This window comes from Shewanella sp. HL-SH5, from assembly GCF_051163755.1.
GTDB classification, from domain to species: domain Bacteria; phylum Pseudomonadota; class Gammaproteobacteria; order Enterobacterales; family Shewanellaceae; genus Shewanella; species Shewanella glacialimarina.
This window is the reverse complement of sequence record NZ_CP195038.1, coordinates 1376275-1433945: the sequence shown is the minus strand read 5'-3', so window position 1 is coordinate 1433945 and position 57671 is coordinate 1376275. Positions and strand designations below refer to the sequence as shown.

The following is a 57671-nucleotide window of genomic DNA, read 5'->3' as shown; positions in this document are numbered from 1 at the left end:
AGCTTCACTTCTTTTGGTTAAGTTTTTGAAGTAAATTTTTTATCTTGAGTTTGATACTTGAAAGTGACAACGGCTTAACAATATCATTTAATTTTATCGCCGAAATGTATGCCCTCATAGGCTAATTGAACACATACATTCAACACAGATAAAACTGTCATATAGCTAGTGCCTATTTGATAACAGGCACTAGAATGTATCCTCTACAAAAAGCGCGCAAATTGACGCCCTTCTTTCAATGACTTTATTGGTGCTGTTACTGTTGGCGTACCTATATATAAAAAGCCTACTATTTGATCATTGTCATTCAAGCCTAAATCTTGATGTACGTTTCTGTCAAAAGCAAAGTCTCCCGAACGCCACACAGCGCCTAATCCTAGAGAAAACACTGCCTGCTGCATCGCCATTGTTGCACACCCTGCTGCTATGTGCTGTTCTATAATTGGTACTTTGGAATGAGTTTGTGTTTTTGCGACCACAGTGATAACCAATGGCGCTCTAAATGGCATTTTTTCAGCTTTTTCGATAAGCGCTTCATCGGCTTGCGATTTTTTTGCGGCGCTGACAAAAATCTCAGCAAGGCGAGTCAGACCATCATCTTGGGCAATAATAAACTCCCATGGCGTTAACCCACCATGATCAGGTACACGAGCGGCTGCATTAAGAATGAAGTCCAGCTGCTCTGTCGTTGGCGCTGGAGTGGTCAATCTTGGGCTAGACTGACGAGTTAATAATAGTTCTGATGCTTTCAACGTTTTTATCCTAGCGATGGCTTTATTTAGGCTGATAATAACAAATATCCCACCTGTTTGGTGGGATATTTGCATTGGCTTTAATTGGGTTTAATTGGAATTAAACTCGCCTAATGTGATAAATACGTATGCCATGAATACTGCTTATACCGTTTTAGCCAGAAAGCGCTGAATATAATAGTCGACGCTGACGTAACGCCCTCCGCCCATGAACAGTAATACCAAAAGCATCAGTAAATAGGTAATCGCAAACTCAATGCCGTTATTCAAAATAACAAAGTTACCTGAACTGGTTAACCATTCATAATTACCATGTTGCTGTAAAATAGCTTTAGCGGCGGCGAGTTTTTCACCCGCTTCTAGCACACTGTCATTAGCTAGCCATGAACTGCCATCAGCAATCGCTAACCAGCCATTTTGCCAATGAACCGCAAAAGCTGCCACAGCCATTGTCACTATCAAAGGTAATGAAATAAGTCTTGTGGCTAATCCCATAAGCAACAAAAATCCACCGAAAAGTTCAGTTCCAGCCGCCAAAGCAGTCATCACTTCAGGCATGGGCAAACCAAGGCCCCAATCAGGATTACCAAACCAGGCCGCGGTATCTTCAAAATGAGACAATTTATTATATCCAGCTTGCATCAATACTGGTGCAAGATAAATTCTTAATGCTAGTGCGGCGAGACCATCAAAATGAGACAGTTTTTGAAGTATCTTTTGGTATAGAGAAAATAACGTTTGCATCTGGCTTCCTTTATTAAACAACAACATTGTTAATACTTTAACTATGTCAGAAATATTATGTAAATGGGTATGGCTAAATAAGACCCTGTATAAGGCAATAATATTTCAACACAGAGGTATTTAAACCCAAATTCAGCACTATCTGGCAATGCTTATGATAAATATTGATTAACTTACTGTCTAAATTTTCGTTTAAGGATAGCTGAAATCAATTAATGAAAAGTACCTATGATACAAGGGGAAGAAGTTTTGGCAGGTATTTCTTGCCATCAATAAAGCCCACATCGCACAAAATAGCCAATAACAATTTATCGCATATGCTACGCATTTAGGGGCATTAGTGTTTAGTGAAGGAGATGCAGTTTCTGCTTGCCATTGAAAGTAGGCTTGTAACAAAGTATCCGTTTGTTGCGTTGATAAACTGTGGGTTGCCAATATTGACGCTAAATCAAAAAGAGGATGACTGGTGGCTGCATATTCAAAATCAATACACATTAATCTTGCTAAGCCTTTGTTTTGATAGCCGTGAATATCCAATAGCAGGTTAAAGGGGGTTAAATCTCTGTGGCAAAAAGTCGGTGTAATTAAACATTCCTCTAATGCATTAAACCACTGCTTAACCATGTCGCTTTGGTCGTCGAGTTGGTTGAAATAGTGTTGCCATTCGGCGGTTTCCTGCGGGTAAGAGGCTATAAGCTGCTGCCGATACTCGTGCCATTGTTGCAGTAAGCTCACCTTTTTTTCAGGTAAAGGCAAAGTTGATAGATTTTTTAATACTTCAAATAGTTGTTCTACAGGTTGTGAGTTTGATGTACCTATGAGTATCTCATCCTCGCGAGGAGTATTTACACCATACTCATGATAAGCCTTATGCCAAGGTGTGGTTTCAACAATAAAGTCACTGAGATAAATTTCATAATTATCACTGTAAAAGTGTAATTTAGGGGCTATTGCTATCTGCTGTGCTTGACGCCAGCTAGCGACTTCATCTTGACGAGAGCACCACACAGCATCAACTTGGTTCACTCTTAACACTTGTGATTTTTGCATCTGTTCAATTTGGCATTTAAGCAGATAATTTTGGTTACTCAATCCCGCTGACAAGTGTTCAACGCTGATGCAATACTTAGCCAGTTTTTCCAGTTGGTTCGAAGGTACAAGCTTGAGCAGCAAGCTGACCACGTCATTAGGAAGTAAGTTTAACGCTGATTGAGCAACCAATGTTTCTAATTCAACCATTTTGAGAGAGTGGCTCTGAATTTGAATCTGTTTCTGCAAGCCATGTTTTGCGCCACATAAAGTATCCCACCACAGCCATAAAGACATAAAGTACAAACAGTGCAGTTGTCAGCATCAAGCCTTTACTAAAGTACAAATAAATTGATAGCGTATTGATAACAATCCAATAAAACCAATTTTCAAGCACCTTTTGAGCCACTAAAAAAGTGGTCATTACGGCAAAGCAGGTAGTGGCAGAATCTAGATAAGGAAATGATGCTTGGGTGTAGGTTGCCATAAAGTAACCCACAATAATTGATATTATTGATGTCACAGTAATCAACATGAAATGCGTATTAAGCGACCAACTAACAATGGCCGAGCCACTGTCATTAATAGCATGCTCCGGGCTATTACTCGGCTGTTGCATCCACATCCAATAACCGTAAACAGCCATCGCCATATAATAAATATTAAGCACTGACTCCATTAACAAAGACACTTTCCAGAAAAGTACCGTATAAATTGCCGTGCTGATAAACGCCGCTGCCCAGCACCAAATATTGGTGCGCATGGCTAATGCTAGGTACACCACGGCTAAAATGACTGCAACGGCCTCCCAGGCGGTCATCACACTCATTTCATTGAAGGCCTGGCTTATTGTTTGGCTAAATTCAAACATAAACATTACTCACTGTGGGCTAAATTAAGTTCACCACCAATAAACTTACATACAAATACCGCCTTGCCCCACTTACCATGTGCCGCTTGCATTTCAATCGCCAGCATCGACATAACATCCCCATACTCTCCACATATCTGTGTTGCCATAGCATTAGTTACTCGCTCAATATTGCTATAGCTGTCAACACGGCCTATAAACCACTTAATAGGGTCTAGGTAATTTTCATTAAATGGATACATGCTAATTTCTGCAGTTAATTTCATTATTGCCCCTCAAATAGTATTTTGCGGCGCCTGGAAATACCAAACCGTCGCAATGGTTAAGCTCATTTAACAAGGTCCAATATCAACATATGATGCAAATGAGCTTCACGAAAAATTACATAAATTTATAGTCGAAAGTTACGCCAATTTGACGTGGGTCACCGTAACGAATGTATTGCTTATCAGCCCAATCTGTATCGGGTTCGTTACCAAAGTAGAATCCACGTACGCCATAGTTTTCATCAAACACATTACGACCCCACAAATAGGCCGACCAGGTTGGTGTTTCATAACCTAGGCGAGTATTGACTATGTTATAAGCGTCAGATTGAGAGTCATTGCTGTCTGAATAATAGAAGTCACTTTTACCACTAGTATTAATATTGGCAAACCAACCGGAGTCAGCAAGATAAGTCACACCAGCACTGTAAGTAAAGTTGGGAGAGTGAGCTAATTCGCGTCCAGATAAATCAACAATAGTCCCATTTTTATCCTGGTAGCTATAATCGCCATATTCTGTTTCTAACCAGCCAAAACTACCGTACATTTGCAGATTTTCAGTCGCGTACCAATTCAAGTCAAGTTCGGCGCCGTAGTTACTTGAGCTGCCTGCATTTTCAGTGAATAACACAAAGCGTTGTGGATTTTCAGGATCTTGTAATGATGCTGCAACTTGTTGCTCTTCTCTGTCCATAAAGAAAAGCGCAAAGTTAGTATCAATTGCCCCCGCTAACCACACAGACTTAAGACCCAACTCGTAGTTATATAAAATTTCAGTATCGAATTGTTTTTTATCAGCCAACTCTGCCGGTAAAGTCATGTTAAAACCACCCGCCTTGTAGCCACGCGCGACTTTCCCATAAGCATTGTGTGCAGCATTAAGCGATTTAGACAAGGCTATATGGCCGCCCCACATGTCTTCAGAAGGCTTGAAATTGTCATTATTAGTATCAGAGTACTCACTGTTGCGACGCTCAAGGCGCAATCCGCTAGACAGTAAGTAATCGTCACCTAAATGACTGTCAAGTTGCGCAAACACCGCGAAATTAGATGCATCATAGCTTGATTGCAGTACTTCATCTGGCCAGGTGTTATATTCAGAATATAAATCATTGTCTTCTTGAAGGTTCATGGCATACACGCCAACTAACCAGTCAGTTGAGTCATTAAAAATACGACTTGCCTGGTTTGATGTGAAGCGAAACTCCTGCGATACAGTGTTACGATCGCCCTTTTTGTTCCAGGTATAATCGTAAACACAAGGTGCTGAGCCGGTGACATTCCAGTTATCATCATATTCATTACAGGTTTTACTGCTCCAATAAGCAGGATTAGCCCAGTCACCGTCGTATCCATGTTGATGATCAGTTTGTGCAAATGAGGTTAATGAGGTTAATTCAAAATATTTAGCGCCTGTGAACGACAGTTTTAGCCCTGCGCCAGTGGTTTTTTGATTATCAATACCGGGTTGATCCGTTAGGGTATCAAAACCATTATTATCCAATGTCCATGCATCATAACCGTTGTTATAGTTGGCGTGTAACAGGGTGAAGTCTGCCTGTACATCATCGGTGGCATACCAACGTAATTTTGCTCGGGTGGTCAATTCATCACGTTGATTGGTATCATCACGGCCTAAATAGCTGTTGTTTCTATAACCATTCTGATCATGCTTTTCAAGCGACACTCGATAAAGTAGCTTTCCTGAATCCGTGATAGGACCAGAGCTAAAACCTGAAAAAGTTTGCAGATTATCATCACCTAAACTGACTTTGGCGCCATTTTCAAAAGTGTCTGTTGGGTCATTACTTTTAAGATAGATCAAACCCGCTAATGCATTGGCGCCGTATTGTGTGCCTTGTGGACCACGTAATACTTCAACCTGTTGCATATCGTACATGCTTGACACCATGCCAAGACCTGACAAATCGATATCATCAACAATAAAACCAACCGATGAGTTAGGCGCGCCTTGATATTGCTCTTGTTCGCCAATTCCGCGTATTTGGAAGTATTTTGGGCGTGAGCTACCACCCGACCAGTTAAAGTTAGCAATAGAGTTTAATACATCTTCAAAATGCTGCGCGCCTTCATCTTCTAATTGCTGGGCATCGATAACCGTGACACTTGAAGGCATTTTATCAAGACTGATATTGCTGAAATCTGCATTTACGACAATCACTTCCATCTTTTCAGATTCAGGTGCGATACGCTCAATAGATTCAGTTGCGGCAAGACCATTGGTTGCATAAAGTGCCGTAAGAACAGCTAATGCGAGTGATGATTTTGCTGGGAAGATATTTTTTACAGGAAGCATAGGACCTCAAATATTAAGTTTGAGATCCGGCAAGTAGCGATAAAGAAGTGCACATCCATGAGATCGAAGTGGCCCATTCCTACGCCGGTATTAGCCGGATCAGGTTCTAAGGGTTCATCATTTGATATCTCAGTTTTCCAATTAAATATAAAATTTAACCAGTAAAACACCCCTTGGCGGAGGGGATTATATCTTAAATTTAGCTCGCTAGCAGGCAAAACTAATACTTTTTTCTGACTAAAAATAAAGCCAGCAAATGCTGGCTTAAAAAACGTGGATTTTTACTCATCTTAAAAGCTAAACAGCTGTTTAGATAAGTTATCGGTTAATTTGAAAATGCCTGGCGAATATACACTTCAAACCGAGTGGCTGTGGCATTAGGGGCAACCGCATTAACTTGTATTTGTTGTTTGCCGTGTAGCTTGAGTGATTTCCAGCTAGTGGCTTCATCTTCAATGGTAAAACCACTGGCATCAAACCAGGTGAATTTATACTGTAGGCGTAAATCTGTTGCCACTAAACTATTGATTTGTGCCGCTGCTTGAATTAAATCTGCGCTCTGGCGCTCATTTACATTAGTCACTGACACTTGTCGGCCAAAAGTACTATTGTCGACTCGTACTTCGCCTTGTGAATTAACTGAAATACCCGCTGTATGATTTGCACAGGCTGACAATAATAAACTTACAGATAATACGAAGTAACCCGTTAACTTTTTGATATTCATTGCAAAGCCTCTTCATTTATTCAATCAAAAAATGTGCTCTAGCAGTGGCAATTAACTGCTTTCTATTGGTTTGCCAACAATTAATACTCACATTCGCGACTCTTCGTCCCTGGCGAGTAATTTTACATTCTGCAAAGGTATCTTGATGTAAACCTGCGCGTAAATAGTCAATGGAGAAATCGACAATTTTAGGCACCTTTTTGGCTTGCATGAACACCATTAATTGCACAATTGCCGACATTTCCATAAAACCTGCTATTACCCCACCGTGTATAGCGGGCAATATAGGGTTACCTATATTGTCATCCTTAGCGGGTAATTTAAACACCATTTCGTCGCCAAATCGTTCTACCGACATACCAATAAATTGTGAATACGGCACTTTAGCCAGCAAATAACTGTAGTCATTCAGTTCAATCGCACGTTTTACCACATCTCTCACATCCAGTGAGGCTGAAGAGTCTGGCATATCGGCTTTGTTCGCTAAGATTTTAGATTCAGTCATGTTTGGCCTCCGGTAAATTGCCCATTAATGCCTGGCGAAACTCTTCGCCGACCATTTCAGGACTGATACGCATAAAGGTGCCAACGGCATGGGCAATAGGCTCATCTATGCTGTCCTGATAAGCGATTGCACGGGTAAAGGCTACGCTAGAGGATAATCGATAACATTCAGCAAACGCATACACAGCTTTGTGCGGCTCAGCCGGTTTCATATAATCGACACGTAGATCTAATGTGGGTGATATTTCTAAGGTTTGATATTTTTTTAAAATTGCACACACTACCGCAGTGCCGCAGGTTGTATCAATCAATGTGGTGATCACGCCGCCATGAATAACACCGGTATCTGGATAACCGATAATATCTTGACTATAAGGTAGTTCAATAAGTACATGGTGTTCGCTGGCTTCTTTAACCGACAAGCCTAATCGACGGCACTGGGCTAATTGATTAACAAATCGGGTTGCCACTTCCGTTAACGGGAAAAAATCAGAATTAATTTTCATTAGCCGCGGCTCAACATAGGTCCAAGCGGCTTACCACCTAATAAATGCAGATGAATATGGTACACTTCCTGGCCACCATGTTTATTGCAGTTCATGATCAACCGATAACCATCTTCGGCAATGCCTGCTTCATCGGCAAGCTTGGCCGCGACAGTCATCATTCGACCCAAAGCTAACTCATCAGACGCTTTAACATCATTTGCAGTCGCTATTAAATGGTTAGGAATAATCAAAATATGCGTCGGTGCTTGCGGTGAAATATCAAGAAATGCAGTAACCAAATCGTCTTGATAAAGAATATCAGCAGGAATTTCACGACGAATAATTTTGCTAAAAATGGTTTCTTCAGCCATTTGATTGTCCTTTTTGCGGTAGCCATGTTGAATGACAAAATGTGGATAGGCTTAAGTTTATAGTATTTTTCAATAAATATAACCGCTAATGATGCTTTTTCATTGTAGTCGTTTGCGTAAACCCGGCAATTTTGGCAGCATGGGTTCATTATCGTTTTTAGCGACTGGACCTTTTATGCATCATCACATTCATGCCATCGATCCCAAAGCCCATTTATTTGCCGTAACCGCCACATTGAATAATGCTCAGCCGCATCAAATATTCAGCTTACCTGCCTGGTTACCGGGCAGTTATATGATCCGTGACTTTGCTAAGAACATCATCGACATTCAATTTTTTGATGAAAATGATGCGCCGATTGGCTTTACGCAACTCGATAAACAAACATGGCAAGTGGATAATCAATCAACCACGATTACCTTGCGTTATCAAATTTATGCCTGGGACTTATCGGTGCGTACAGCTCACCTTGATACTAATCATGGCTTTTTTAATGGTAGTTCAGTTTTTCTCGCTGCCAATGGATTAGAGCATCACCCTCAACAGGTTACGATAGCGCCACCAGCATTGAATGACTTAGCCCAATGGAAAGTGGCGACCAGCATGACACGCGCAGCGGGTGAACAATTTGGTTTTGGCGAGTTTACCGCTGAAAATTACCAGGACTTAATTGATCATCCGGTTGAAATGGGCGACTTAACCATTGATACTTTTGTCGCAGCAGGCGTACCACACGATATTGTGTTAAGTGGAAAGCATCGCGCTAATATGGCCCGTTTAAAGCAAGACTTAAAAGCAATTTGCGAGTACCAAATTCACTTTTTTGATACCCCTGCTCCGTTTGAACGCTATGTGTTTATGACCACGGTATTAGATAATGGCTTTGGTGGTTTAGAGCATAAAGCTTCTACTGCCTTAATGTGTTCACGCAATGATTTACCTAAAAGTGAACAAGGTGAAGTCGAAACAGGCTATCGCACCTATTTATCCCTTTGCAGCCATGAATATTTCCATAGCTGGAATGTAAAACGCATCAAGCCGGCAAAGTTTACCCCGTTTGATTTATCCCAAGAAAGCTACACTGAGCAATTATGGGCTTATGAAGGTATTACCTCTTACTTTGATGACTTAATCACTTATCGCAGTGGCTGTATCGATCAAGAAAGCTATTTAACCTTATTGAGTGAAACTATGACTCGGGTTTATCGTGGTCAAGGCCGCTTTAAACAAAGTTTAGCTTCCTCAAGCTTTAATGCGTGGACAAAGTTTTATAAACAAGATGAAAATGCCGCCAATGCTATTGTCAGTTATTACACTAAAGGGGCGCTATTTGCGTTACTGTTAGACTTAACCTTAAGGCTTGAAACCCAGGGTAGTAAAAGCCTGGACGATGTGATGCGCATTTTATGGCAAGAGTATGGTTTAACCGAAAAAGGCACCGATAACAAAAGCCATCAACGCATTGTTGAATCATTATTAAAGCGTAATTGTGATGATCTTTTCAGCTTTTTATACAACACAGATGATCTGCCATTAGCTGATTTACTCGCTAAAGTGGGCGTTGAAATGAGCCTGCGAAGCAGTGAAGGCAGCAGTGATACTGGCGGCAGCAAAGCTAAGGGCTTTAAAATTGGATTTGGTGCCCGTGTTAAAGCGGAAAGCTTAGGCTTAAAAATACTTACCGTAACCCAGGATAGTCCAGCTCATCAGGCAGGTTTAAGTGCTGGCGACTTATTAATAGCCGCTGATAATTTACAAGTAAATGGTCAATTTGAGCAACAACTGCAACACTACCCTATTAATGAGTCGATTAAACTGCATTGGTTTAGACGCGATGAATTAATGCAAGGTGACTTAATAATTCAAGCTGCTGTAAAAGATACTGTGATGCTAAAGATTAAAGATAAAAATTTAGTCAAACTATGGTTATCTCAATAGATAAAATAACTTAGTACTTAAATATTAGCGCCTACTGATTAAAAAAAAGTGCTTAAGCTTAGCCCTAGAAGGTATCGTATTGTATGCGATATCTTCTAGGCTAATTAAGTCAGTCATGAGTTATCCCTAAACCATCACCTCGTGAACATGAGTTTGAGCCCATGCAATTGCTTGACCGCGGCTTGATACCCCAATTTTTCTAAATGCGCGGTACAAATGGGTCTTAATAGTTGATTCACTGACAAATAATTTATTGGCTATATCAAGGTTAGTATTGCCAGATAATAATGCCTGTAATACTTCACGCTCTCTGATGGTGAGGTTATCAATATCATTTTCATTGTCTACATTGTCGGAATCAACACGTAAATCAGCAGGAATAACACTTTGGCCTTTTAAAATACTTTCAAGCCCTTTACCTAAATTGGTTAATGTTGCATCAGTATAAAAAACGCCTAATGTAGTCTTAGGGTTTATTAAAAATCTTGCATCAACTTGCTTAGGAAAATTGATAAACACGGTTTTCGTTTCAGTTAACTCCCGTTCAATCACTCGTTGTAATTGGTAAGTTTGTTGTAAATCTATAGTCGACAAATCAAAAACAACTAAACTGCATTTCTGCACCGCAAGAAAATCGGCCATGTTACCTGGCTGTGCACAGGTTAATTTAACTAAAAACTCTTGTGGCCATCTTACTGTCAATAAATCCATTAATAAATGCGAGCGAGACACCAGCATCCAGTTGGCTACTTTAAACATTATTTAACTCTCCTTGTAAACTGATTAACATACAGTGCCGTTTCATCAGTCTAGATGAAACGCTAAAGCACTAAAGTAACAAATTAGTATTACATTAAATATTAGCCAAAAGAGTAGAGTTGTCACTTTTGTTTATATTTAAACATCTAACGCTATCAAAAAACCAACAAACTAAATCGTAAATTATTGATAAAGTTAAAAAACAATAAATAACAGCTAGAACTATCATTAACTTAAATAGGTTCACTCCCTCTTTATTACTATAAAAATTTGCTGAACAAAGACGCAAGCAATGACAGAAACAGCATAATTGATACTATTTGCCAGAACTTAAGTGGATCTTTTTCGATAAAAGGTACCCTAGCTTTGGTAATTTTATGTATTTGAGGGGTATGTAGTTGATGGATAAATTCACAGGTATCGGCTTGTCTAAAGCTGGGTTCAATACTCATGGCTTTTTTGAGGACCGAATCCATCCATTCTGGCACCATAGGATTCAATTTATGTACACTGACATAAGTTAGTTTTAAAAAATCATTTCGCTTGTGACATTTGCATAGCTGACCTTTAAACGGCAATTCACCGGCAAGCATTTCAAAGGTGATTACCGCTAACGAAAACAAGTCTGCTCGGCCATCTGATTGGTAACCTAATATCACTTCTGGTGCTGTGTAATCTGCAGTACCCAAGATATTATCGCGCACTAATGGCGTGCTAATTTCAGCAATACCTTTAATAAAGCATGAGCCAAAATCGATAATTTTTACTCCACCCTGGCGGGTAATAAAGATATTATCTGGCTTTAAATCTTGGTGTAATGTCTCACGTCGATGAAAAGCTCTGATGCCGAGTTCCATCTGCTTAACCAGCCGCAGTACCTCTTCTACTGAGGCTTTTCTATGCTGTACTAACCACTGTGACAAACTCACACCATCTAAAAATTCGGTTAAATAGTACAATGCGGATTTGGGTCTATTTTGTTCGGCTATTTTAACCACATAGTTATTATTGATACGATTACCCACCCAGCTTTCTAGCATAAATCGCTCAATATAGGCGGCATCATCAAGGTAATTGACCGAAGGGGTTTTCATGCAAAAAGCTTTACCCTCGCTATTTATTACCCGATAAACCTGGCTGCGTTGCGACTGATGGATAATATGGGTCACTTGATATCCATCAAGTTTCATCCCTATATCCATTGGCGGTGGAAAAGGTTTGCTGGCCAGCCGTTGATAAACGTCATCGATTTCTTGATTGGGCAAACGGTCGATGCACAACAGCTGCGCACTGACATTATCTTTGCTTCCCGCGCTGAGTGCTTTTGCCATTAACTGGTGACAAAACTGTTCACATTGTTCATCTAATAATTGCGGGTGCAGGCTAATGTGTTTATCTAGGTATTGATTAATTTCATAGTCAGTGAGTACATCATGAATGCCGTCTGTGGTCAGTAAAAACACATCCCCAACCTGTAACGAAATGGCTTTATAGTCGACCTCTAACTTAACGTCCATCCCTAGTGCTCGGGTCAAATAATGCTGGGTCTCACTGACGCTGGTACTGTGATCGCGACTGAGTTTAACCAGCTCACCGGCTCGCAGTCGATACACTCGAGAATCTCCGACATGCAGCATATGAGCGGTACACGATTTGAATATCAGTGCAGAAAAGGTGCACACAAAACCTCGACGAGCATCTCGATAATCTTGCCCTAACCCATATAACCAACGGTTTAATGCTGTTAGCACTTTATTACTTGAGGTTTGCACACTCCAGGTGTCAGGCGTGGAATAATAATCACTAATAAAATTACTGACACTGATGGCTGATGCCTGTGCACCGCCTTCTGCGGTGCTTACGCCATCACTAATAACCGTGACAATTCCTTTGGTGGTCAGCATTAATCCCGAGGGAATACGGATGCCAATTGCATCTTCATTAGCCGCTTTAATCCCTTTGTCTGACGCTTGACCTACATGGATATGAAGTTGCTCTGCATCGGAACACATCAACACAGTGTTAGCTGGCTCTTGATTACTTGCTGTTGCTGATGTTGCTAATGTTACCAACACTTCTGATGGCGATACTAACGTCTGTTGCGTGGGTGGTTCAGCGCTTTGTTTGATCATATCGTCTTACCCGCACCTTATTTAAAGCCAAGCATTATAAAATTTATCGCGGCCGTTATTCTCATACTTGATTGGCTGGCGTGATTTACTAGCATGACAAAAACGATGTCACTAAAATAAAAGCAAAAAAGTACATTCACATCAATAAGCACAAAACTCGCCGTTAATCTTAAATAGACTTACGGCGAGTTAATCACGTTACACTTTTGGCCATTAGCTAACACTGATTAAAGTGACTTCACCTTGCTCATTCACCTCAGCAATGTGGCCTTTAGGCTCATTCATAAATAATAAGGTGATAAAGCCAAATATGGCACTTACCGCAATAACATAGAAGAACATTTGCGTCGATACCACAGAGTAAACCGTTAGAAAAAATACCGCGCCAACGTTGCCATAAGCCCCTGTCATTCCAGCTATTTGCCCGGTTAAACGGCGCTTAATTAATGGCACTGCGGCAAATACTGCCCCTTCACCACCTTGTACAAAGAACGAACATGCCATCACCACCACTACCGCCACAGGCAAATTCCAGCTTGAATCGATTTGCGCGACCGAGAAATAACCAATCGCTAACCCCGCAGTTAAAATAAGTAAGGTAACTTTACGACCAAACTTATCACTTAACCAACCACCACCTGGGCGAGACATTAAGTTCATAAAGGCATAACTTGACGCCACCATACCCGCCTGCGCCATACCTAACCCAAAGGTTTCAGCAAAAAATAATGGCAACATAGACACTACCGCTAGCTCTGAGCCAAATGTGGTGAAATACAACACATTCAGCACCGCCACTTGCTTGAACTCATAACGCTCAAACTCTGGCACTTCGCTGCTAAAAATATGCTTATTGACTTGATAGGTCTGGTAATAGTCAATAATAAATATTACAACTAATGCGCCATAAATGAGGTTAGTGATGTCTTGGGTAAACATGCTGACGCCTGCTGGAGATAGCTTCCACCCCAGTAAAGCAAGCGTGGCATACATAGGGATTTTCATGATAATCAATAACACAAAATCCCCTTTGCTGGTGACTTCTAAGCCGCCGCCTTTTTTGGGTTTAAAATAAGTTGACCCTTTAGGTGTGTCGGTAATATTAAAATAATACACAAAAGAGAATGCCAAACTCATTAACCCGGTAAAGGCGATAGCATAACGCCAACCATTTTCACCACCAAAAGCTAACGCAACAGCTGGTAATGTAAAGGCCGCCGCCGCAGAGCCAAAGTTACCCCAGCCGCCATATATGCCCTCAGCGGTGCCCAGCTCTTTAGCGGGAAACCACTCACTTACTACCCTAATACCAATCACAAAGCCTGCACCGATAAAGCCAATTAAAAAACGTGCTAACGCTAACTGCTCAAAAGTATCTGCGACCGCGAACATAAAACACGGAATAGAACAAATGGCTAATAACGCTGAATAGGTTAACCTTGGACCATATTTATCAGTCACCATGCCGATAATAATCCGCGCCGGAATAGTTAACGCCACATTCAAAATTAATAGGGTTTTGATTTGATCTTTCGTTAAGCCCAAACTATCCGCAATCACGCTCACTAAAGGCGCGGCGTTAAACCACACTACAAACGTGATAAAGAAGGCCATCCAGCTCAAGTGCAATACTTTCATTTTGCCCGTAAATGAAAATAGGTTAAATTTTTCTGCGCTCATATTAAACTCCTGATACTTTTGCGAGAACAAAGACTTTGCCCTGCTCGGTTTTGACTTCAAATGGACTGGCCACCAAATTGGTATCTTCAATGCAAACCCCTGTCACCAGGTTGTAATGCTGCTTATAAAGCGGCGAGGCCACGCAAAGTTCACCTTCCATTTCGCAAATCAATCCTCTTGCCAGCAGACTCACGCCTGATGCTGGGTCAACATTGTCTAATGCGAATAAGCCATCTTTACCTAGGTTAAAAATGGCAACCGCATTACCCCCTACCCATGCAGCGACCCCAGAACCTTGGGGCAGACTGGTTTCATCACAAATATTTATCCAACTCATGCTACAACCTCCTCAGTGATATCGTTTGTTTGCACATCAGTAATATCGCGAATAGCGATAATCCCTGCCCCTGCATCTTTAATGGCGGGAAAACGCTGTTCACGTATGCGTTGATAGGCTGAAGTGTCCGCTTTAGGGGCATCTGCCGGGTTAACAAACTCATTGAAGCGGCTTAGGAATGATGGCTGTTCAAGACTGGTTTTCCACTCACATTGGTAAGAGGCGACAATGCTGTCCATTTGTTTTTCAAGCTCAGTGTTAAGACCTAGTGCATCATCAATAACCACCGACTTTAAGTAGCCTAAACCACCTTCTAACGAGTCCATCCACGTTGAAGTACGTTGTAATTTATCGGCTGTTTTTACGTAGAACATCAATACTCGATCGATATATTGGTATAGCTCTGCTGTGCTTAAATCGGTTGCAAATAAATCACCATGTCGCGGGCGCATACCACCATTACCGGCAACATATAAATTCCAACCCTTGTCAGTTGCTATTACACCAATGTCTTTGCTTTGGGCTTCTGCACACTCACGGGTACAACCTGATACCGCAAATTTTAATTTATGAGGACTGCGTAAGCCTTTGTAGCGATTTTCTAAATCAATCGCTAAGCCAATCGCGTCTTGCACGCCGTAACGGCACCATGTGTTGCCAACGCAAGATTTAACCGTGCGCAAAGATTTGCCGTACGCATGACCGGTTTCAAAACCTGCATCAATCAGTTTTTGCCAAATTTCAGGTAATTGCGATAACTGCGCACCGAACATATCGATACGTTGGCCGCCGGTAATTTTGGTGTATAGGTCATAATCTTGCGCGATTTGCCCCATAGCGATAAGTTTGGCAGGGGTAATTTCACCGCCAGCAATGCGCGGCACAATTGAATAAGAGCCGTCTTTTTGCAGATTACCTAAAAACGCATCATTAGTGTCTTGTAATTGCACATGGCTATTGTCTTGGTTTAGTACATATTGATTTTGTAAACTGGCAAAAATGGATGCTGCTGCAGGCTTACAAATATCACATCCATAGGTGTGACCTTGGGGTGAAGGTTTGCCATGCAAGGTCATTAAGGTCTCAAAATCATTAATGCCTTCTACCTGACAAAGGTGATACAAGGCTTGACGGTCATGATCAAAATGAGCACAAATTCCCGCATTAAAATCTAGCCCTTGCGCTTGTAATGTTTGGTCAATAATTTTTTGCACCATAGGTGCACAGCCACCACAACCCGATGCGGCGCGAGTACATGATTTGATTTCAGCCATTTTATGATTGCCGGCTTTCACTGCATCGACAATATCGCCTTTGGTCACCTGATGGCATGAACACACTATTGAAGTGTCTTTTAAATCTGCTTCAGATTCTGCGCCCGCTAATAACAACTCAACCGCTGAGCCGATAATTTCATCCTGCGATAAATAAGCCTCTAATAAACGGCTGTAGTCGCTATTATCGCCCACCAGCACGGCGCCCTTTAAAAATTTGCCGGTTTCATCTAACCAGAGTTTTTTGTAAATACCCGCTTGATTATCAGATAGCTCGACAAACTGTGCATTATCAAAACCACGACTAGCGCCAATTGCGGCAACATCTACACCCAGCAATTTTAGTTTGGTGCTCATATCGGCGCCGGTAAAGCTAGCGGCTTTATTTTTAGGTTCTAAAATAGATACCGATGCGGCGATATGCGATGCCGCAACACGGGCCATTTGATAACCCGGCGCGACTAAGCCAAATATTTTTTGTTGCCATAAAGCGCACTCACCAATGGCATAAACATCAGGTGCTGAGGTTAAGCAGTAATCGTCAATTTCAATGCCGCCGCGCTCACCAATATTAATGTTGGACACTCTTGCCAATGCATCCTGCGGACGAATACCGGCAGAAAACACGATCATGTCGGCTTCTAAATATGATTCATCACTGAATGTCATTCGATGCAATGCGGTTTCACCATCAATAATTGCAGTAGTCGCTTTAGAGGTATGAACACTCACCCCGAGCTGCTCAATTTTGCTACATAACAAATCACCGGCTTTGTCGTTAAGCTGAACCGGCATCAATTGCGGTGCAAACTCAACCACATGGGTTTTTACTCCTAACTGCATCATGGCATTGGCCGCTTCAAGCCCCAATAAACCACCGCCGACGACCACGCCCACTTTACTGTTGTTGGCTGCGGCTTGAATATCTTGTAGGTCTTCAATGGTACGATAAACCAGACATTGCTGACGGTCGTTGCCTTTGATCGGTGGCACGAATGGAAATGAGCCTGTCGACAGAACTAAACGGTCATATTGATATTGCTCGCCTTTCGCGCTGGTGAGTGTTTTAGTGGCAATATCAATGGCGGTAATTTGGGTATTAAGGTGTAAATTAATACCCCAATCAGCATAATCTTGCGCACTGGTTAGCATAAGAGAGTCGGCTGTGCCGGTTTCAAAATACTTGGATAATTGCACCCGGTCATATGCCGGGCGAGGCTCTTCACCAAAGACATGTACATCAAATTGTTTATTCAGCCCCAGGCTACACAATTGTTCAATAAAATGATGACCAACCATGCCATTACCCACGACAACTAACTTAGATTTTGTGACTGCCATATGCGGCTCCTTCATGCCTTGGTTTATTAAAAACAAAAGGCGCCAACTTCGTTTAAGAAGTTGGCGCCTTTGCCATAATAAAACCCAATTTTTAATGTAAACCTTTACTGATATTGATGTTGCAGACTACATGCCAAAAACAATTTCATTATCAAAAACATTTACTACTTTTAAAACAATAACCTACAACCTAGCTATTACTCACATTTCTGCTTGCTACGTTCATATTAAGCGCAGTCGCACCATAATGAGGCGCACTGCTTTCTGGCATAACCGATATTCCTGCATTTTTTGCAGCCTGACCGGGTGTCATCACGGCAATAATTTGTGCGGACATTTGAGCCACGCTGACGCCTTTTTGCATTGCTTGTTGCTGAATAATTTGGTGTGCTTTTGCTTCATCAAATCCTTGTTGCATTACAATTATTTTGGCTTGGTTCAAGAGTTTTAGACCTTTAATCTCATCAGCTAATTTTTTGAATTCTGCGATACTTTTATTGGCGGCATTCAAACGCGCCCTGGCCAAATCAACTAAGCTCAGTAATCGACTGGCGACCATAATGTCGGGGACAAAAGTGAGTCGACCACAGGCCAACAAGCCTTCTAATTGCTGAGGTTGCCACTGATTAACATTCACAATAATGGCGGTGGGTTGGTTTAACAGGCTACGCTGAATAAAACCATCAATCAGCCCTTCTAGCGTGTCAGTTAATACTAGTAAAACATCAAAATGTGTCGAAATTCTTTCAACCGCACTGATTGAATTCACGACACTGACTTTGCCCAGAGAGGCTAAAACGGTTTGATAATCAGCCAAGCGCTGCGCCGCGGTATCAAGCACAGAGAAGGTAGGATCGGATAAAATTACACTGTGCATGATTTCTCCTTGGCAGTTAACGGAGATGTGATTAATGACTGAGATAATTGGGCCGGATTAATATGTGTTTCAGATGCGCTTATTGGCACTAATCGCCCAGTCCACCAGCACTGACTCAGAGTCATATTATTCGCAAGAACAAGACTATTAGCATGTAAAACGTCATGTAAACTCAACACCAAACACAGCGTAGCTTGCACACTGCTTAACGCTTGCTCATGCATTGCAGGCGTCATTGGTTGAGTGCGACAAGATGAGGACTCATTAAGATGTAGATAGCTTAATTCTGTGGTGTTTTCTGTGCGCCAAAGCTGCGCAAGTATTTCACTAGGCAGTTCTGCCTGGCCTACTTTTGCACCAGAAAAGCCCTCCAACAATGTTGGTAGCTCAAATGCACTAAACTGGACATTATCCCCAGAGTATTTCACGACTTGAACATCAGTTGTTACTCGGGGATTTATTTCCGTCTCGCCTTGTAAGCCTTTAAAAATACCGACAACACCTTGTTGGTAGACATCTTCAGTAAATAATTTTTCTGCCACTTTTTGATGCAATTCATCAAGCCCAGGATGAAAATAACTGCGTAGGCTCAATGGCGCATTGCTAGGGTTGATGCAGCGAGATGCGGTTTGAATAATGCTTCTTAAGCCGAGTTCTTGATGCAACAAACGGCAATCATCTAACACTGGGGCTAAATCACCTGCAGGCACATAGACTATGCCGCTATCATCCAATGCTTGTTGTGCTTTTTCTGCCGTTTGACACAGGGCAATATCTAATGCTTGAATGCAAGACTCAACATGTCGACGATGGGGCAAGGCCTGACTATCACCGTGTAACATAATCCGCATACCTTTGCGGGCTAACATCTTTGCCACCAGCAGTAGCCAAGGTAACTGCTCACGTTTTCCGGCATAAACAGGCCAATCTATATCAACGTTTAATTTCCCCCAAGCAGGATTAATAGTGTGTTTAAGCCCAGCAACAACACCTGCTACCTCTGCCACGGTTTCGCCTCGCACCCGCATTAGCATCATTGCACTGGCCATTTGGGCTTTAGTGACTTTGCCCTTGGCAAAACCTTGAATTAACAAACTGGCTTCGGCAAACGTTAAACTGCGTGAGCCTTTTTCGCCCTTGCCAAGCGCTTTGATCAATAATCGAAAGTCAAAGTCTTCAACAGAGGTGAGTTCAAGCGGTCCAATTTTAGGCATATAACACCTCAAATGATTCGCTTTGGGGGAATGAATGCTGGGTGTTATCGTCAATGTCTGCAAGTAACTGCGACAACTGCAACCCGACACTGACCACTTCACCGATAATAATTAGCGTTGGCCCTGAATTTTTAATGGTTAATGCATCGTGCCCCATATTACCGACGGTTGAATAAGTGACTAATTGATTGGGACGTCCGCCATTAGTGACAAAAGCAACCGGCAGATTTGCCGCGCACATGGCGTCAATTAACCCATGTGAAATTCCTACAGCTTGCTCTTTGCCCATATAAAACACTAAGGTAGATTGCGCCGCGAGTAACGCCTGCCATTGTGTTGGCGCATTGGCATTATCGGCATCGGTCATTTTAGTACCGGTAATTAAAGTGACACTGCGCGCGACACCTCGAAAAGTCAGTGGAATACCTGTGCTGGCAGCACTGCCCAAAGCAGCGGTAACCCCGGCAAAAAACTGCGAGCGCACTCCATGATTAGCGAGATAAAGTGCTTCTTCAGCGCCGCGACCAAATATATGTGGGTCGCCACCTTTTAAGCGCACCACTTTTAATCCTTGTTGAGCTAAGGTCAGTAATAAAGCATTAATGTCATCCTGCTGAGTACTGGACTGACCACAACGTTTACCGACAAAATGACGTTGGCACTGGGCATTCACTAAGGTCAAAATATCGCTACTGACTAGGCTATCGAACACTAATGCTTCTGCTTGTGCCACCATGCGTGCGGCTTTAATTGTCATCAAATCTAATTGACCACAGCCTGCGCCAACAATAGCCACTTCTCCACCTTTGAGAGTTTGTTCTGCACTAAGTGTCTGATGGGTATTTTTAATCATGGCTTCGACATTATTCATTAGGCAACATCCTCTTTGACTGGATTGGTTTGTTGATACTCGGTATCTGAGTCACTGCAAGCATCTGTGTAGGTAAGTGCTTCAGCCCAATGCGCGGAGGCGCACTGGTTAACTTCACTTTGGCAACTGCCACATTGTCGACCACAACCTAATGTGGATTGCGTCACATCTAAAGCCTGTTCAAAAATAAGGTTAGTAACACCTTGGTTAAATACTTGTTGATTAAACTGCAGATTAATTTCATCGCCGATATCAGCTTCAGTCATGCCTGTACAGGCACAAATTAATGGGCTATTTCCAGCTTTAATCTGTTGATGAAGTTGGCCTAATAGCTGGCTATTTAAGGTTTTACCAATAAATGCACCCATAGGTTCTAATGCCACATTCACCGGTTTGTCAGATAACAGTTTCAACGCAATTAACTGCCCTTTTTGGATATTGCATTGAATGTGCAATAGCTGATGCCCAGATTGACAAACTCGCGTTAAGGTCCACTTTAATGAATAGGGCGTGGCTTGATATGCAAAACCATCTTGTTCGTTTTCAAAACCAATATGATGACAAATACCATTGGTTAACGTTTGAGCCACTTGCCAACAAAGACCTGCGGCCGCTTTGTCATGAATGCCAAATACCACCCCTTGCAGAGCTAATATAACCGGCGATAAAGTGACAGCTTGGCATTTAAATCCTGGCTGAAGTGAAATGGGATCAACTCGACTATCAATGACTTGATTAATCCCTTGGGTCAGTGAAAACTGCTTTGACCAGTGCATAGACATGGACGCAACATCGACTGGCATGTCTTTATCTGCGACCACACGCGCCATTGTAAAATCTTGGGAGGTTGATTTTGTTTTTTGTTCAGCTTGAATACGGGCTAACCCACCTTCCACTAGATTAAATAAACCCAGTTGTTTTGGATGTAAATGGATCACAGGTTCTGGCACGCTGGCGCGAAGGCTAGCAATATGGCCTGTGCGAGTCATGGTGTGCCACTGATCTCGACTGCGGCCACTATTAAGCAACAAAGCGGGTAAGTTTTGGTGGCTATTTTCAACACCATTCACTGATTGTCCTTTGGCTAAGTGAGTGGATACGTTCGCAGGCGTAATAAACTGTGCTTTACCGCTGACAGTTGCAAACTGGCCATTTGAAAACACACGCTGATGTCGCTGACCGATTTGCTCAATGGTTGCGACTGGCCACTGTGTTGGCACTAAATCATCATATTGAGTTTTCGTTAATCCAGCGAGTCCGGCAAGATTAAAGTGTTTATCTGGAAAAGCTTGTTTCACTTTGGCACTAAGTAATGCAAATTCGCTAAATACACTGGCATTATGTTCGAAATCAAAGCCGTTAAAGCCCATTTTAATCGCCACTTGGCTCACCGCCCACCAATCTGGTTTTGCCTGACCTTTTGCAGTGATAAAGCTGCGTTGGCGGGTAATAGTGCGCTCGCTATTAGTGACTGTGCCACACTTTTCGGACCAACCTTGGGCGGGAAGCAATATATCCGCTAGCTTAGCGGTGTCAGAATCAGGACTCACTTCAGACACCACCACAAACGGGCAATCGGCTAGTGCTTTGGCAATTTTAGCGCTATTAGGCAGCGATACCACAGGATTAGTGCCCATAATCCATATGGCTTTTATTTTGCCATCGGCTAACGCATCAAACATATCGACAGCCGCTAAGCCTTTTTGTTTAGCCACGGTACCGCATTGCCAAAAGTCCGCCAGTAACGCCCGCTCATTATCAGCAAATCCCATATGACAGGCTAATTGAGTAGCCAAACCACCTACTTCTCGCCCGCCCATGGCATTAGGCTGTCCGGTCAGCGAAAAGAATCCGGCTCCAACCTGGCCTATTTGGCCTAATGCAAGATGACAATTAATTATCGCATTAGTGATATCGGTGCCATTCACTGACTGGTTAACACCCTGGCAGGTGGCAGTAACGACTTGCTCATGCTGACTAAAAAGTTGGTAAAACTGTACTAAGTCTGAATAAGCCACCCCAACAGAGTCGGCAAGTGTTTGCAGGTTTTTACTGAACTGTTGTGCGTGGGTAATGGCTTCAACAACACCTTCTGTGTGAGCATGAATATAGCGTTGATTTAGTGTGTTGTTATCTGCAATAAAGCCCAGCAAGCCAACAAATAAGTCTAAATCTGCCCCTGGGTTTATCGCTAAATGTAAATCAGCTTGCTTAGCGGTTGCGGTTGATAACGGGTCGACTACGACCAATTTGCAGCCATTGGTTTTTCTTGCTGCTAAAATACGTTGAAATAAAACCGGATGGGTCCAGGCGGTATTGGCACCAATTAAGACAATAACTTTTGCATGCTCAAAATCTTGATAACATCCGGGTACCACATCTTCACCAAATGCACGTTGCATTGCACTCACTGCTGAAGACATACACAGGCGTGAATTAGTGTCGACATTAGCGGTTTTTAAGAAACCTTTAACAAACTTGTTGGCAACATAGTAGTCTTCGGTAAGCAACTGACCTGATAAATAAAAGGCCACTGAATCTGAACCATATTGATCAATGGTTTGCTGAAATGTATCTGCAATTAATTGTGTAGCTGCATCCCAATCAAGTGGTTTACCTGAGCGCAACTTAGGATAGCGCAATGTGTGGGGCTGATTCAGACTGTCTAATAAACGTTCACCTTTAGCGCATAGCTGACCAAAGTTAGCAGGGTGAACATTGTCGCCTTGCAACATCAACCCTAAGCCGGTTTTACCAAGTGTGTGTGTTGAATTTTGGCTGATGGTTAATCCACAGCCAACACCACAATATGCACAACTTGATTGAATATCCGTCATTCCTACACCTATCTTCTCGCTACAATAATTGCATTTAATATCGCAACTAGCGTGCCAAATTTATACCGGATTGAAATTAAAGGTTTTTTATATATTTACTTAGGAAAGTAATCGAAAATTGCGCAGCCAAAGTGCAACAAGTCGCACCAATGTTGCGCATCTTATTGAAAACAAAGTAATTAAAATACCTCTTTAGAGGTATAGAGATTTAGCGAGGTGGGTTATTTGAAGGCGATAAAACAAAGTAGACAATGATCGATAGTATTGAAAAAATGTCGCAAAAAGTGTTGATATAACACCATCATCAACACATTAGCTTTCGCACTATTTAGCCACGCGACCATCATCGTGGCAGGCTTCGCAAGCAGGTTGTTCACCTACATTCACTTCATGTACCGCATGACAATCGACACACATCAACATGCCATCATGCGGTTTATGGTTATCATTCATTTTAGCTAATGAACCATGGCAACTTTGACATTGTTCAAATTCATATCCACCGTCAACCGAAGGTTCTTCATTTACATGACAGCTTTCACACCCGTTCATGCCGGCATGAAAATCAGCTAAGTTTTCCTCTGCGGCAGACGCGCCAATTGAAAAAGTGAGCACAGCAAAACAAACAGCGAATAGGGAACATAAGAAAATATTTTTCATATCAACCTCTTTTTATCCACGCTAGCCACAATGGTATTGAATAAAGGTCATTATTCATGATTGAGACTTTATATGGATGATTTTTTTAGCTTAAATCCAATTTAGTCGAACTACCGTACTTAAGCAACTATCATGTTATAACAAGACCTTAGCATTGAAGCTGAACTTGAAACGAGCGCTACATCAATACATCCATAATAAAAGTTATAAAACAAAAACTGGAGCACAAGGCTCCAGTTTAGTGGTGTTTATTTTACCGGCAATATTAGCTGTTCTTTAAAGCCGCAATGCGTTTTTCTAGTGGTGGATGGCTCATCATAAACTCAGCCATAGAACGCTTACCGCTAATACCTAACGCTGACATTTGAGCTGGCATTGCACCGGCTTCTGGGCCCGTTTTTAAACGTTCAAGCGCAGCGATCATCTTATTCTTACCCGCTAAACGTGCAGCACCTTCATCGGCTCTAAACTCACGTATACGAGAGAAGTAAGCCACAATGATTGAAGCTAAGATACCAAACAGCATATCTAATACAAACACCACGGCCATATAGGCAAACATACCTAAACCTTCACCTTCTTCACTGTTACTAGAGACAACATTATTAATAATACCCGCAACGACGCGTGCTGCAAAAATAACGAACGTGTTCACTACACCTTGAATTAGCGTTAACGTTACCATGTCACCGTTAGCAACGTGGCTAACTTCATGGGCTAAAACGCCTTCAATTTCATCCTGGGTCATGCCATAAAGTAAGCCTGAGCTTACCGCAACCAGTGAATTATTCTTACTTGGGCCAGTAGCAAACGCATTCATTTCAGGTGATTGGTAAATTGCCACTTCTGGCATTTTTATACCTGCTTGCTCAGCTTGACGAGCAACGGTTTCAACTAACCAGCGTTCAGTATTATCACGTGGATTGGTGATCACTTCACAACCCATGGTTTTCTTTGCCATCCATTTTGAAATGGCTAAACTGATAAAGGCGCCACCAAAACCGAAAATGGCAGCAAACACTAATAATCCACTCATCGTAGAAGTGTTAACTCCTAGAATAGACATTACAATTGAGGCCACTAGCAAAATTGCCATGTTGGTCGCAATTAACAAAAAGATACGCTTCATTTTAGCTCCTGTGTTGGCAAGATTGCCGATATCAATACATTCTACAGACATAATATGTCCGGTAAAATGATTTTCAAGGTATTGAAGATTAAATATGATTTAATCAACCAAGATACATTATTACGCGCAGATTTTAGGTACAGATACTTAATTGAAACTTAAATGTCGCTAAACAAAAACCGGAGAGTTATCTCTATTATCTTGCTGTGATTAACTTTGTTAATATGGGGATAATCGACTGTGGTTATTGAAGAAAAAAAGGATATTTTATGTCAGTGAATGCTTTATTATTGAGCGCTTCTAGAGTGGGTGACACCCCGTATTTACAGCATGCTGTTGAGCTTATAAAACCATTGTGTATAGCAGGACAAAAATGGCTGTTTATTCCTTATGCAGGTGTTGGTATAAGCTACAGTGAATATTTGGAAAAAGTCCGCCAAGGCTTAGCTGATTTACCCATCAGTATCAGTAGTATTGATGAATACGGCGATCCAAAACAAGCCATAAAAGATGCCGATGGTATTTTTATTGGTGGCGGTAATACGTTCCAATTACTCAATGAATTATATCGTTATGATTTAGTTCACCTGATTAAACAGCAGGTCAGTGAAGGTAAGCCTTATGTGGGCTGGAGCGCTGGTTCTAACATTGCAGGCTTGTCAATTCGCACCACCAACGATATGCCGATTATTGAGCCGCCTTCATTTACCGCTATCGGCCTAGTGCCATTTCAAATAAATCCACATTACAGTAATTATCAAGCACCGGGCCATAATGGTGAAACGCGTGCCCAGCGTTTATATGAGTTTACCCAAGTGGATCCGCTCACCCCCATTATTGCTATTCAAGAAGGTACTGCACTTAAGCTCGCTGATAGTAAGCTGACATTAGTGGGTAACAAGCCAGGCTATTTGTTCCAGGGTGAGCAGCAAGAAGTGCCGATTGAACCTGGCACAGATTTATCACAGTACTTATCCTAATATAATTTACTTACAGTGACTTTTTACAACTGTAAGTACTGATAATCATTTAATTCAATACCCAAGATGTGGATTAGCCACAGGGTATTGAATTACTTTACATCAAGCTTATCATTACTTGTTGAAGCAGAAGTGGGTTCAGATTCAGGTTTAGCATCTGTTTCACCTAATTGCTTACACAAGGGTTCATCATCTAACTGAGCCATTTGAGCAGATGCAGATGACAATGGTGAAGAGACTGTTGTGGTGTTTAAAGGTAAGTCTTCTGACTTAGTAAACACCTGCGCAGACAATTCAGCCGTTGCGGTATGAGATAATTTATCCACTAGTCGGTAGGCCACTATCACACCCGCAAGACCAAAAATAATTGAACCGATAATCTGGCCAATTAACACGCCGTAAACCTCGCCCCACTGCGCACCAAAGTAAACAAATGGAATGGTACCAATTGTGGCTTTACCCACATTGAAAAAGGTTGAATATTTAGCCTTGCCCAAATTATTGAAAGAAGCATTGGCGACAAACAATATTCCCGAAAAAATGAAAAACACTGCAATATACTGACAGAAGAACAATATCAGCTCTGCAGCATCGCCTTTCATATCAAAACCGCTCACAATGTGATGACGAAGTAAGAATAATATGAGTGATACGCTGACAACATAAATCACACAGAACTGAATCGCTTTATTCAAACTTTGTTTAACTCGATCAAATTCATTAGCACCAAAATTTTGTCCTACAATTGGCCCTACTGCGCCAGATAGCGCAAAAATCATCCCAAAACTAACCGGGATCAACCGGCCTAAAATAGCCCAACCAGCGACATAACTGTCACCAAAATCAGCAATAGCCCGGGTGACTACCGCATTGCCTATCGGTGTGGCGATATTGGTTAGCATTGCCGGCCCTGCAATCGCAAAAATAATCGGTAAATCCTGTTTGAACTCATCAAAGTTAAACTTGCCTACCAGCTGATGTTTAATTAAAACCCCATGCCCTGCAATGAACAATACGGCAAAGCGCGAAAATACTGATGCTACAGCGGCGCCTTCAATCCCCATAGCGAATACAAAAATAAAAATCGGATCAAGAACCGCATTAACACCGCCACCCGCTAATGTCGACATCATCGACAACTTGGCATCGCCTACCGCTCGAAGTGCGCCGCCCAGTGCCATTGCAAGACAAATTACCGGTAACGATGGCACTAATATATATAAATAACTTTGTGCAAGTTCAGCGGTGTAACCTTTGGCACCAACAAGGGCAAGTAACTCAGGAATAAAGCTCATCACGATCAATGCCACCAGCACACTGATAATGAATGTCACCACGGCACAGTTTAAAAATAAGCGTTTTGCTTGATCACTGTTTTTGGCTCCAATAGATCTTGAAACCAAAGCACCCAGAGCAATAGATAATCCAATCCCTATCGAAGTAGTAAAAAATGAAATAGTCCCAGCATAGCCCACAGCAGCCGCAAGCTCTTGCTCACCCAGCAAACTTAAAAAGAAGATATCTAATAAATCAACGACAAATAATGCTGAGATCCCCACTGCGGCAGTAGAGCTCATCACTAATATATGTCGTAAAATCGGCCCTTCGACAAACTTGGCTGTGGTCATGCTTATCCTTTGAAATGTTCCCGATTATCTTATACGGCTTTATTAGGGTTATACGTCATTATTTAGCATATAAAAAAGAGCAACACGTTATGGCTGAGTGAGCGAAGCAAGCGACTCTAATTCACTACCACAATGATTACAAAACTGGGCGTCATTATCATGGCCTGCCTTGCCACAATTACTGCATTTACGCAGATCACGTACCTTGACCATTTCTTGAGAAATCTCAGCGGTTAAAATACCGGTCGGAATGGCTATGATTGAATAACCTATCAACATGGTTAATGCAGCTATTGCTTGACCCAGTGGTGTTTGTGGGGTGATATCACCGTACCCGACAGTGGTGATAGTCACAATGGTCCAATACATAGATTTAGGAATTGAGCTGAAACCATTATTAGGACCTTCAACCACATACATAACGACGCTTAATACCAATATTATCAAGCTCACCGAAAAGAAAAATATAAACACCTTTCGGCTTGACTGAAGCATAGCTTTTAATAATAAATTACCGTCAGCAAGAAAGCGTAATAACTTCAGTACTCTGAATACCCTAAATAATCTCAATACCCTAATAGCAAGAGCAAAATTTGCCCCTGGGAAGATCAATGCTAAATAACTTGGCAGAATGGACAATAGATCCACTATGCCAAAAAAACTGCGAGCGTAAAGTAAGCGATTTTGCGAGCAATAAAGCCTAAGTGCATATTCAAAGGTAAATATGATGGTAAATATCCACTCACCAATCAGAAAAAAATTACCATAATCGGCATGAAAACTATCAATTGTGTCTAAGCTTATCAGCAATATACTGGCCACAATCGATATCAAAAGCACAATATCAAATGCTTTACCCTCAGGGGTATCTGTACCAAAAATGATGGTCCGTAAACGCTGTTTTAGCGGCGAGTCGTCTAAGTTTGCTTCGTTCATACTCGTTTAACTCAAATCCTGAAAAAGATATCTAACATAACCATACCATTTACAAACGGATAACGTTAAAATCATTTCAATTAACTGATTAGCCGAGTAAAAGCGGCTAATTTACCCGCATTGTAAAAATAATAATATTCATTATACGGAGATATCATGCACTTGCGTTATTGGCTTTTCGCCCTCAGTATTGCTTGCCCTTTATTTGCCAGTGCTTCTTCAGCTCAGCCACATGCTAAAATCGATTTAGTGGTGGTCAATAAGTCCGAATCTCGTATGTCAGTGATGCGCGACGGTAAAGTATTAAAAACCTATGTTATTGCGATGGGAGATGCTCCGCAGGGACATAAATTAAAAGAAGGCGATCAACGTACCCCGCAAGGACGTTACGTACTTGATTATAAAAAACCTGACAGCGCGTTTTACAAATCTATTCACATTTCATATCCCAATGATGAAGACAAACTGCGTGCGCAAGCGTTAGGCATCAGCCCTGGCGGTATGATAATGATCCATGGTCAAAACCCTCGTTCATCCATGTCACCGGAAGAAGCGCAAAGATACAATTGGACTAACGGTTGCATTGCTGTCACCAACAAAGAAATGGATGAATTGTGGCGCATGATTGATGAAGGCACGCCTATTGAGATTTGGCCATAATCAACAGGCCATTTAAGCAGGCCATTTAAGCAGGCCAAAAATTTGGATTATTTATGAATTACAGCGTTTTACAACACACTTGGCCAGACTTTAGCTTACAAACCCAAGCTTTTATCAACAAGCTTGGTTTAGCCTCGCTATCGTTAGCTTGTGATCACGCCGCTTTACGCGTCAATAATAGCCAAACCGCCCAAGCACTTGCAGATGAATTTGCTCAGCTAGGTGAAGTCATTTCAAATAATATAATTAATGGTCGGCCCATTTTAATTATTAAATTATCTGAACCAATGTTGATGGGAACGACAGCGATTGAATGTGTTGAACTGCCCTTTCCATCAGATAAAGTGTATCCAATGGAAGGCTGGGAGCATGTAGAGTTAGTGTTCCCGTCAAATGCGCAAACCTGTGATGATTTAGCATCCCAGTTAATCGCCCATGTACCGCAACTTGCAGAAGTCATTGCCGGAAAAACCGAGATAAAGGTCAAATTGAGCTCGCCTAAAGGTGACAATGAGCGCTTAGCGAATCCTACCATCGCGTTTAAGGCGAATGGCATTTGTGTCAAAGTGCATCCGCATGATATTCAAAAAATTATCGAAAGTGAGCAAGCTAACTCACCTTTTACGGTTATTGATAAACTAACTCGCGACTAAGCTTCGCTCTGTACAGTGGATCTTCTAGATACATATAGATAAAAAAGGAGAACCTCTTTGTTCTCCTTTATATCAATCTAATTCTTGAAGTCTACGCAATCAAACCGCTATTTTTTAGCTGTTTTTTCCGCAGCTAACACACTCGACATAGATGGCACGATAGACACAGGATCTAAACGCATTTGAAACCAGTTCAAACGCCAGTCTAAATGTGGCCCAGTTACACGGCCTGTTGCGCCTATTTCAGCCAGTTTTTGGCCTTGAGTCACTTTATCACCAACCTTTGGATATAACTTACTTAAATGTAAAAATGTCGAACTAACACCATAACCGTGGTCAATAATTAATGTCCCACCCGAGTAAAACATGTCTGGTACCGCTAAGGTAATCACACCGTCAGCTGGAGATACGACGACTGTACCCGTTGGTCTAGCGACATCGACACCAAAGTGCGGGTTACCTGGTACATCGTTATACACACGCTGACTGCCATATACCCCTGAAATCCGCCCCGTTACTGGCCAAATAAAATCCTGCATAAAAGCGTATTGTTCAATAAATGTCTCACGGGCGGCATAGGTTTTCTTACTGTCTTCAGCTGCACGCTTTTGCGCGACAGGATCAGGCTTCATAATTGTGGTACTGATCCCAGTCACACGATCAATTTTATATTCGCGACTGGTAACCTTAATAGGCTTAAGCTCAGTTAACCCTGTTGGATAGGTGACCTCCAACATTTGCTCGGCTTTAGCATCGCGGTCAAAACCAATAGCAAATTGCCCTTTGGGGGTGACTTTTACAGGTCCACCATTAAGCTTAATGCTACTGCCCACTGGCACAGTACCGCGCACCAATGCGCCCTGTTCAAATTGACCTTGAAAGGTAATTTCAGCGCTAGCTGGAGATATAAGCACACCCGATAGTAAAGCACTGCAAGCTACCGCAAACAATTTAATATGACTCAATTCCTTGTTACCCCTAATAACTCACAATAACTAACAGCAATTTAATAAACGACAATGACTTTTTTGTTTCTATCTATTTTGTTCAGACTATTACTCAGACTGCTGTTCAGGCCTATCCTCTGACCGCGATAGCGCCTTTGCCAATGCCTTCATAGGCAATCACTTTAAAATGGCTTTCAGGCACTTTAGCCGCCAAAGTTACTGCCATATACTCAGCCAGTAACTCTACTGTGGTGTCATGGGGAATAATATCGCAGCAATTTTTAGGCATGGCTAACTGGAAATCTCCCTGCGGCGCAACATAATGAAAACCATAATGGGTATCATCACTGACATTGGCTTGTTTAGATAATTGCAGATCTGCAACAGGAACTATATCTTCTTCTGTGCCTAAATAAGCATCATGCCAACGTTCAGCCCAATACTCGTCCCATTTGGGCTCGGCTATGCCATTTTCAAATACGGTTACGGGGCTGCGATGACCGTGTGCAATGCGCTGACAATTGCCATCATGTTTACGTAAACCATGGCTGTAATGATAATAAGGCGTCGTCAGTACTTCATTACGTAATGTAATACTAATATCTTGCACATTGTCAGGTAATGCTTCGCGAAGGGCTTTTTGTAAAAAGTCGTTCACACTTTCAAAGTCGATGACTTCTGTAGGGATGAGGGCAAATGCTTGTGATGGACAAGCCAAATGAATATCGCCCTTTTGACTAGCAAAATCCATCCACACTCTGTCACCCTGTTGTTGCCACCTGACTTGATTACACGCTGTTGGGATCAACAAACGATGGTCGGCAACATCATCAATGGTATTCTTAATGGTTTTTTTGACTTTAGAAAAATCAAGCACCATATTTTGCTCGTCTAGCCCGCCATCAAGCAGCACATCAACAATCCAGCTTTCGCCGACCATACCGCGAATGGGGCAAAGATAAGAGAAGTCTATTACGGTTAAATCTTTTACAAACAGTTGCATTAAAGCTCCTAGGCAGAAAAACAGTCCACCTCAGTGTGAATCAGTTCCAATTAGCAAATGGCCAAAGGACGATGAGGACAAACATTCTAAACAAAAGTCACTCTATGAGCGAGTAAACATATTAAATATGATAAAAAACGCTGAAAATAGCGGTTGATCTAACTCTATTTTATAACCCATCTCATTTATAAAGTGAGGTAAGTTGCATCACGCAACATCGAGGTTATATTTGCAAGAGAAATGACCAGCTTATTTTTTGCATTAACCCCATTGCCATCCTCAAACTAGCCAAGATAAAGACCATCTAGACCTTTAAGCCACTCGCCTTGACAATTTTATAGCGCAAATGCAAGTTATATACTCCCAGTTGAGAGGGATCCAAGTCGTTAATCTGAGCAAAGCCGACAACTAAACACCTTTTGACAGTGCTTTGACATTAGTAGTTAACCCATCAAAAACTGAGTTGTAATATTATTCGGAATGCCTTTAAGCATAGATCGTGCGATGATATTAATAAATTAATCGTAGAAAATTTTTTACAGGCAAAAATTAATATTAAGAAAATACTATAAATTCAGATGCTCATCAGCCCAATATTAGTTGATAACAAAAAAGGATAGCCAGATTTGAAATAAGAACGAATTGATAGTCATAAGACACCCACTAGACGACTGGTCTATTTGAGTGTATCCTCACTGGATGAAAACAAGCACCCAAGATACACGCCAACATATTTTAGATATCGGCTATCAATTGATCGCAGCACGCGGCTTTGTCAGCGTTGGATTATCTGAACTCCTTAAACATGCCGAAGTCCCTAAAGGCTCGTTTTACCATTACTTCAAATCAAAAGAGCAATTTGGTGAAGCGCTCATCGAAGATTACTTCGATGATTATCAGCAACGTTTACAAATCCTGTTTGGTAACCCAGCTCAATCTGGATTAAAACGTTTAATGACATATTGGCAAGGTTGGATGACGTCACAAGCAGATAGCTGTTCATCACAAAAGTGCCTAGTGGTTAAACTGAGTGCCGAAGTAGCTGATTTATCAGAACCTATGCGAGTCGCATTATTAAAAGGAACCCAAGTAGTACAAGGCGCGATTAGTGGCTGTATCACCGCGGGTATTGAAGATAAATCGATTAAAAAACTCAGTGCGGATGAGACAGCTGAACTGCTTTATAATTTGTGGATCGGCGCTAGCTTAATGGCAAAACTAAGCAAAGATGACAGAGGGCTAAAGCAGGCAATGGACATAACTATATCATTTTTAAAGCCATAGTCAGCGATGATTAATTGATTCTAAAAGATTTATGTAAACCGACAAGCTATACGATTTAAGGTACATCCTCACCGTTTTAGAGCGGATATTGACAACCAAAAAATAGACGACTGGTCTATTAATTAGGAATACAGATGAAAATTTTAATGGTATTAACCTCACACGATAAACTAGGTGACACAGGTAACAAAACAGGCTTTTGGCTAGAGGAATTTACCTCACCGTATTATCATTTTGCTGATAATGACGCAGTGATAGTGCTAGCTTCCCCTTTAGGTGGTCAGCCACCTTTAGATCCGAGTAGTGATGGTGCAGACTTCCAAACAGCAACAACTGCACGCTTCAAAAGCGATACTGATGCTCAAAAACAGCTCGCAAATACAGTACGCCTTGACAGTATAAATGTAGCTGACTTTGATGCTGTCTTTTACCCTGGCGGCCATGGCCCACTTTGGGACTTAACTGAAGACAAACACTCAATTGCCTTAATTGAACACACTTACCAGCAAGGTAAACCATTGGGTCTCGTGTGTCATGCATCAGGCGCATTACGCCATGCTAAAAATGCCGATGGCAGCTTTTTAGTTAACGGTAAAAAAGTTACAGGATTTACTAACAGCGAAGAAGATGCTGTGCAACTAACGGCTATCGTCCCCTACTTAGTTGAAGATATGCTGAAAGAAAATGGTGGTATTTACACTAAAGGTGCAGATTGGGCTAGCCATATTGAAGTTGATGGCAACTTAGTTACTGGCCAAAATCCGGCTTCATCAGAAGCGGTTGCTCAAGCCATGCTAATGTTACTTAAAGCATAAATATTTTAAGCCACCTTTGGCTTTAATGGTTCATAAATAGCGGCATAATGGCCAAACTATTTAAGGCGTAAAGAGCCAATCAATAACCCTAGCCAAACTGAAACATGGCTAGGGTTATTATTATGACTAATAAAATATACTAACCACGGCAATCTATCGAATTAACCCTAGGTTCAAACCAAGTTAATCTTGATTCAGCTTAGTTAAATCTGGTTAATAGATTTATTAATTTCTATCTTGCCCGCTTTTAAAGGCAAACTGACAGTAAAGGGATTATTATGATCACACTACACCATCTCAATCAGTCTCGTTCGAAACGTATTTTATGGTTGTTAGAAGAACTAGGGCAAGCCTACCAAGTTAAAGCTTATCAAAGAGACAAAGTCACCTTTCTAGCACCACCTGAATTAACTGCAATTCACCCATTAGGTAAATCACCAGTCATTGAGCACAATGACTTAGTCATTGCTGAATCAGGCGCCATCACCGAGTATTTAATCAATCAATTTGCAAATCACTTAGCACCGGAATCAAATAGCACTGATTACGTTAGTTATATACAGTGGCTGCACTTCGCTGAAAGCTCTGCTATGTTACCTCTGTTACTTCGATTATTTGTTGAAAAAGATGGCTGCCAAACCAATTTCATGGCGGGTTACGCCGATATAGAAGTCGCAAAAGTAATCGGTTACTTAAATGCATCTTTAGAAGGTAAGCGCTATTTAGTGGCAGATAAACTCACTGGCGCCGATATCATGATGTCATTTGTTATAGAAGTGATAGCTGCAAGAGGTGAACTGGCTAAATACCCAAACCTCGATCGCTACTATAAACAACTTAACACGCACAGCGGATTCACTCGTGCCAGTGAAATTGAAGCTCAGCAGAATACCCTTTAGCGCCTTAAGCTACATATTGACTTATAACTTCATTAAGCCACATTAGTTCAAAAAACATTTCAACAAGATAAAAAAAGTAAGGCTACCCGATTAAGGTAGCCTTACTTTTTAGCGCCTGGAAATGACCTACTCTCACATGGGCATATCGGCCACACTATGTTTAATGTAAATTATATGACTTATGCTTAAGAATAGTGATTCCATGAAAAACAAAAAGGCCACTCAATTAGAGTGGCCTTGCTGTTTTATTTGGCGCCTGGAAATGACCTACTCTCACATGGGGAGACCCCACACTACCATCGGCGATACTGTGTTTCACTTCTGAGTTCGGAATGGGATCAGGTGGTGCCACAGCTCTATGGTTTCCAGACAAATTTGGTTTATCTAACGCTATTTTCTTAGCATTAAATAATAATAATTCGGAAAGCTGATTACTTTATCTGAGTTTGAGTCTCGTCACACTATTTAAGCGTCCCATTCTAATACTAAGTCGTATCAGTAAAACCCATCTGGGTTGTATGGTTAAGCCTCACGGGTCATTAGTACAAGTTAGCTCAACGCCTCACAACGCTTACACACCTTGCCTATCAACGTAGTAGTCTCCTACGGCCCTTTAGAGAGCTTAAAGCTCTAGGGATGACTCATCTTGGGGCTCGCTTCCCGCTTAGATGCTTTCAGCGGTTATCGATTCCGAACGTAGCTACCGGGCAATGCCATTGGCATGACAACCCGAACACCAGCGGTTCGTCCACTCCGGTCCTCTCGTACTAGGAGCAGCTCCCCTCAATCATCCAACGCCCACGGCAGATAGGGACCGAACTGTCTCACGACGTTCTGAACCCAGCTCGCGTACCACTTTAAATGGCGAACAGCCATACCCTTGGGACCGACTTCAGCCCCAGGATGTGATGAGCCGACATCGAGGTGCCAAACACCGCCGTCGATATGAACTCTTGGGCGGTATCAGCCTGTTATCCCCGGAGTACCTTTTATCCGTTGAGCGATGGCCCTTCCATTCAGAACCACCGGATCACTATGACCTACTTTCGTACCTGCTCGACGTGTATGTCTCGCAGTTAAGCTGGCTTATGCCATTGCACTAACCGTACGATGTCCGACCGTACTTAGCCAACCTTCGTGCTCCTCCGTTACTCTTTGGGAGGAGACCGCCCCAGTCAAACTACCCACCAGGCACTGTCCTCAACCCCGATAAGGGGCCAGAGTTAGAACATCAAAACTACAAGGGTGGTATTTCAAGATTGACTCCACTCCATCTAGCGACGAAGCTTCAAAGTCTCCCACCTATCCTACACATGTAGGTTCAATGTTCAGTGCCAAGCTATAGTAAAGGTTCACGGGGTCTTTCCGTCTAGCCGCGGGTATACGGCATCTTCACCGCAATTTCAACTTCACTGAGTCTCGGCTGGAGACAGCGTGGCCATCATTACGCCATTCGTGCAGGTCGGAACTTACCCGACAAGGAATTTCGCTACCTTAGGACCGTTATAGTTACGGCCGCCGTTTACCGGGGCTTCGATCATGAGCTTCTCTTGCGATAACCCAATCAATTAACCTTCCGGCACCGGGCAGGCGTCACACCGTATACGTCATCTTGCGATTTTGCACAGTGCTGTGTTTTTGATAAACAGTTGCAGCCACCTGGTATCTGCGACTGCCGTCAGCTTAGGGAGCAAGTCCCATCACCAACAGCAGCGTACCTTCTCCCGAAGTTACGGTACCATTTTGCCTAGTTCCTTCAGCCGAGTTCTCTCAAGCGCCTTGGTATTCTCTACCCGACCACCTGTGTCGGTTTGGGGTACGATCCCTACTAACCTGAAGCTTAGAAGATTTTCCTGGAAGCATGGCATCAACTACTTCATCACCTTAGTGACTCGTCATCAGCTCTCAACGTGTACATTTAAGTACGTGTTCCCGGATTTGCCTAAGAACACCGCCTACTACCTTAAACGCGGACTACCAACGCCGCGCTAGCCTAGCCTTCTCCGTCTCTCCATCGCAGTTAGCAGAGGTACAGAAATATTAATCTGTTTTCCATCGATTACGCCTTTCGGCCTCACCTTAGGGGTCGACTCACCCTGCCCCGATTAACGTTGGACAGGAACCCTTGGTCTTTCGGCGAGGGAGTTTTTCACTCCCTTTATCGTTACTCATGTCAGCATTCGCACTTCTGATACGTCCAGTGTGGGTTACCCCTTCACCTTCAACCGCTTACAGAACGCTCCTCTACCGCTTGCAGTAAACTGCAAACCCGTAGCTTCGGTGGTATGTTTAGCCCCGTTAAATCTTCCGCGCAGGCCGACTCGACTAGTGAGCTATTACGCTTTCTTTAAATGATGGCTGCTTCTAAGCCAACATCCTAGCTGTCTAAGCCTTCCCACATCGTTTCCCACTTAACATACACTTTGGGACCTTAGCTGACGGTCTGGGTTGTTTCCCTTTTGACAACGGACGTTAGCACCCGCTGTCTGTCTCCCGAGTAGTACTCATTGGTATTCGGAGTTTGCAAAGGGTTGGTAAGTCGGGATGACCCCCTAGCCTTAACAGTGCTCTACCCCCAATGGTATTCGCTCGAGGCGCTACCTAAATAGCTTTCGAGGAGAACCAGATATCTCCGAGTTTGATTGGCCTTTCACCCCCAGCCACAAGTCATCCGCTCATTTTTCAACATAAGTCGGTTCGGTCCTCCAGTTGATGTTACTCAACCTTCAACCTGCCCATGGCTAGATCACTCGGTTTCGGGTCTACGCCTTGCAACTAAACGCGCAGTTAACACTCGGTTTCCCTACGGCTCCGCTATTCGCTTAACCTCGCTACAAAACGTAAGTCGCTGACCCATTATACAAAAGGTACGCAGTCACGGTCTCAAGAACCGCTCCCACTGCTTGTACGTATACGGTTTCAGGTTCTATTTCACTCCCCTCACAGGGGTTCTTTTCGCCTTTCCCTCACGGTACTGGTTCACTATCGGTCAGTCAGGAGTATTTAGCCTTGGAGGATGGTCCCCCCATATTCAAACAGGATGTCACGTGTCCCGCCTTACTCGTTTTCATCTATGGTTAGTTTTCATGTACGGGGCTATCACCCTGTGCCGCTGAGCTTTCCAACTCATTCCACTAACACCCCATAGACTTAAGGGCTAATCCCCGTTCGCTCGCCGCTACTAGGGGAATCTCGGTTGATTTCTTTTCCTCTGGGTACTTAGATGTTTCAGTTCCCCAGGTTCGCCTCATACAGCTATGTATTCACTGTATGATGACCACTTATGTGGCCGGGTTTCCCCATTCGGATATCGTTAGCTCAAATGCTTATTACTAGCTCGCCAACGCTTTTCGCAAGTTATTACGTCCTTCATCGCCTCTGACTGCCAAGGCATCCACCGTATACGCTTAGTCACTTAACCATACAACCCAAATGAGTTTCACAACCCTTGTAAACAAGAGAATGAACTAATCAGACTGTATCGCAACTAGCTGGTTTTTACTTGTCTCACTCCCGACCAGGAAGTGTGACTCGCCTTAGTTTTTAGAATATTCAAGACACTTAAACAGTGTTTTGAGAACTCAAGATACTGATGCTTTCGCATCAATATTATTTTCGCACTAACGTAATCACACAAACGACAATGAATCATCATTTATGCGCCTTTAGTTAGTACTATCAGCTTTCCAAATTGTTAAAGAGCGGGCTTAAAAAAGCCAAAGATAAAATTTCGTTTATCTTTGGCATCTCGGACCAATATGTATGTTTCTCATTCAAGAGAATGGTGGAGCTATGCGGGATCGAACCGCAGACCTCCTGCGTGCAAGGCAGGCGCTCTCCCAGCTGAGCTATAACCCCTTTACATACAGTGAGAATTTACGTTTACCTTCTAAGAAGGTCAGCCAATTTATTTGGCTTGCCAATTCGAATTTATCCAAGGCAATTTATTGCGACGTTTAGTTCACTAAACGAGCGGTAAATTAACACAGGAGAAATGAAGAATTGGTGGGTCAGAGTGGACTTGAACCACCGACCTCACCCTTATCAGGGGTGCGCTCTAACCAGCTGAGCTACAGACCCAACGTAATTTCTCTTTCTTTCTATCAAGTAATCTGTGTGAACACTCACATGCATCTCTGCACTTTAGGTATTGAGTTAGTCGTATAGGTAAGGAGGTGATCCAGCCCCAGGTTCCCCTAGGGCTACCTTGTTACGACTTCACCCCAGTCATGAACCACAAAGTGGTGAGCGTTCTCCCGAAGGTTAAACTACCCACTTCTTTTGCAGCCCACTCCCATGGTGTGACGGGCGGTGTGTACAAGGCCCGGGAACGTATTCACCGTGACATTCTGATTCACGATTACTAGCGATTCCGACTTCATGGAGTCGAGTTGCAGACTCCAATCCGGACTACGACGTACTTTGTGAGATTAGCTCCACCTCGCGGCTTTGCAACCCTCTGTATACGCCATTGTAGCACGTGTGTAGCCCTACTCGTAAGGGCCATGATGACTTGACGTCGTCCCCACCTTCCTCCGGTTTATCACCGGCAGTCTCCCTAAAGTTCCCGACATAACTCGCTGGCAAATAAGGATAGGGGTTGCGCTCGTTGCGGGACTTAACCCAACATTTCACAACACGAGCTGACGACAGCCATGCAGCACCTGTCTCAGAGTTCCCGAAGGCACTAAGCTATCTCTAGCGAATTCTCTGGATGTCAAGAGTAGGTAAGGTTCTTCGCGTTGCATCGAATTAAACCACATGCTCCACCGCTTGTGCGGGCCCCCGTCAATTCATTTGAGTTTTAACCTTGCGGCCGTACTCCCCAGGCGGTCTACTTAATGCGTTAGCTTGGGAGCCCAGTGACTAAGTCACCAAACTCCGAGTAGACATCGTTTACGGCGTGGACTACCAGGGTATCTAATCCTGTTTGCTCCCCACGCTTTCGTGCATGAGCGTCAGTCTTTGTCCAGGAGGCCGCCTTCGCCACCGGTATTCCTTCAGATATCTACGCATTTCACCGCTACACCTGAAATTCTACCTCCCTCTACAAGACTCTAGTTCCCCAGTTCCAAATGCAATTCCTAGGTTGAGCCCAGGGCTTTCACATCTGGCTTAAAAAACCGCCTGCGCACGCTTTACGCCCAGTAATTCCGATTAACGCTCGGACCCTCCGTATTACCGCGGCTGCTGGCACGGAGTTAGCCGGTCCTTCTTCTGTAGGTAACGTCACAGCAGTAGTTTATTAAACTACTGCCTTTCCTCCCTACTGAAAGTGCTTTACAACCCGAAGGCCTTCTTCACACACGCGGCATGGCTGCATCAGGCTTTCGCCCATTGTGCAATATTCCCCACTGCTGCCTCCCGTAGGAGTCTGGGCCGTGTCTCAGTCCCAGTGTGGCTGATCATCCTCTCAGAACAGCTAGGGATCGTCGCCTTGGTGAGCCATTACCTCACCAACTAGCTAATCCCACCTAGGTTCATCCAATCGCGAAAGGCCCGAAGGTCCCCTCCTTTCCCCCGTAGGGCGTATGCGGTATTAGCAGTCGTTTCCAACTGTTATCCCCCTCGACTGGGCAGATCCCTAGGCATTACTCACCCGTCCGCCGCTCGCCGGCAAAGATAGTAAACTATCTTCCCGCTGCCGCTCGACTTGCATGTGTTAGGCCTGCCGCCAGCGTTCAATCTGAGCCATGATCAAACTCTTCAATTAAAGTTTTTTTGTTCGACTACGTCGAACGGCTCAATGAATTCTACTGTCATAATTCGCTTCGCTCATAAGAGCTAACGAGTTATTTACTACATTGCTGCAGTTTCATATTACTATGAACATTCATCGTTGCATTGAGTTTAAATTTTTTGATTGCTCTTCCTAAGAAGAAGCAATTTCGAATAACTCAATACCTGTGAATGTCCACACAGATTACTTGATAAATTGTTAAAGAGCGGACTTGGTAACTTGCGTTAGACGCCGTGTTCCGTGTCAGTGGTGCGCATTATAGGGATAGGAGATTTTACCGCAACCCCTTTTTGCAAAAACTTTCAAATAAACCAACCAACCGAACACTTTTTAAACTAAGCGTACACTTAACCATCAAAAAAGGCCTGAAAGGCCTTTTTCGGCCTTACTAATTAAGTGTTTCTATAAAAGCGGGCACATCTGCAATGCTATCAACTACAATAGATGCGATATCAATTCCGGCTTCGTCTACCTTCTTACCACTTCTGACTAAAATACTGTGACCTATACCCGCAGCTTTAGCTGCACGGATATCATCAGCCTTATCACCGACCATAATTGAATTGGCTAGATCAAGTTTTAAAAACTTAGCCGCCTCTAACATCATTCCTGGTTTTGGCTTGCGACAATCGCAATCTTGCTTATATTCACCTAAACCTTTTTCTGGATGATGCGGACAATAATAAATACCGTCCAGTTCAATGCCTTTATCAGCAAAGTTCCAATCCATCCACTCAGTTAAGGAATGAAAATCGTCTTCACTGTACATGCCGCGAGCAATACCCGATTGGTTAGTCACAACGACAAGTTTATAGCCCATTTTCTTCAATGCGAGGCAGGCATCAAACACACCTTCAATATATTCAAAGTCATCCGTTTGATATACATAGCCATGATCTTTGTTGATCACACCATCTCGGTCAAGAAAAACTGCTTTATTCACTTATTAATCCTCATTAATTTTCTGTATTAATTATCACACCGTCTTCGCATTTGAGCTAGCCCAATAAAGGATAATTATAGCGAATGACCATGTTTCACTTTATTAAGGCGCCATGAAGCGGTAACCTTGCTCGGTTATTTCGCGAAAACAAAAGAGCTAATGAGTAATATACCCCCTATCATTCACAAAACGCGTACTCAACTTGTAGTGGAAGTACTCAGAGAACAGATCCTTTCTGGTGATATAAAAGGTGGCGAACCCTTACGTCAAACTGCTATTGCTGAACAATTGAACGTCAGTCGCATTCCTGTACGAGAAGCTTTAGTACAATTAGAAGCTGAAGGGTTAGTTAAGTTTGAGCCGCATAAAGGTGCCACGGCCACGGTTTTATCTGTTGAACAGGTCACAGAGCTATTTGAACTGAGAGCAATGATTGAGTCAGACTTGCTTGCCAAGGCTATTCCTAATTTACAAGACGCCGATTTTGAAGAAGCGGACAGAGTATTAAATGCATTAGAAAACGCATTTAAGCGCCAGGATTCTGTGGCAAGTTGGAGCGAGCTTAATACGCAATTTCATACTTGCCTATATAAAGCCGCCAACCGCAGCCATACACTCGAAGTCGTTCATGGTTTAAATACTAATTGTGATCGCTATATTCGTTTACAACTATTGTTAACAGGTGGGATCCCCACTGCGGAGCGAGAGCACCGTGAATTACTTGAGTTATGCCAAAGAAAAGATATTGAAAAAGCGACACACTTATTGCGTGAACATATTCTTCACGCTGCTGAAGCTATTACAAAGTTAGTTGTTAAGCATTTAGACTAGACGACTTCAAGACTGAGTGGGTCAAATATCACCTTAATTGCTTGTTTTATTTATACATTGAGAGAAGTTTTATGCAGTATGCACATATCACCGGATGGGGAAAAGCTGTCCCTCCCGCATCGCTAACCAACGATGACCTTGCCACCTTTATGGAAACATCTGATGAGTGGATTAAATCTCGTACAGGTATTAGTAAACGTAATATTAGTCACGTTAATACTTCTGTACTCGCCAGCGTTGCTGCACAACATGCTTTAGCTGCTGCCGGGATTGATGGCAGTGAGTTGGATTTAATTATTCTAGCAACGGCCAGCCCTGATAGTTTAATTCCTAATATAGCCTCTACTGTACAAGCAAATATTGGTGCAACATGCGGCGCATTTGATATAAATGCGGCATGCAGTGGTTTTCTATACGGCGTCGGATTAGCAAGCTCGTTAATTAAAAGCGGCCAGAATAAAAAAGTATTAGTTATTGGTGCTGAACGTTTATCTTTTTACTTAGATTGGTCTCGTCGTGAAACTGCGGTGTTATTTGGCGATGGTGCTGGTGCGGTTATTTTAGAAGCCCGTGATGAAGAAGGCGGAGTATTAGGCTATGAGCTTAATAATGATCCTGATGGACGTGAAATTTTAAAATCGAATTTTGGCAGCCAAATGGATCGCTTAGATAGTAGCTCGTTAGATTTCTATATTGAGTTTAATGGCCAAGAAATCTTCAAACGCGCCATTCAGGGTATGGGATCTTTAAGTACTAAAGTACTTGAGAAATGCAATGTTGATAAAGACGATGTCGATTGGGTTATTCCTCATCAAGCTAACGAACGTATCATAGATACTTTGGTCAGTCGGATGAAAATTCCTAAAGAAAAAGCCATCGTCAATATAGCAAACTATGGCAATACATCAGCTGCGACTATCCCAATTGCTATTTGTGATGCACTAGATAAAGGCTTAATTGAGCCTGGACAAACTATTTTATCCTGTGCATTTGGTGCTGGACTGACATCAGCAGCTTTACTTTTTAAATGGACTGACCGCGTTACTCCTATTAATACTAGTGAAGCCAAAGTGCCAGATTGTGAGCAAACTGCACTAGAATTAATTAAACCTGCGGTGGATTACTTTTTCAATAAAGCTGAGCAAGAAGGTCGATAAACCTAATATATAAAACGATACTATATCGTACTTATAAAATAAGCCAGTCAATTGACTGGCTTATTTTATGTTTGAATTAAAGCTGTTAATTAGAGCTATTTAGTTACCCCAATTAACTCATGGCATTTGATGTTTTTAGTTCCGCCTAATGCCGATACTTGCGCTAAAAATAACTCAGCACAGGCAATTGCATCTATTAATGCATTATGTCCACCATATACAGGCAAGTGATAACGTTCTCGACTTTGCCCTAATCGAACACACCCTTTAACTAAGTGGTCATGCTGACGCAGGTAGCGTGTTTTTTCAATCGCTAAGGTGTCAATAAAAGGCAAGAGTACTTTTTGTCCAAATACACTGTGTAAGTTTTTTTGAATAAATGCCATATCCATTGGCGCATGGTGTGCTACCAAAATATACCCTTGGGTTTCTTTTAGTAACCAATTCATTGCTAAATCAATGGGTAAAGCATCTTGTAATTGATGATCAACAATACCGTGAACAGTCGCACTTTGGCCTACACTACCATCGATTGAAATCATCAAATGTTGAGCTTGAGACAGGGGGATTTGTCCTTGAATGATAGGCACAATACCCATACTAATGATCTGATCCTTCTCAGCATTAAGGCCGGTCATTTCCAAATCAATCGCCATCAATTTAGCATCAAAGATAGTATGATTAAATTGGTTTGTTAATGCCCGCTGATAATCCGCTAATATCGACTTTTCGCCCTGCTGATTAACCAGTGAATCTAACCAAAACCGACCTTTAAGCCATAAATGATTGACCACTAAAAACTCCGGGTAAACTTAAGTTTCAAACCTGATTGAGCATCATGGACCACTTTAAAGGCATCCCGTAATTGATGGCGCAATAAAGATGACAAATCCTGCGGCTTTAAAAAATTACTCACAACCAAATTATTAGTCGCCTGATATCCCTGATTAGCTAAGCGCATATGCGCTATAAACTCGTGGGCGTCCGCTAAATTAAGGGCATCTTTGCGATTAATGATATTGGCGTCCATTAACGCGCGAATACGTTTAGCGGTATTGACCTCTTTAATGCCAGCACTTAGGGCATAGACTCTGGCAATATCATTGATTAACGCACTGCCCTTGTGCTTCAAATCCATGCCTTTGACTTCACTGCCATCTCGTTCAAGTACAAATTTTCTGAAAAAACCTAAAGGCGGTGATTGCTGTAATGAGTTACCCGCCATACCGGCTAAAAAGATGTCATTATTTTGGGTATGCGACATTACTGAGTTCTGTAATTCATCAAACAAGGTTTGCGGTCCATACACTGCGCGCATATCAAAGAAAATACTGGCGTGCATTAGGGCTTTAGGATCTGGTGTGAGTACCCACTTTTTGAATTTATTCTGCCATTCGAGGAGTGATAACCGCCACTTAGGATTTTGCGCCATAATATCGCCAGGGCAATAGATATAACCGCATTGATCAAGTCCCTTACAAACCGCATGGGTTAATTTATCGAAGTAAGCCGCTGCGAACTCATCCGGTTCATGTGCTAATAACAAACCATTATCTTGATCTGAACAAGCCACTTGATCTTGCCTACCTTGCGAGCCAAAAGCTAACCAACAAAAAGCCATCGGAGCTTTACCCAATAATTGCTGATTTAGTACAATTAAGCGACGGGTTAATGCATCTGTGACCGACGTTAACACTCTGCCAATCTCTTCTGCTCGTGCATCAGCACTTATAAGGTTTTGTAATAATACTGGGATTTGCTTACTGACAAAGATCAACTTTTCAATTGAATCCTGGCGATCTATTTCACCAATTAATAATAATGGTTGTGAACTCTGGGCACGTAAAATATCAGTACTGGTCACCATACCTTTAGCTTGATTATTGTCTATTACAGGTAAATGGTGAATATTATATTCACTCATCAATAACATAGCTTCAAATACCAGTGCATTAGAGGCCACGGTTTTGGGCTGAACAGTCATTACTTGATCTACACAAATATTGCCATCAAAACCTTCTGCTAAGACTCTATTTCGTAAATCGCGATCAGTGACAATACCGACTAAACCGTGATCATTTAACACCAACACAGATGAAACCCTATTATCGCGCATTAATTTTGCAGCATTTTGCACGCTGGCGTTGGTAGCAATACAAATTGGATTTTTAGACATCATATTAGTAATGCGACTGGTTGTAGTGAGATCTTTGGCTTTAAACTTATGTTCATTACGTAATCGCTGAGCAAACGCACGGGTAAAAAACGTATCAAACTGACGATTATGGGTTTTTAATTCGGTGAATAAATGTTGGGGGATATGATAAACCAAGCCATCTTCTAAAATAGCGACCTTGTTAACCACTTTTTCGCCTGACAATAATGTCGAAAAACCAAAACATTCTCCTTCTGCGACTCTATCAACTAATACACCCTGTGGATCTCTAACTTCAAATGCGCCACTTCTAACCAAATATAATTTAGGATTATCAGGATCAAACTCAACAAATGCCGATGCCTTTGCGTAATAGCCAATATTAATTTCCCTAGCACAGCGCTCAACTAAGGCTTTAGACAATAGATCAAAAGGTGCATGGGTTTGCAAAAACTGCTCAATTGGCTGTAATTCACTGGCATTCATATTATTTTCTCATTGGCGGTTTTATTTAATATACCTGTGCCAACTGAATACTGGCTATAAGACTTAAGCCCAAGCTTACTATATTTAGTCAATAAAAAAGAGCGCCGAGGCGCTCCTTTTAAAGGGGTCTAAATAAGGAATGAATAATTAGTGGTTTTGCGCTTCGCCTGCTCCTTGTGGGAAACGAATCGATTCAACCATATCAACAACATCTTGAGGTACAGGCTTAGTGACTTTACTGACAGCAAAAGCAACAGCGAAGTTAATAAACATACCAACCATACCAAACCCTTCTGGTGAAATACCTAAGAACCAATTATCGCTTGTATTAGCAGCAGGGTTAATAAACTTAAAGTACACAATATAAGCAGCGGTAGATAGCAAGCCTAATACCATACCGGCAATTGCACCCTCTCTATTTACCTTTTTAGAGAAGATGCCCATGATAATTGCAGGGAAAAGTGATGCAGCGGCTAAACCGAAGGCTATCGCAACCACCGCGGCCACAAATCCAGGTGGATTTATCCCAAAGTAACCAGCCATTACAACACCCAATGCTGCTGCAATACGCGCATACATTAACTCTTTCTTATCAGAGATATCCGGCATGAGATTTTTCTTAAGCAAATCATGCGACACCGATGTTGATATCACTAACAGTAAACCCGCTGACGTTGATAGTGCAGCAGCTAAACCACCTGCAGCAACTAAGGCAATAACCCATGCAGGCAGACTGGCAATTTCAGGCGTTGCTAGCACAATAATATCACGGTCAATGGTCATCTCATTTGAATCACCATTAGCATAAGATATTTTGCCATCACTGTTTTTATCATCCCACGTAATTAAGCCAGTTTTTTCCCAGTTTTTAATCCACTGTGGCGCAGCTTCATAAGCAACACCGGTAGAATCTGGTCCATTAATGGTCTCAATCATATTAACACGAGAGAAAGCAGCTAAAGCAGGTACTGTTGTGTACATAATAGCAATAAACACTAGCGCCCAACCCGCAGATAAACGTGCATCTTTTACTCTAGGTACAGTAAAGAAACGAACAATCACATGGGGCAGACCCGCGGTACCAAACATCAATGCGCCTGTAATAAAGAACACATCAATCATTTCTTTAGAGCCTTCTGTATACTGGGAGAATCCCAATTCAGCAGAAAGACCATCAAGCTTGTCGAGTAAGAAGACTCCAGTACCATTACCTGCAGCATCAACTAGCTCAGCACCAAAACCGATTTGCGGTAGAATATGACCCGTCATCATCACAGAGATAAAGATTGCTGGAACCATAAAGGCAAATATCAACACACAATATTGTGCAACTTGGGTGTAGGTAATCCCTTTCATACCACCTAAAACAGCATAGAAAAACACCACTGCCATACCAATATATACGCCAGTTTCAACTTCGACTTCTAAGAAGCGAGAGAAGACCACACCGACACCGCGCATTTGACCCGCAATATAAGTAAAACAGATGAAAATGGCACAAATTACCGCAACAGTACGGGCAGTTTGTGAGTAATAGCGGTCACCGATAAAATCAGGAACCGTGAATTTACCAAACTTACGTAAGTAAGGCGCCATACACAAGGCTAATAAAACATAACCCCCTGTCCAACCCATTAAATAAACTGAACCATCATAACCTGTAAATGACACAATACCCGCTAGCGAGATAAAGGATGCCGCCGACATCCAATCTGCTGCGGTAGCCATACCGTTCATTACCGGATGCACACCACCACCGGCTACATAAAACTCTTGAGTGGAACCAGCTCTCGCCCAAATCGCGATGCCAATGTATAGCGCAAATGTCGCGCCAACAATAATATATGTTAATGTTTGAACATCCATTTTTCAGTGCTCCTTAATCTTCGTGAACATCATATTTCTTGTCTAGGGCATTTGCTTTTGCCACATAAACAAAAATCAGCGCCACGAATACATACATTGCACCCTGCTGCGCAAACCAAAAGCCTAATTTGAATCCCATAAAGGAAAACTCATTAAGCACGTCTACTAATAAAATACCGCAGCCAAATGAAACTGCAGCCCAAATTGCTAGCAGTACAAGTACTAAACGTAAATTTTCACGCCAATACCCTGCTGCCTTTTCGTTATTTTCAAAAGCCATTGCGACTTCCCCTGTATTGTTTTTTTAAAGTCGAATTGTAAAGTCATTGTTAATTTAGCAACTCACAGGGGTTCGACAATCAAGACCTTAGTCTAACCCGTAGTAAAAAATAACCTATAAACCATATTTATCTATTAATAAACAATAGGATAGGAAATTTACAACAAACCTAGCAAACACTATAACTATTGAAAAACTAGACCAAGGTCGAACGAGAAATAACGGGCTTTTAGCAACCTTGGATAAGAGAACAGCACTAAGTGTCGATAAAAAATAGTTAGCAACACACAAAAAGCCCTTTAAACGCTTCAAATTTATCTAAAATAAGCGAATACAATTAAATTCAATATAAGCAAACAATCTAAAAAACTTTACTTATCTGAGATTTAAGCCGTAATTAACAGTCAATCACTTGTGATTGTCCTATAAGGGGGGTAAAATTTTTTGATAATAATGAGAAAGGATATTTCATTGAAAAAATTGTCGTTAAATCCACATAATCTGATGTTTTCAATACTAATGGGTGTTATTGCACTTATTATTAACTTTTATCCTATCCCCTTCTTCGCAAACGTCCAATTTATACTCGGAAATACACTGACCATCGTCGTGGCCATTTTATGTGGCCCCTGGTATGCGTTAGTGACATCATTACTGGCCTCAACCAGTTTAATGCTCACCTGGGACAGTTATCATGTTTTCTTTATTTTTGGGTTAGAGGCATTATTTTTAGGTTTTTGCCGAAGAAAAGATATCTATGCGCTATATGGCAATATTATATTTTGGCTTGTTATTGGCATGCCCATTTTCTATTTAATGGCCAAGTTATTTTTTGATATGCCAACCGAGCACTTACCCTTTGTAACCATAAAGCAGGCGATAAATAGTTTAATTTATACCAGCATAGCCTCTATATTAGTTTTGATGGTGCCTAAATTATGGATGTTTGAAACCAAGATAAAAGATAAACAGCGCAGAAGCCTAAGCAAGCAGATGACATATTTCGTCACTCTGATGATTACCTTGTCTTTATTATTTTCAACGCTCTATTTCAACTATATTTCACTGGATAAGCAACAAAACTTAATCGTGAAAAATCAACAAGAATCAGTTTTTCATTTAAGTAATGCTGGCGAGCAATATATCGATAATCACCAAAAAGTGATTGAGAATGCTGCACGCTATTTCAGTATAGCCAGCGGTTCACCACAAGAGATACAACCTCTTCTGAGTAATTTACATCAAAATTACCCCGGCTTTATCAGTATGTTAATTACCGATAATCAGGCACGAATAATTGCCGCATCACCTACTATACGATTAAATGATGCCAAAGATAACAATGTCATCGTCAATGATAGAGATTATTTCATAGAGTCATTTTATAACCAAAGGGTGTTTGTTTCTTCAGTGTTTTTGGGTAGAGGCTTCGGCAACGACGCGATTGTAGCGATTAGTGCGCCATATTATGACAAGCAAAATACAGCACAGCCTTCAGGTATAATTGAAGGTTCGTTAGATCTAAAATACTTTTCAGCAATAGACTATGATTTCAATCAACAGAAAAACCAATCGATAATTTTGACCGATGAAACCAATAATATTATTTATGCCTCGGAAAAGCTCAATTTAAATGTTATGTCGCCCTTAAAATATGGTATTCACAATGGACTGTATTTAACACAATTACCCTTGATGAATATCACCGAAACGGAATCTAGAATTCCAGAATACATTTATGCTCAGAAGCAACTAAAAAATGGTTGGAATATTTATATTATTGAGCCCTTTTCACCATTATTGCAGCTCGCTGAAAAACAAATGCAAGCCAGTTTTTTTATGTTACTTGGTGCTCTTTTTATCAGTTTTTTCATTTCAAATCGAATTAGCCAACTGCTAACTATTCCCCTCGAAATGGTAGCGAACCAATTTGGCCACCTTAGCCAGCATGATTTAAATAACCAAGTACTAGATGAAAGCTCTCCTAAGGAAGTGTATAGCCTTTATCAAAGGTTATTGATTAGTAAGCAACAGCTGATAACTCAGCAATTAGAACTGGAAGAAACGGTTGTTAACCGCACTAAAGAATTAGAGAAAGCCAATCAAAAACTCAAAGAATTAGTCGACAAAGACCCATTAACTCAACTGTTTAATCGCCGATTTGCTGAACATAAGTTCCAGGAAGTGAGAGAGTTTTGTCTTCGAAGTGAACAAGCCATTACTGTGGCTATTCTTGATTTAGATTTTTTCAAAGCTGTTAATGATAGTTACGGCCATTTAGCGGGGGATGAATGCTTACGTCAAGTGTCAGCACAACTGTCTCAACATTTTAAACGTGATATTGATATTATTGCCCGTTATGGCGGAGAGGAGTTTATTTTAATTTTACCTATGTCGAACGCACTTAACATTGAACATCACTTGAATGAATTTAAAATCAAACTGTCTCAAATGCCCATTAACACGCCAGACAGAACTGAAGCATTTGATATCACCGTCAGTATAGGGGCTATCACAGCTAATGCTAACTTTGATGCTAGGCTAGATAAATGGATAAAAATAGCTGACGATAATTTGTATCAAGCTAAAGCTCAAGGTCGTAATCGCACTATTGTCACTATCATCAATCCTGAGGTGGAATCATAAATTTGTCCATTCTATCCATCATATAGGGGTAGAATGGGTTCCATTTTTGGCGCAACATATTGGCTGCAGACATGGAAAACAATCCTCTTTCAGCTTGAAATACCGCTAAGCCTATTTGTACCGTTTCAGTATTTTCTATTATCAAAGGCCCATAAAGTGGGTCTTCTATCGGAAATGGCAACGCAATGTGCGAAAGCGAGAACACACCTTTAGGCCATTCGAGCAATAGTTCTTGTGGGGCTTGCTGATTCAATATACCAAGCTCTCTAGCTTGTACGGCCCGAGATTGTTGTGCCTGACTTTCAATTAGCGTTAAGCGATAATCCATATCATTATTTGTCCAAAATGGTTCAAAAAACGTGATTGGATCAAGATTCATTAACAACCTAAAACCGGTACTGCGATTATAGTCAAACATCACTAATTCATGACCGTTTTTAGGCAAATATCGGTAAAGCTCATCGACGACATTCACAGATGAAACCGTATCATCTATGACTGACTGAAAGGTTTGTATGGGCGCGATTTTCTGTTTTTGCTCTGCGGATAAACTGTCTAATAGTTGTTTATTACGCAGAGTTAGCTGGTAAACAATATCACCTGCATTAACGGCAAATGACATATATTTAAATGGGTCATACTCAACTTCAATACTATTCCAAAACAGTTTTTCCTGCCCAAGTAATGCACCTAGTTTAGCCTGCCAATATGCCGCCTGGGCAATGGGAGCCAAGCCAATAGCTGGTGACATAAAAATCATCTTGTCATAATGAGTCGGCTTATTCAGACTTATCGCTTCTAATTGGTGGTTTAGCGCGAGTGCTGCACCAGTAGAAAAACCTACAACATATAAGGGTTTACCTTTTAATTTATCAGATAAATGAGCGGTAGCTAACGCCACAGCACCGGCTAAATCAGGCCAAGTAATATCTGTTAGCCCTGAAGGCGTGGTGCCGTGACCTGGTAATCTTAATCCGACTATATGGGCTTGATGTCGATAATGCTCAGCAATATGCGACATCGAGTAAGGTGAGTCAGACATGCCGTGGATCAATAACAAACCAAATTCTGCATCATCATTTGGCCACTCAAAAGATCGATTCCAGTCTTCATGCCACAAAGCAGGATCCGATGAGCTGCCCTTTTCATAACGATTTATCGGAGAGGCGACCTCCGGTTGGTATTGTTGGTATATTTTCTGCTCAACTTCAGCAAATAGTTTATCTTCTAGTGCTAAATACTGCTTAAAATTATCTAAACCTGATTGTTGATGATATTCATTTTTAAGATGTGTGGTATGCCAAAGTGACAGTTCTGGCCTAGCATTCAATAACCATACAGCAATAATAATCAACGCAATAGACGTGCCTATAGTGCTATAGAATAGGGCAAATAACATATGCTTAGTGGATCCGATAACAATAGCGCGCATGATTTCCCTTATACTAAAAAATGATTACAACGATGCAAATAAAGGCCTAAAATAGCCTGACATAATAGGTTATTATAATAGCAAGTATGCTAAAAGCTAAAGAACATGAATACCGCTAGCAATGAGACACTTTCAAACAATATTATTAGTCACTACTTTGGTTCCCTTTTACCTAAAGTGATTTTTTACTTGCCCACACCACCTATCATTCCAACAGATTGGAGCGAAAGTGACCCAAATGCAGCAAAAAGACTAATCGAAGCTAATGGTAATCATTGGCGAAAAATTATCATTATTATCTGCAAACTTGTGAGTAAAGAATTATCTTGTTGGCGAACGATACAAAACACACTATTTCAACAAAATAGTATTGCTCATTTACCAATGGCCATTGCGATTGTGGATCAGTCTACTGAGAAAACTATCGACATAAAACCTGATAGCTCAATCATCCATATAATTTGCGGTAAAAATACCTTTTCAGGTTTTACCATTGAAAGTACATTACTTGTTAACACTCTTTCATTGAATCAACAGCAAACGATTCGATACCACCAACAGGTTTTTCACACGCCATATTTAGATTATCGACAGTTTCCTAATGCCTTGATTGATCTATTGAGACCCAAGCTACACCAGGACAGATAAATCAATCTGATACCTACTGCCAGCTAAATCTAGGCACATTTACAAACTCCAGGTTTCAAGACCACCATCTGAACTTAAGGTTAATAGTTTTCCATTAGGTTTAATCTTCATGGAAAATACCGTTGTGCCTGCACTGTAGGCGGTGATATCCCAGTGACAAAGCTCCTTTCCAGAGTTTGCATCCCAGTAGATAACCGTTTGTTTTGATGTGGCGGTAATTAAATTATTGGCATTATTGATAAATAGAGCCTGTCTAAAATAGCGATAGCGCTCAAGGTAATCTAGTTGGCTAACAGGCAAAGCGGTTTGAGAGTCAAGAATGACATTGTTATCTAGTGCATCGGCAATAAACAAGCGTCGATTAGTTTCATCGTAGCTAGCACTGGTGATCCGCTGCGGACGTGAAAAACTACTAATCAACGCGCCACTATAAGTGGACCAAATATGCACGTCACCATCTAGTCCTGTTGATAATACCTGCTGTTCAAAATTAGATAGTTCAATATGATTAACTGCGCCACTGTGTTGCTTGAACAATGACATCGTCATGCTGCTTCGTTGAATAACAGTAATAGAACCATCATTCATACCCACCAAAATAGTACTGCCGGTTTGGCTTAAAAAAAGGCTTGAAACACTTGCGTCAGGGTTAAAGCCTTGAGCAGGCCAGCGTATATCTAGTTTGCCGGTTTCAAGGTTGAAAATAGATATTTTGTGTTTACCGGCAGTAGCTAGATATTGGTTATTACCTGACATAGCCAGCAGATAGTTAGACTCATCAAAGTCATCATCAGTCCATTGATGTAATAATTTATTGGTCGCAATCTCCCATACCGATAATGCACGACTTCTGCCTAGTGTCACAGCTATACTCGCATCGGCGGACAAAACGCCATCAACAAGGGTTTCTTTTACCAGTCTCAGAGCGTTATCCGGACTTTTGCTAACAGCACCTTGATTGCAACCAGTTACAGTGATAAACGCTACTGTGATGGCAATAATCAGACCGACCTGAAGCGATAATCTAGATTGGACCTTAGCTAACAAGTTAATTCCTTAAAAGTAATGCTTTTAATATATTAACATAGAGAATCAGCTTATTAGCCACCCTAGATTAAGTAGAATGACATAAAACCAAATGACACAGGTTAGAATTAGCTTAACTTGTGTCACATATATTGTCGGCTTAATCTGTAATCATAGCGATATTAATCGTAAATAGTGGGTATCGCTTTACGCTTATGCTGGGTGCGCTGATAAATGCTAATCAGCTTGGTTTCAACGCTTGCATCGACAGGTTTGCCTTCCAGAAAATCATCAATTTGATCGTAGCTCATGCCTAGCGCCACTTCATCTTCTAATTGTGGTTTGTCTTCTTCTAAATCAGCTGTAGGCGCTTTTTTTACCAGAATATCTGGCGCACCCAAAAAGGCAGCAAGTTGACGAACCTGGCGTTTATTTAAACCAAACAATGGCGCTAAATCGCAGGCACCATCACCAAATTTAGTATAAAAACCGGTAATATTTTCTGCGCTATGATCGGTGCCAACCACTAAACCGCCTACCATACCGGCTATTTCATACTGGGCTATCATGCGCATTCTGGCTTTTACATTACCCTTAACAAAGTCGACTTTACCTTCTTCAGGTAAAGATACTCCCGCATCGTTCAAACCAGCTAAGGTGGCTTGATGCACACCTAAAACACCTTCGGCAATGTTAACAGTCACTTGTTTAGACGGTTGAATAAATTGACAGGCTAGTTGTGCTTCGTCTTCATCTTTTTGGACTTGATAAGGTAAGCGCACGGCAATAAATTGATAGCGATTATCGGCTAACTCTTGATTTAAGCTATCGACCGCTAACTGACATAAACGACCGGTTAAAGATGAGTCTACTCCACCGCTGATCCCCAACACTAATGAATGGCAATTGGCCTCTTTGAGCTTCGATTTTATAAAGGCGACACGTCTTTGTACTTCAAAATCTGGCTCAATGGCTTTGAGTACATGCATTTCACGTAAAATTTGTCCTTTCACTTTAAGCTCCTTCAATTACTAACCTGGGCCTATTCTATTAAAATTTGATGAAAAAAAAACGATAATGACAAAACATTATCGTTTATTTTTAGACTGTTTTTTATTTAGCTCACTAAACCACTGATTAGCGTTCCCAATAAGACTCTTCTAGGCTGTCTTCTCGCTCTGGTAAACCGCGCGATAGACGTGGACTGTGTTGAGCTAACACTTCATAGGCAACGCGGTTAGCATACTTACACACTTGCGAAAACGATGAATAACATAAACCATCGCGTTTATGTTTACTTGATCCAGGCACATTGGTTTTATGGAAGGTATTGGCTGACAAGTCGTGCAACAAAGCTGATAAAGCGCCATCTCCTGCACCATTGGTGTTACGTATATAATCAGGTCCGCCCATATAAGGCGCAATGTGGGCATAGACTTTAATGGGTTCTTGGCAGTCAGCTTTTAGCATAGGGCGAGAAAATTCATAACGATTGAACTCAGGAATAGCACCTGGTAATAAAGTATGACTCGTCTCACGCTTGGCACTGTCTTCGGCATATCCTGCTGTGTATAAACCAATTGGGCCTGCCGTGGTCAACACCATATCACACCACTCAAGTGCAGCTTCACTGGCTAACAATGGGTCTTTAAACCCTGTAAGCGCTTCACCTTCATCTTCATTCATGGCTAATATAGTCACATGTTCTTTAATAAACTTTTGCCACCAAACAGGGTCTTCTTGAATTAAAAAACGGGTGCCTAAGGTTAATACTACAGGCACTTCAGCAGCTTTTGCATATTCGATAGCTTTCATCGCAGCAGATGTCATACCGTCACCTTCGCTAGCGCGCATCAAATAGGCCGTAATCACTAATGCAGAGCTTTCTTGAACCACCTGTTGATTTATATAATGTGGGGTCAGTTTATCCATCGAGCCTTTGCTGATCGCAAAAGTGCGTTCACCGTCTTCTGAAATTAATGTAAAGCAACGACCAATTGGACCATCTACAGGTTGAAGATAATTTAAGTCAACTTTTGAAGAGGTATTGCAAAGATAGCGATAAGCATAGCTACCGACCATAATATTCTGGCTCATCACGCCAAACAACACTGAGCGATCGTCAGCTAAAATGGAATAGTTATGTACCGTGTTGCCTATCGTGCCACCCGCAAACTCGTCGCTGATCATGTCATTAGATTTAAGTTCATTATAAAGCGCATGGGCGCCATCATCATCGATTAGTGTTGAGTTACCTTTAGGCAAGCCGTAACGTTCAAGCAAATCATCGGCAACTTTCGCTTCAATATCGACTAACGTTTGATCAACTCCACAAATATAAGTAGAAAATGCTTGAGGTTGATGGGTAAACTGCGCCAGAAGTGGATCGCGGTTACTGACAGGAAAGTAATGTTTCGACTTACGTTGACCAGGAAACTTCATAATCGATTCTCATGAGTTTGCATCCGTGCAACCAAATATAAATATCAGTTTAGCTTATTATTGCTGTAAGCCATGATTAAATAAAAAACGCCTTTGACAAAAGGCGGCGCATGATATCACATTAACTTCATGAGATTAAATGACTTTTAGTGCTTCATTGCCGCTAAACAACGCCTGTTCTTTAACTAGGTCAATCATCATATCGCTATGAATATCATCATCATTTAAACCTGGCATAAAGCCATTACGCTTACCCCCTGCATTAATAGAGGTTTGCTTTACCGCTATCGAGATTTCTACTAGGGTTTCTAACAGTCTGATATAAAGGCAGAACATATTAAATCTACTAAACGCACTCCACTGTTCGTTAATCCGGCCAATAACTAATCCGCAGATAGTGCTAATACTTATCTCATAGGACGTCGAAAACAACGATTTTTGCGATTTCTGAATTAAATGTTCAGCAACTATCATAGCGATAGGCTGTGATAAAAATAAAAAAGCCTGCAAATGCAGGCTTTTAAATAATACCAACTAAGGCATTGTGATCAAATTGATTAAGGTATTACTTCAGTACTGCAGCTAATTGCTGACTTACGGCAGTAACACTCTGAGTGCCATCAAACTTGTTGTATACAGTACGGCCTTCAGCAGCCACTTTACCGTAATAATCTACCAATGGCTTAGTTTGCTCATGGTAAATACCTAAACGTTTACGCACTGTAGACTCTTCGTCGTCTGGACGAATAGCGAGCTCTTCACCAGTAACATCGTCTTTACCTTCCACTTTAGGTGGATTGAATACAACATGGTAAACACGACCTGAACCTGAATGAACGCGACGACCGCTCATGCGCTTAACAATTTCTTCGTCTGGTACGTCAATTTCGATCACGTGATCAATAACGATACCATTGGCAGTCATTGCATCAGCTTGCGGAATTGTGCGAGGGAAACCATCAAGTAAGAAGCCTTTAACACAATCATCTTGCGCGATACGTTCTTTAACTAGCCCTATGATTAAGTCATCTGAAACTAACTGGCCTGCATCCATCACCTTCTTAGCTTCTAAACCAAGTGGCGTTCCCGCTTTAA

General features: G+C 41.8%; 47 protein-coding genes, 2 tRNA genes, 3 rRNA genes and 1 riboswitch (1 of these 53 running past the window's edge). Of the genes, 11 read left to right on the top strand and 41 right to left on the bottom strand.

The window, feature by feature from the left end; genetic code table 11:
- Nucleotides 1-203: 203 nt before the first annotated feature.
- The 10 genes from ACRWQM_RS06190 to hinT form a co-directional block, all read right to left on the bottom strand.
- Nucleotides 204-752 (bottom strand): NAD(P)H nitroreductase, encoded by a 549-nt coding sequence (locus ACRWQM_RS06190; RefSeq protein ID WP_434926563.1) that lies wholly within the window; start codon nt 750-752, stop codon nt 204-206.
- Between the two features lie 144 nt (nt 753-896).
- Nucleotides 897-1496, bottom strand: a complete 600-nt coding sequence (locus ACRWQM_RS06185) for an HvfX family Cu-binding RiPP maturation protein (RefSeq protein WP_434931595.1) — start codon at nt 1494-1496, stop codon at nt 897-899.
- 192 nt (nt 1497-1688) lie between these two features.
- Nucleotides 1689-2735, bottom strand: coding sequence for a phosphotransferase (locus ACRWQM_RS06180; protein WP_434931594.1), 1047 nt, complete (start codon nt 2733-2735; stop codon nt 1689-1691).
- Nucleotides 2728-3396 carry a nicotinamide riboside transporter PnuC gene (pnuC, locus tag ACRWQM_RS06175; RefSeq protein ID WP_434931593.1) on the bottom strand — a complete coding sequence of 223 codons (669 nt, stop codon included), beginning with the start codon at nt 3394-3396 and terminating at the stop codon, nt 2728-2730. The genes ACRWQM_RS06180 and pnuC overlap by 8 nt, the downstream gene beginning before the upstream one ends.
- A 5-nt stretch (nt 3397-3401) precedes the next feature.
- On the bottom strand, nt 3402-3662 hold the full coding sequence (locus ACRWQM_RS06170; RefSeq protein ID WP_434931592.1) for a hypothetical protein: 261 nt from the start codon (nt 3660-3662) through the stop codon (nt 3402-3404).
- Between the two features lie 115 nt (nt 3663-3777).
- A complete protein-coding gene (locus ACRWQM_RS06165; RefSeq protein ID WP_434931591.1) occupies nt 3778-5979 on the bottom strand; it encodes a TonB-dependent receptor in 2202 nt (733 codons plus the stop codon).
- 59 nt (nt 5980-6038) lie between these two features.
- Nucleotides 6039-6163, bottom strand: a riboswitch (TPP riboswitch).
- Nucleotides 6164-6304: 141 nt separating this feature from the next.
- A complete protein-coding gene (locus ACRWQM_RS06160; protein ID WP_434931987.1) occupies nt 6305-6700 on the bottom strand; it encodes a YcfL family protein in 396 nt (131 codons plus the stop codon).
- A gap of 22 nt (nt 6701-6722) precedes the next feature.
- Nucleotides 6723-7211: a PaaI family thioesterase gene (locus ACRWQM_RS06155; RefSeq protein WP_434931590.1), complete on the bottom strand. Its 489-nt coding sequence runs from the start codon at nt 7209-7211 to the stop codon at nt 6723-6725.
- On the bottom strand, nt 7204-7716 hold the full coding sequence (locus ACRWQM_RS06150; protein ID WP_226414713.1) for a PaaI family thioesterase: 513 nt from the start codon (nt 7714-7716) through the stop codon (nt 7204-7206). The genes ACRWQM_RS06155 and ACRWQM_RS06150 overlap by 8 nt, the downstream gene beginning before the upstream one ends.
- Nucleotides 7716-8069 carry a purine nucleoside phosphoramidase gene (gene hinT, locus ACRWQM_RS06145; protein WP_434931589.1) on the bottom strand — a complete coding sequence of 118 codons (354 nt, stop codon included), beginning with the start codon at nt 8067-8069 and terminating at the stop codon, nt 7716-7718. Before hinT ends, ACRWQM_RS06150 begins: the two co-directional genes overlap by 1 nt.
- A 175-nt stretch (nt 8070-8244) precedes the next feature.
- On the opposite strand from hinT, the gene ACRWQM_RS06140 reads away from it, so the two are divergent.
- Nucleotides 8245-10008 carry a M61 family metallopeptidase gene (locus ACRWQM_RS06140; RefSeq protein WP_434931588.1) on the top strand — a complete coding sequence of 588 codons (1764 nt, stop codon included), beginning with the start codon at nt 8245-8247 and terminating at the stop codon, nt 10006-10008.
- A 126-nt stretch (nt 10009-10134) separates the two neighbouring features.
- Here the strand turns inward: ACRWQM_RS06140 and ACRWQM_RS06135 are convergent, their stop codons facing one another.
- From ACRWQM_RS06135 to htpX, 11 genes are all read right to left on the bottom strand, one after another.
- A complete protein-coding gene (locus tag ACRWQM_RS06135) occupies nt 10135-10767 on the bottom strand; it encodes a LuxR C-terminal-related transcriptional regulator (RefSeq protein WP_434926570.1) in 633 nt (210 codons plus the stop codon).
- 260 nt (nt 10768-11027) lie between these two features.
- On the bottom strand, nt 11028-12779 hold the full coding sequence (locus ACRWQM_RS06130; protein ID WP_434931986.1) for a protein kinase domain-containing protein: 1752 nt from the start codon (nt 12777-12779) through the stop codon (nt 11028-11030).
- A gap of 333 nt (nt 12780-13112) precedes the next feature.
- On the bottom strand, nt 13113-14579 hold the full coding sequence (locus tag ACRWQM_RS06125) for a NarK family nitrate/nitrite MFS transporter (RefSeq protein ID WP_434931587.1): 1467 nt from the start codon (nt 14577-14579) through the stop codon (nt 13113-13115).
- A gap of 1 nt (nt 14580) precedes the next feature.
- Entirely contained in the window at nt 14581-14916 is a 336-nt protein-coding gene (nirD, locus tag ACRWQM_RS06120; protein ID WP_434931585.1) for a nitrite reductase small subunit NirD, read from the bottom strand.
- Complete coding sequence (gene nirB / locus ACRWQM_RS06115; protein WP_434931584.1) at nt 14913-17531, bottom strand: nitrite reductase large subunit NirB; 2619 nt, start codon at nt 17529-17531, stop codon at nt 14913-14915. The genes nirD and nirB overlap by 4 nt, the downstream gene beginning before the upstream one ends.
- Nucleotides 17532-17721: 190 nt before the next feature.
- Nucleotides 17722-18408, bottom strand: a complete 687-nt coding sequence (locus ACRWQM_RS06110) for an ANTAR domain-containing response regulator (RefSeq protein ID WP_434931583.1) — start codon at nt 18406-18408, stop codon at nt 17722-17724.
- Nucleotides 18396-19622, bottom strand: coding sequence for a glycosyl transferase (locus tag ACRWQM_RS06105; RefSeq protein WP_434931582.1), 1227 nt, complete (start codon nt 19620-19622; stop codon nt 18396-18398). The genes ACRWQM_RS06110 and ACRWQM_RS06105 overlap by 13 nt, the downstream gene beginning before the upstream one ends.
- Nucleotides 19615-20493, bottom strand: coding sequence for a uroporphyrinogen-III C-methyltransferase (cobA, locus tag ACRWQM_RS06100; protein ID WP_434931581.1), 879 nt, complete (start codon nt 20491-20493; stop codon nt 19615-19617). Before cobA ends, ACRWQM_RS06105 begins: the two co-directional genes overlap by 8 nt.
- A complete protein-coding gene (locus tag ACRWQM_RS06095; protein ID WP_434931580.1) occupies nt 20493-23330 on the bottom strand; it encodes a molybdopterin oxidoreductase family protein in 2838 nt (945 codons plus the stop codon). The genes cobA and ACRWQM_RS06095 overlap by 1 nt, the downstream gene beginning before the upstream one ends.
- A 324-nt stretch (nt 23331-23654) precedes the next feature.
- Nucleotides 23655-23990, bottom strand: a complete 336-nt coding sequence (locus ACRWQM_RS06090; RefSeq protein WP_434931579.1) for a cytochrome c3 family protein — start codon at nt 23988-23990, stop codon at nt 23655-23657.
- A 265-nt stretch (nt 23991-24255) separates the two neighbouring features.
- A complete protein-coding gene (htpX, locus tag ACRWQM_RS06085; protein WP_434926580.1) occupies nt 24256-25119 on the bottom strand; it encodes a protease HtpX in 864 nt (287 codons plus the stop codon).
- A gap of 269 nt (nt 25120-25388) precedes the next feature.
- Here htpX and pepE point away from each other — a divergent pair, with 269 nt between their 5' ends.
- Nucleotides 25389-26099: a dipeptidase PepE gene (gene pepE / locus ACRWQM_RS06080; RefSeq protein ID WP_434931578.1), complete on the top strand. Its 711-nt coding sequence runs from the start codon at nt 25389-25391 to the stop codon at nt 26097-26099.
- A gap of 92 nt (nt 26100-26191) precedes the next feature.
- On the opposite strand, the gene ACRWQM_RS06075 is transcribed toward pepE, so the two are convergent.
- Nucleotides 26192-27727, bottom strand: coding sequence for an MATE family efflux transporter (locus tag ACRWQM_RS06075; RefSeq protein WP_434931577.1), 1536 nt, complete (start codon nt 27725-27727; stop codon nt 26192-26194).
- An 87-nt stretch (nt 27728-27814) separates the two neighbouring features.
- Nucleotides 27815-28663, bottom strand: coding sequence for an ion transporter (locus ACRWQM_RS06070; RefSeq protein WP_434931576.1), 849 nt, complete (start codon nt 28661-28663; stop codon nt 27815-27817).
- Nucleotides 28664-28819: 156 nt separating this feature from the next.
- Here ACRWQM_RS06070 and ACRWQM_RS06065 point away from each other — a divergent pair, with 156 nt between their 5' ends.
- Nucleotides 28820-29323 (top strand): L,D-transpeptidase family protein, encoded by a 504-nt coding sequence (locus tag ACRWQM_RS06065; protein ID WP_434931575.1) that lies wholly within the window; start codon nt 28820-28822, stop codon nt 29321-29323.
- A 53-nt stretch (nt 29324-29376) separates the two neighbouring features.
- Nucleotides 29377-29976 carry a VOC family protein gene (locus tag ACRWQM_RS06060; RefSeq protein ID WP_434931574.1) on the top strand — a complete coding sequence of 200 codons (600 nt, stop codon included), beginning with the start codon at nt 29377-29379 and terminating at the stop codon, nt 29974-29976.
- Nucleotides 29977-30083: 107 nt separating this feature from the next.
- Here the strand turns inward: ACRWQM_RS06060 and ACRWQM_RS06055 are convergent, their stop codons facing one another.
- Together ACRWQM_RS06055 and ACRWQM_RS06050 are read right to left on the bottom strand one after the other, a co-directional pair.
- The gene (locus ACRWQM_RS06055) at nt 30084-30890 is read right to left on the bottom strand and encodes a M23 family metallopeptidase (RefSeq protein ID WP_434931985.1); all 807 of its coding nucleotides are present in this window, start codon (nt 30888-30890) and stop codon (nt 30084-30086) included.
- Nucleotides 30891-31053: 163 nt separating this feature from the next.
- A complete protein-coding gene (locus tag ACRWQM_RS06050; protein ID WP_434931573.1) occupies nt 31054-31926 on the bottom strand; it encodes a 6-carboxytetrahydropterin synthase in 873 nt (290 codons plus the stop codon).
- A 699-nt stretch (nt 31927-32625) separates the two neighbouring features.
- Between ACRWQM_RS06050 and ACRWQM_RS06045 the strand changes: the two genes are divergently transcribed.
- From ACRWQM_RS06045 to ACRWQM_RS06035, 3 genes are all read left to right on the top strand, one after another.
- The gene (locus ACRWQM_RS06045) at nt 32626-33210 is read left to right on the top strand and encodes a TetR/AcrR family transcriptional regulator (RefSeq protein ID WP_434926588.1); all 585 of its coding nucleotides are present in this window, start codon (nt 32626-32628) and stop codon (nt 33208-33210) included.
- A 134-nt stretch (nt 33211-33344) separates the two neighbouring features.
- Nucleotides 33345-34025 (top strand): type 1 glutamine amidotransferase domain-containing protein, encoded by a 681-nt coding sequence (locus ACRWQM_RS06040; RefSeq protein WP_434931572.1) that lies wholly within the window; start codon nt 33345-33347, stop codon nt 34023-34025.
- 278 nt (nt 34026-34303) lie between these two features.
- The gene (locus tag ACRWQM_RS06035) at nt 34304-34924 is read left to right on the top strand and encodes a glutathione S-transferase family protein (protein WP_434931571.1); all 621 of its coding nucleotides are present in this window, start codon (nt 34304-34306) and stop codon (nt 34922-34924) included.
- A gap of 254 nt (nt 34925-35178) precedes the next feature.
- Here the strand turns inward: ACRWQM_RS06035 and rrf are convergent.
- From rrf to gmhB, 6 genes are all read right to left on the bottom strand, one after another.
- A 5S ribosomal RNA gene (gene rrf, locus ACRWQM_RS06030) occupies nt 35179-35294 on the bottom strand.
- A gap of 148 nt (nt 35295-35442) precedes the next feature.
- Nucleotides 35443-38345, bottom strand: a 23S ribosomal RNA gene (locus ACRWQM_RS06025).
- A gap of 361 nt (nt 38346-38706) precedes the next feature.
- A tRNA-Ala gene (locus tag ACRWQM_RS06020) sits at nt 38707-38782 on the bottom strand.
- 145 nt (nt 38783-38927) lie between these two features.
- Nucleotides 38928-39004: transfer RNA gene (locus tag ACRWQM_RS06015), tRNA-Ile, on the bottom strand.
- 88 nt (nt 39005-39092) lie between these two features.
- Nucleotides 39093-40637, bottom strand: a 16S ribosomal RNA gene (locus ACRWQM_RS06010).
- Together the 16S, 23S and 5S rRNA genes with 2 tRNA genes alongside form the textbook arrangement of a ribosomal RNA operon.
- 415 nt (nt 40638-41052) lie before the next feature.
- Entirely contained in the window at nt 41053-41607 is a 555-nt protein-coding gene (gene gmhB, locus ACRWQM_RS06005; protein WP_434926591.1) for a D-glycero-beta-D-manno-heptose 1,7-bisphosphate 7-phosphatase, read from the bottom strand.
- A 159-nt stretch (nt 41608-41766) separates the two neighbouring features.
- On the opposite strand from gmhB, the gene ACRWQM_RS06000 reads away from it, so the two are divergent.
- Together ACRWQM_RS06000 and ACRWQM_RS05995 are read left to right on the top strand one after the other, a co-directional pair.
- Complete coding sequence (locus ACRWQM_RS06000) at nt 41767-42438, top strand: GntR family transcriptional regulator (protein WP_434931570.1); 672 nt, start codon at nt 41767-41769, stop codon at nt 42436-42438.
- Between the two features lie 71 nt (nt 42439-42509).
- Nucleotides 42510-43595 (top strand): ketoacyl-ACP synthase III, encoded by a 1086-nt coding sequence (locus tag ACRWQM_RS05995; protein ID WP_434931569.1) that lies wholly within the window; start codon nt 42510-42512, stop codon nt 43593-43595.
- Between the two features lie 95 nt (nt 43596-43690).
- Here ACRWQM_RS05995 and ACRWQM_RS05990 read toward each other — a convergent pair whose 3' ends face one another.
- From ACRWQM_RS05990 to ACRWQM_RS05975, 4 genes are all read right to left on the bottom strand, one after another.
- A complete protein-coding gene (locus ACRWQM_RS05990; protein WP_434926594.1) occupies nt 43691-44389 on the bottom strand; it encodes an exonuclease domain-containing protein in 699 nt (232 codons plus the stop codon).
- A complete protein-coding gene (locus ACRWQM_RS05985; RefSeq protein ID WP_434931568.1) occupies nt 44389-46236 on the bottom strand; it encodes a DUF294 nucleotidyltransferase-like domain-containing protein in 1848 nt (615 codons plus the stop codon). The genes ACRWQM_RS05990 and ACRWQM_RS05985 overlap by 1 nt, the downstream gene beginning before the upstream one ends.
- Nucleotides 46237-46383: 147 nt before the next feature.
- Nucleotides 46384-48102, bottom strand: coding sequence for a sodium:solute symporter family protein (locus ACRWQM_RS05980; protein WP_434926596.1), 1719 nt, complete (start codon nt 48100-48102; stop codon nt 46384-46386).
- 13 nt (nt 48103-48115) lie between these two features.
- Nucleotides 48116-48382, bottom strand: a complete 267-nt coding sequence (locus tag ACRWQM_RS05975) for a DUF4212 domain-containing protein (RefSeq protein ID WP_226414645.1) — start codon at nt 48380-48382, stop codon at nt 48116-48118.
- A 471-nt stretch (nt 48383-48853) separates the two neighbouring features.
- Here ACRWQM_RS05975 and ACRWQM_RS05970 point away from each other — a divergent pair, with 471 nt between their 5' ends.
- On the top strand, nt 48854-51028 hold the full coding sequence (locus tag ACRWQM_RS05970) for a sensor domain-containing diguanylate cyclase (protein ID WP_434931567.1): 2175 nt from the start codon (nt 48854-48856) through the stop codon (nt 51026-51028).
- Here ACRWQM_RS05970 and ACRWQM_RS05965 read toward each other — a convergent pair.
- Entirely contained in the window at nt 51006-52460 is a 1455-nt protein-coding gene (locus ACRWQM_RS05965; RefSeq protein WP_434931566.1) for an alpha/beta hydrolase, read from the bottom strand. The two genes, ACRWQM_RS05970 and ACRWQM_RS05965, sit on opposite strands and share 23 nt — an antisense overlap.
- A 105-nt stretch (nt 52461-52565) precedes the next feature.
- Between ACRWQM_RS05965 and ACRWQM_RS05960 the strand changes: the two genes are divergently transcribed.
- A complete protein-coding gene (locus tag ACRWQM_RS05960; RefSeq protein WP_434931565.1) occupies nt 52566-53108 on the top strand; it encodes a DUF6942 family protein in 543 nt (180 codons plus the stop codon).
- A gap of 39 nt (nt 53109-53147) precedes the next feature.
- On the opposite strand, the gene ACRWQM_RS05955 is transcribed toward ACRWQM_RS05960, so the two are convergent.
- The 5 genes from ACRWQM_RS05955 to adk form a co-directional block, all read right to left on the bottom strand.
- The gene (locus ACRWQM_RS05955; protein WP_434931564.1) at nt 53148-54155 is read right to left on the bottom strand and encodes a WD40 repeat domain-containing protein; all 1008 of its coding nucleotides are present in this window, start codon (nt 54153-54155) and stop codon (nt 53148-53150) included.
- A gap of 161 nt (nt 54156-54316) precedes the next feature.
- On the bottom strand, nt 54317-55147 hold the full coding sequence (gene nadE, locus ACRWQM_RS05950; RefSeq protein ID WP_434931563.1) for an ammonia-dependent NAD(+) synthetase: 831 nt from the start codon (nt 55145-55147) through the stop codon (nt 54317-54319).
- Between the two features lie 124 nt (nt 55148-55271).
- Nucleotides 55272-56576, bottom strand: coding sequence for an inosine/guanosine kinase (locus ACRWQM_RS05945; RefSeq protein ID WP_434926602.1), 1305 nt, complete (start codon nt 56574-56576; stop codon nt 55272-55274).
- Nucleotides 56577-56711: 135 nt separating this feature from the next.
- Complete coding sequence (locus ACRWQM_RS05940) at nt 56712-56912, bottom strand: hypothetical protein (RefSeq protein ID WP_434931562.1); 201 nt, start codon at nt 56910-56912, stop codon at nt 56712-56714.
- 229 nt (nt 56913-57141) lie between these two features.
- Nucleotides 57142-57671, bottom strand: the 3' portion of a protein-coding gene (adk, locus tag ACRWQM_RS05935; protein ID WP_226414629.1) for an adenylate kinase. It continues 115 nt past the right edge of the window; only the last 530 of its 645 coding nucleotides appear in the window; its start codon lies off the right edge, out of view; its stop codon occupies nt 57142-57144.

Bases quoted from the DNA above. Each gene is read 5' to 3' on its own strand.
- ACRWQM_RS06185 (WP_434931595.1), bottom strand. From the start codon at position 1,496: ATGCAAACGTTATTTTCTCTATACCAAAAGATACTTCAAAAACTGTCT.
- ACRWQM_RS06180 (WP_434931594.1), bottom strand. From the start codon at position 2,735: ATGGTTGAATTAGAAACATTGGTTGCTCAATCAGCGTTAAACTTACTT.
- pnuC (WP_434931593.1), bottom strand. From the start codon at position 3,396: ATGTTTGAATTTAGCCAAACAATAAGCCAGGCCTTCAATGAAATGAGT.
- ACRWQM_RS06170 (WP_434931592.1), bottom strand. From the start codon at position 3,662: ATGAAATTAACTGCAGAAATTAGCATGTATCCATTTAATGAAAATTAC.
- ACRWQM_RS06165 (WP_434931591.1), bottom strand. From the start codon at position 5,979: ATGCTTCCTGTAAAAAATATCTTCCCAGCAAAATCATCACTCGCATTA.
- ACRWQM_RS06155 (WP_434931590.1), bottom strand. From the start codon at position 7,211: ATGACTGAATCTAAAATCTTAGCGAACAAAGCCGATATGCCAGACTCT.
- ACRWQM_RS06150 (WP_226414713.1), bottom strand. From the start codon at position 7,716: ATGAAAATTAATTCTGATTTTTTCCCGTTAACGGAAGTGGCAACCCGA.
- hinT (WP_434931589.1), bottom strand. From the start codon at position 8,069: ATGGCTGAAGAAACCATTTTTAGCAAAATTATTCGTCGTGAAATTCCT.
- ACRWQM_RS06140 (WP_434931588.1), top strand. From the start codon at position 8,245: ATGCATCATCACATTCATGCCATCGATCCCAAAGCCCATTTATTTGCC.
- ACRWQM_RS06135 (WP_434926570.1), bottom strand. From the start codon at position 10,767: ATGTTTAAAGTAGCCAACTGGATGCTGGTGTCTCGCTCGCATTTATTA.
- ACRWQM_RS06130 (WP_434931986.1), bottom strand. From the start codon at position 12,779: ATGTGTTCCGATGCAGAGCAACTTCATATCCATGTAGGTCAAGCGTCA.
- ACRWQM_RS06125 (WP_434931587.1), bottom strand. From the start codon at position 14,579: ATGAGCGCAGAAAAATTTAACCTATTTTCATTTACGGGCAAAATGAAA.
- nirD (WP_434931585.1), bottom strand. From the start codon at position 14,916: ATGAGTTGGATAAATATTTGTGATGAAACCAGTCTGCCCCAAGGTTCT.
- nirB (WP_434931584.1), bottom strand. From the start codon at position 17,531: ATGGCAGTCACAAAATCTAAGTTAGTTGTCGTGGGTAATGGCATGGTT.
- ACRWQM_RS06110 (WP_434931583.1), bottom strand. From the start codon at position 18,408: ATGCACAGTGTAATTTTATCCGATCCTACCTTCTCTGTGCTTGATACC.
- ACRWQM_RS06105 (WP_434931582.1), bottom strand. From the start codon at position 19,622: ATGCCTAAAATTGGACCGCTTGAACTCACCTCTGTTGAAGACTTTGAC.
- cobA (WP_434931581.1), bottom strand. From the start codon at position 20,493: ATGAATAATGTCGAAGCCATGATTAAAAATACCCATCAGACACTTAGT.
- ACRWQM_RS06095 (WP_434931580.1), bottom strand. From the start codon at position 23,330: ATGACGGATATTCAATCAAGTTGTGCATATTGTGGTGTTGGCTGTGGA.
- ACRWQM_RS06090 (WP_434931579.1), bottom strand. From the start codon at position 23,990: ATGAAAAATATTTTCTTATGTTCCCTATTCGCTGTTTGTTTTGCTGTG.
- htpX (WP_434926580.1), bottom strand. From the start codon at position 25,119: ATGAAGCGTATCTTTTTGTTAATTGCGACCAACATGGCAATTTTGCTA.
- pepE (WP_434931578.1), top strand. From the start codon at position 25,389: ATGTCAGTGAATGCTTTATTATTGAGCGCTTCTAGAGTGGGTGACACC.
- ACRWQM_RS06075 (WP_434931577.1), bottom strand. From the start codon at position 27,727: ATGACCACAGCCAAGTTTGTCGAAGGGCCGATTTTACGACATATATTA.
- ACRWQM_RS06070 (WP_434931576.1), bottom strand. From the start codon at position 28,663: ATGAACGAAGCAAACTTAGACGACTCGCCGCTAAAACAGCGTTTACGG.
- ACRWQM_RS06065 (WP_434931575.1), top strand. From the start codon at position 28,820: ATGCACTTGCGTTATTGGCTTTTCGCCCTCAGTATTGCTTGCCCTTTA.
- ACRWQM_RS06060 (WP_434931574.1), top strand. From the start codon at position 29,377: ATGAATTACAGCGTTTTACAACACACTTGGCCAGACTTTAGCTTACAA.
- ACRWQM_RS06050 (WP_434931573.1), bottom strand. From the start codon at position 31,926: ATGCAACTGTTTGTAAAAGATTTAACCGTAATAGACTTCTCTTATCTT.
- ACRWQM_RS06045 (WP_434926588.1), top strand. From the start codon at position 32,626: ATGAAAACAAGCACCCAAGATACACGCCAACATATTTTAGATATCGGC.
- ACRWQM_RS06040 (WP_434931572.1), top strand. From the start codon at position 33,345: ATGAAAATTTTAATGGTATTAACCTCACACGATAAACTAGGTGACACA.
- ACRWQM_RS06035 (WP_434931571.1), top strand. From the start codon at position 34,304: ATGATCACACTACACCATCTCAATCAGTCTCGTTCGAAACGTATTTTA.
- ACRWQM_RS06000 (WP_434931570.1), top strand. From the start codon at position 41,767: ATGAGTAATATACCCCCTATCATTCACAAAACGCGTACTCAACTTGTA.
- ACRWQM_RS05995 (WP_434931569.1), top strand. From the start codon at position 42,510: ATGCAGTATGCACATATCACCGGATGGGGAAAAGCTGTCCCTCCCGCA.
- ACRWQM_RS05985 (WP_434931568.1), bottom strand. From the start codon at position 46,236: ATGAATGCCAGTGAATTACAGCCAATTGAGCAGTTTTTGCAAACCCAT.
- ACRWQM_RS05980 (WP_434926596.1), bottom strand. From the start codon at position 48,102: ATGGATGTTCAAACATTAACATATATTATTGTTGGCGCGACATTTGCG.
- ACRWQM_RS05975 (WP_226414645.1), bottom strand. From the start codon at position 48,382: ATGGCTTTTGAAAATAACGAAAAGGCAGCAGGGTATTGGCGTGAAAAT.
- ACRWQM_RS05965 (WP_434931566.1), bottom strand. From the start codon at position 52,460: ATGCGCGCTATTGTTATCGGATCCACTAAGCATATGTTATTTGCCCTA.
- ACRWQM_RS05960 (WP_434931565.1), top strand. From the start codon at position 52,566: ATGAATACCGCTAGCAATGAGACACTTTCAAACAATATTATTAGTCAC.
- ACRWQM_RS05945 (WP_434926602.1), bottom strand. From the start codon at position 56,576: ATGAAGTTTCCTGGTCAACGTAAGTCGAAACATTACTTTCCTGTCAGT.
- ACRWQM_RS05940 (WP_434931562.1), bottom strand. From the start codon at position 56,912: ATGTTCTGCCTTTATATCAGACTGTTAGAAACCCTAGTAGAAATCTCG.